We start from the raw sequence: 56476 nt of genomic DNA on the forward strand, positions 1-56476 counted from the left end.
TCATCTCAATTTTATACCATTTTTTCGGAGGATTAGCTCAGTTGGGAGAGCACCTGCCTTACAAGCAGGGGGTCGGCGGTTCGAGCCCGTCATCCTCCACCACTTTACTAGCCGAAATAGCTCAATCGGTAGAGCAACTGATTTGTAATCAGTAGGTTGCGGGTTCAATTCCTGTTTTCGGCACCACTACATGTCCCGTTAGCTCAGGTGGTAGAGCACTTGACTTTTAATCAAGGTGTCGATGGTTCGAGTCCATCACGGGACACCACTTTTATAATTTAATGCCCGGGTGGTGAAATCGGTAGACACGCAGGACTTAAAATCCTGTGGCATAACAGCCATGTCGGTTCAAGTCCGACCCCGGGCACCACTAAAAAATTAATTAAATTGTTGAGGCTTTAGCTCAGCTGGGAGAGCGCCTGCCTTGCACGCAGGAGGTCAGCGGTTCGATCCCGCTAAGCTCCACCAGTTTACGATTCAAATTAGTATCAAAAGTTTCTAACCAATATATGGCGGTGTAGCTCAGCTGGCTAGAGCGTGCGGTTCATACCCGCAAGGTCGAGGGTTCAAGTCCCCCCGCCGCTACCAGTACGGACCCGTAGCTCAGTTGGTTAGAGCTACCGGCTCATAACCGGTCGGTCGTTGGTTCGAGTCCAACCGGGTCCACCAGTATTAACTTTTAAATAAACGTGGAGGAATACCCAAGAGGCTGAAGGGATCGGTCTTGAAAACCGACAGGGTGTAAAAGCCGCGGGGGTTCAAATCCCTCTTCCTCCGCCACTACAAATTTAAAACCATTTATGGTATAATAACAACATATCGCGGGATAGAGCAGTCTGGTAGCTCGTCGGGCTCATAACCCGAAGGTCGATGGTTCAAATCCATCTCCCGCAACCAATTAAAATTTAAAAAGGTCCGGTGGTGTAGGGGTTAACATGCCTGCCTGTCACGCAGGAGATCGCGGGTTCAAATCCCGTCCGGACCGCCATTTTAGTGGCTCTGTAGCTCAGTCGGTAGAGCAGTGGCCTGAAGAGCCTCGTGTCAGCGGTTCGATTCCGCTTGGAGCCACCACTTATGATCTTAGCAAAGTCTGTTATATACAGACTTTTTTTATTGTTTAAAGATAGAAATTTGGTATAATAGGGTTAAAATAAAGGGGAAAGTTATGAAAATATTAGGAAATATTATTTGGTTTATATTTGGTGGTTTTTTTGCTGCATTAATTTGGATCATTTTAGGTGTACTTTTATGCATTAGTGTTATTGGTATTCCAATTGGACTACAATTCTTTAAGTTTGCACAATTGGTTATCTGGCCATTTGGAAATGATGTCATCATAAATTTTGATAAACATCCAATACTAAATATATTATGGATCATCTTCTTAGGGTGGGAAACAGCATTGGGCTATATCATTATAGGTGCACTATTTTGTGTGACTATCATAGGTATCCCATTTGGATTACAATGGTTTAAACTATCTAAATTAGCACTTATACCATTTGGTGCAACAATAAGGTCTACTTAAAAAGTAGGCTTTTTATTTGGGAAATTCTGGGTTTGGGTGTAATGTCTATCTTAATTTGATATACTAATGTGTAGTTAATATATATAAAGTATATACATCATATTAAATTAAAGTAATTACAACTAGAAAGAAGAGGTATAAAATGAATATAGGATTCATAGGAACGGGCATCATGGGAAGTCCAATTGCAAGACATCTTGCTGAAGCGGGTCATACATTGACGGTATATAACAGGACAAAAGAAAAAGCCGAAAAACTTTCTGATATCGCTTATGTGGCATCTAACATTGAAGAACTAACACAAAGATCAAATATCATATTTATGATAGTGGGCTATCCAAAAGATGTAGAAGCTGTAGCTTTAGAGGTATTCAAGACAGCAAAACCGGGTACTATAATTGTTGATATGACCACCTCATCACCATCACTTGCAGAACACTTATATGAAATGGCTAATCAAAAAAACCTACACATGATGGATGCACCAGTAACTGGTGGTGAAGTTGGCGCTATTGCTGGTACGCTTTCTATTATGGTAGGTGGTGATGAAGCATACTTTGAAATCATTAAGCCATTATTAGAAACCTTTGGTAAAACGATCCAGTATATGGGTAAAGCTGGCAATGGTCAACGTACTAAACTAGCAAATCAAATTGCGATTGCCGGTACACTTGCAGGCACGGTTGAGAGTTTATATTATGCGAATTCGCTAAATTTAGATCTTACAAAGGCATTTGATATTTTCATGGGAGGTAGTGCATCAAGTACTCAAATGAAAACAAATGGTTTACATATGATTAATAAGTACTATGAACCAGGATTTTATATTAAACATTTCTTAAAAGACTTAAATTTAGCCATTGAATCTAGTGTTAAGCATCTAGAAGTAACAGTTATAGTACGAGATATGCTAGAAGTATTAGTAGATAATAACCATGAAAATAAAGGTACCCAAGCTCTAATACTATATTACCTAGATAATTTAGCAATTTTGTAACAATATTCGCTTGATTATTCATTTAATGGTATGCATTTTCATAATTATGTGATAAACTTAATCTATAAAAATTATTTTGATACTCAAAGTATTTTAAGGGAGAAAAATTATGAAAAAAATAGCAGTCGCAGTATTATCTACATCCGGAATGGATTATCTAAAAGAAAAAGATCAAACAGAGATTATAAGACTTACCGTATTCTTTGATGGAAAGGAATACGTAGACCATACAGAAATTAAATCTGATGAGTTCTATACAATGATGGTGGATAAACCAAACGCGGATATTCATACTTCACAAGTATCAACCGGTAAATTCCAGGAAGTTTATGAAAAAATTAAAAACAGAGGTTATTCAGACCTAATTGTTGTATCTATTTCATCAAAGTTAAGTGGAACTTATCAGGGTGCTTTACTTGCTCGTGATTTAGTAGAGGGTTTAAATGTTGAAGTAATTGATTCAAAAAGTGTTTCATTTGGAGAGTTTGTATTAGCTAGAAAGGCACTTGAACTGATTAATCAAGGTAAAGATGTAGCTGAAATTGTATCCAGTTTAAATGATATAAGATCGAAAGTTAAGATTTATGTTTTAGTAGATACACTAAAATATCTCGTGAAAAATGGTAGATTATCTGCAGCAGCAGGTTTAATTGGAACATTACTGAAGATCAAACCACTTCTAAAAATTATGGATGATGGTTCACTTAAACCTTATGAAAAAATTAGAACAACTACTAAAGCTCAAAAAAGAGTATTAGAAATCATCTTAGAAGAAACTAAAGATAAAGATGTTGAGTATTATATAGCTTATACAACTAATTTAAGTAAAGCTGAAGAATTAAAAGAAGAATTAACTGCAGCAAAGCCGAATGCAACCGTAACAATTATTCCACTTACACCAGTTGTAGGTGCACATGCTGGACCTGGTACAATCGGTCTAGGATATTTTGAAATTTAAGGAGCGTATAAATGCCATCTGCAAAAGAAATCATAAACACATTACTTGTTGACGTATTCAATCATATCTTAAGAATTGAAGAAGAAAAACTTAAAGAAAACAACGTTAAGTTATCAATGACTGAAGTACACGTACTTGAGGCGATTAGAAATACCGAGATTCCTACCATGGGCGAGGTTGCTAAAAGATTACGTGTAACACTAGGTACTTTAACAACATCCATTAACATTCTAGTTAGAAAAAAGATGGTATACAGATATTCAGATGATAAAGACAGACGTAAAGTATACTTAAAATTAACAGATGAAGCACTTAAAGTTCTATTAATTCATGATAACTTTCATGAGGATATGATCACATCGTTGTTTCATGATACAGACATAGAAAACGATGAAGTATTATTGAAATCGTTGGAAAATATTACAACTTATTTCAAGTCCAAGTATTAATTTGAAAAAACTATATAAATAGTCCCACAAAGCGAAGTTAGATATCATAAATCTAACTTCTTTTTTGTAATATAGACAGTTTTTAGTATAATAATATGTGGTTTTTTTATAAGAAAAACCTATAGAAATTTAGTATAAGGGAGTAAGCATTGAAAGAAAATTTTATCAGAGGAACATACCTCGAAATAGATTTTGGCAAACAAATCATAGCACATCAACAAGATGTAGAAACCATCAATAATATATTGGATGATATCATCAATACAAAGAATGAAGGTTATGTTCAAAGGTATCATCAAGGATTTTTAGATATTAACGATCCGGATATTCTGGACAAACTACCCGTGATAGTAGAAGTCCTAAAACTAGAGTTTATAAATTCTATAACAATAGGAAAAAGTGTATCAAGTATCATAACTAATTTTATTAATAACTTAGAAGAATCGTCTATTTATCATGAAGAGATAATCAGTTATATGTGGGAAATACTAGATCAAATGCATATTAAAATGCATTACATGTTACTTGATAATCAATCAAAGTTAGTTGTTGAAATGAAGAATTATCAACCTAAATATCTATTTGATTTACCAGATAATGTAGTTGGTGTTCTTTATAAAGATAGACCAAGTTCATTGGAGACGTGTATCCTGGATTCAAAATGTATTCTGTACTTGGTATCAAGTGGTACCTATAAAGTAAGATGCAGTTATAAATTTAAAAAATACGATTTAGGATTACTTCCGGGTTTGGAACTTGAATATACTAAACTGACGAGAAAAGACAGAGGCAAATTTCAGTTGGGTGTAGCAATACATAAGCTATCTCAAATACATAAATCCAGACACTTAGATCCTGACTTTATCATAGTAGAGCCTGAAAAAGGCTATATTCAAAACGCTGGTATTGCTTGTCTAACCAGACGACAGGTGTTTTATAAGAAACTATTTGAAACTTTTCCAAATAGTGATATACTAATTGCTTTGCCAAAACTAGAGTTACTTGATGTATACTTTAGTCAAGGTAACGAAACAAAACTAGATATAACAACCATCACAAATCATTCAAATATCTATGAAATAGAACTGAAATCAGCATTTAAAACACCAAATGATCGTGTATGTATTACAATCCCTGATATTGAGGATGTTAACGCGTTTAATCAAATAAAAAAGTATTTAGAAAACATAAGTATTAAGAAGCTAGGATATAAGTTAGAAATTGGCTTAGAAGTGAATACAGAGTATAGTAGTTTGAATCTATCAGCGTTCAAAGGATTTGAATACGCCATCATTGATTTAGATAAAAGATTTGAACTATTACTACCGGAGGAGGTCAATAGTATTAAATATGCTCTACAACATTCAGATTTAAGAAATATTTTGTACAGAAAATCTAAAAGAACTTATGTGATGGGAAAAGATCTATATAATCCAGATTTTTTACAAAAACTCATATATAGAGGATTTAGAAAATTTACGATAAAACCTGATCTTTTTCCACTCTATAGCGAGATCATTTATAGATATAATCAAGGTGAGAGATTATATGGTAAAACAGTGTGAAAATACCACATTTTAAACATAAAGATATACAAAAAGACAAAAAAGGGTTGCAATAAAAACTCTTTTTTTATATAATAATAAGGCTTGCGTAAATACAAGTAAAGCGTTGATCTGGAAGGTTGTTGATACACCGATAGCCGTTGTCGATGTATCGAGTATTTCCAGGGAGTAAAGTCTATGCAAGGATTATAGGCGAAAGGAGAATAAAAATGGCAAAAGATATTATTAAAATCAGTTTAAAAGCATACGATCACAGATTAATTGATCAGGCTGCTAAGAAGATTATTGAAAGCGTTGAAAAGACAGGGGTAGTAGTCCAAGGTCCAATTCCGCTTCCAACTAAAAAAGAAATCTTTACTGTGTTAAGAAGTCCACACGTCAACAAAGACAGTCGTGAACAATTCGAAAGAAGAACACATAAGAGATTAATTCAAATCTTAGATCCGAATTCAAAAACAATCGATGCTTTAATGAGAATTGATTTACCATCAGGAATTGACATCGTTCTGAAAAAATAAAACAGATGTTACAAGGCTAAAAAAATAAAAAGAAAGAGGAAAGACAATGGCCAAAGGAATCTTAGGTAGAAAAATTGGAATGACACAAATTTTCGATGAAAATGGTGTATTAATTCCTGTCACTGTAATTGATGTTGAAGGCAACGTTGTACTACAACAAAAAACTGTTGAAGTAGATGGTTACCAAGCAACTCAAGTTGGATTTGAATCCAAACGTGAAAAATTAAGTAACAAGCCTGAATTAGGGCACGTGAAAAAAGCAAATACTGCACCTAAGCGCTTCGTTAAAGAAATTCGATTTGATGCGCTTAATAATGAACTGTTAGCTTTAGAAGTAGGAACGGAAATTAAAGCTGACTTATTCACAGCAGGAGAAGATGTAGACGTAACAGGTACATCAAAAGGTAAAGGCTTCCAAGGTAATATTAAACGCCACAACCAATCAAGAGGACCTATGACTCACGGTTCTAGATATCATAGAGGCGTTGGTTCATTAGGAGCTGTTAAAGGAAACATGAAGGGTAAAAGATTACCTGGACAAATGGGTAATGAACAAGTAACTGTTCAAAACTTAAAAATTGTTGCGGTTGATACAGAAAATGATTTACTACTAGTATCTGGTTCAGTACCAGGACCTAGAAAAGGGTATGTCGTTGTAAGAAGCGCAATTAAGAAAGGTAACTAAGGAGAATAATTATGCCAACATTAAATTTATTCAATCAAGCTGGTGAAAAGATTTCTGAAGTTGCTTTAAATGACGCAATCTTCGGTATCACACCTAACCAACAAGTGCTATATGATGTTGTCAATGCTCAACGCGCAGCGTTAAGACAAGGTACAGCAAAAACGAAGACTCGTGCTGAAGTTCGCGGTGGTGGTAAAAAACCATGGAGACAAAAAGGTACAGGTCGTGCACGTCAAGGTTCAATCCGCTCACCACAATGGAGAGGCGGCGGGATCGTTTTCGGACCAATCCCAAGAAGTTATGCTGTGAAAGTTAACCAAAAAGTTAAACAATTAGCTTTAAAGAGTGCACTTTCATATCATGTACTTGCTGAAAATTTAGTTTTAGTAGACAACATTACTGTTGCTGAGCCTAAAACAAAATTATTCATCGAAATCATGAACAACTTAAATCTAGACGATAGATCAATCGTGTTAGTAGACAGTGTTGATAAAAATTTATTACTAGCATCAAACAACCTACCAGGATCAGTAGTTAGAGAAGTATCTCAAGTATCAGTATATGAGTTACTTAAGTTCAAACAAGTGGTCTTGACACAAGGTGCTGTTAAATACTACGAGGAGGTACTAGGATAATGGCTAAAGTAGTAGAAGCTAAATATTATGATTTATTACGTGCGCCGATTATTACTGAGCAATCAATGAAACTCGTCGAAGAAAGTAATAGATACACATTCAAAGTACCAAAAACTGCAAACAAAGTTGAAATCAAAAAAGCAGTTGAAGCGGTCTTTGAAGTTAAAGTACTAAAAGTTAACACCATTACTGTTTTACCTAAACGTAAAAAAGTTGGTAAGTATGAAGGTTTAAAGCCAGGATACAAAAAAGCGATTGTCCAGCTTGTAGAAGGACAAAAGATTGCTGCATTCGCAGTTTAATCAATAGTGAAAGATATAGGAGAATTAACTTATGGCAGTTAAAATTTATAAAAGAACGACCAATGGTCGTCGTAATATGAGTGTTCTTACCTTTGATGAAATTACAACATCTACTCCTGAAAAATCACTTCTTGCGCCAATTACTAAAACTGGTGGTCGTAACAACCAGGGTAAATTAACCGTTAGACATATCGGTGGTGGAGCAAAGAGAAAATATCGTATCATTGACTTTAAACGTGATAAAGATAATGTTCCAGGAAAAGTAACATCAATTGAGTATGATCCAAATAGAACAGCGAATATCGCATTAATTACTTATTTAGATGGTGAAAAAAGATATATCATCGCACCTAAAGGCTTACAAGTTGGAGCGTTAATCGTTTCAGGTAGCGAAATTGATATTAAAGTTGGTAATGCATTACCAGTTATGAGTATCCCAGTAGGTACAATTGTACACAACATCGAGTTAAAACCTGGTCGTGGTGGACAAATTGCAAGAAGTGCTGGTACATCCGCACAAATCTTAGGACGTGAAGAAAAATACGTTTTAGTCCGTCTACAATCTGGTGAAGTACGTCGTATCTTAGGTACATGTAAAGCAACAATCGGTGAAGTTGGTAACGAATCACACGAATTAGTTCGTATCGGTAAAGCTGGTAGAACACGTCACCTAGGTGTACGTCCAACAGTACGTGGATCTGTTATGAACCCGAACGATCACCCACACGGTGGTGGTGAAGGTAAACAACCAATCGGTAGAAAACAACAAATGACCCCTTGGGGTAAAAAAGCACGTGGTATTAAAACTCGTGATAAGAAAAAAGCGTCTACAAGCATGATCGTAAGACGTAGAAACGGATAAGGAGGGTAACCCATGGCACGTTCACTTAAAAAAGGACCTTTCGCTGATCAATCATTATTAGATAAGGTCGCAAAACAAGCTAAATCAAACGATAAAAAAGTAATCCAAACATGGAGTCGTCGTTCAACGATATTCCCAGAATTTATTGGTTTCACGATTGCTGTATACAATGGTCGCGAACACGTACCTGTATACGTTACTGAAGACATGGTTGGACATAAATTAGGAGAATTTGCTCCTACACGTACATTCCGTGGACACAAAAAAGAAGACAAGAAAGTTAAGAGATAGGAGAAAGATAATATGGAAGCTAAAGCAATTGGAAAAACCATTAGAATCGCTCCTAGGAAAGTACGTCTTGTCGTCGATTTAATTCGTGGTAAGAATGTTAAGGAAGCACAAGCTATTCTAATGTTTACACCTCGTGGTGCATCACCAGTTATTGCAAAAGTCTTAGACTCAGCAATCGCGAATGCAACACACAACTTAAATTTAAACCCAGAAAACTTATTTGTTAAAGAAGTATGGGCTAACGAATCAATTACTATGAAAAGAATGTTACCACGCGCTAAAGGTAGTGGACATTTAATCAGAAAACGTACATCACACATTACTGTGGTTGTCGCAGAAAGGGAGTAATTAAAGCATGGGACAAAAAACAAATCCAAACGGACTTAGATTAGGTATCATCCGTACTTGGGAATCAAAATGGTATGCTGATCAAAAAGATGTACCAGCACTTATTAAAGAAGATGCTTTAATTAGAGAATTCCTAAACGAGAACTTTAGTAAAGCGGGTGTATCTCAAATTGAGATTGAACGCGTTAAAGCTAAGTCTAAAGAAAGAGTTACAATTAAACTTTATGTTTCAAAACCTGGTATTGCATTAGGTAAAGAAGCATCAGTTAAAAATAAAGCAGTTTCTAATTTAGAATACTTAACTAAAAAAGAAGTTATCTTAAATATTATTGAAGTAAGACGCCCTGAAAAAGTTGCAGTTTTAGTTGCTCAAAGCATTGCAGAACAATTAGAAAACCGTGCTTCATTCAGACGTGCTCAAAAAATGGCTATTCAACGTGCCCTTAAATCAGGCGCTAAAGGTATTAGAACTTTAGTATCTGGTCGTTTAGGTGGAGCAGAAATGGCTAGAAGCGAAGGTTATTCAGAAGGACGCGTGCCTCTACATACATTAAGAGCAGACGTAGATTATGCTACAGCAGAAGCAAGTACTACTTATGGTATCTTAGGTATTAAAGTATGGATTTATCATGGTGAAGTATTACCAGGACAATCTATTTTAGACACAAGAAAACCTTTTGAAGCTGGTAATCAAAGACGTGGTCAAAAACGTCGTCCACGTAATGACCAACCAGGTCAAAGACCTCAACAAAGAAAAAGAAATAGCAAGGAGGACTAATTACTATGTTAATGCCAAAAAGAACAAAATACCGTCGTCCTCATCGTGTTTCCTATGAAGGAAAAGCGAAAGGTAGAAACGAAATTATAAATGGTGATTTTGCATTAGTGGCTAAAGAAGGTGCTTGGATAACAAACCGTCAAATCGAAGCGGCTCGTATCGCGATGACTCGTGAAATGAAACGTTTAGGTAAAGTATGGATTAATATCTTCCCACACTTAGCTAAAACTAAAAAACCTATGGAAGTACGTATGGGTTCCGGTAAAGGGGCTCCAGATTCATGGGTTGCAGTAGTAAAAGAAGGTAAAATCATGTTTGAAATTAACGGTGTAAGTGAAGCAACTGCTAGAGAAGCTCTTCGTAAAGCAGGTCACAAATTACCAATTAAAGTTAAAATTGTCAAGAGAGGTGAAGAAGCGTGAAAGCAGCTGATATCAGAAATTTAGATTCAAATCAAATTCATAACAAAATTGCTGAATTAAAAGCTGAATTATTCAATTTACGCTTTCAGCACGCTGTTGGTCAATTAGAAAACACAGCAAGATTAAGAACTGTTAAAAAAACTATCGCTCAAATGAAAACAATCATTTCTGAGCGTGGCGAGTAAGAGAGGATATGACAATGGAACAAGTTAAAAATAAAAAACTTTATACTGGAAAAGTTGTATCTGACAAAATGGATAAAACCATTACTGTACAAGTGGAAACTCACAAAGTGCACCGTATCTACGGTAAAGCTGTGAAAGTTTCAAAAAAATTCCATGCACATGATGAAAATAATGTTGCAAAAATGGGCGATACTGTAACAATAGCTGAACATAGACCATTATCTAAAACAAAGAAATTTATTTTAGTAAGCGTCGATAAAACAGCAGAAATTGTTTAAGAAGGGACGGAAAAATATATGTTACAACAAGAATCAAGATTATTAGTTGCTGACAATTCCGGAGCACGTGAAGTTCTAGTTATTAGAGTTTTAGGTGGTACCCGCCGTCGTTATGCAAACATTGGCGATATCGTTACTGTCACAGTTAAAAAAGCTAGCCCAACTGGCACTGTTAAAAAAGGTGATGTTGTTAAAGCAGTTGTTGTTAGAACAAAACATGGCATTAGAAGAGCTGATGGTTCAACTATCAAGTTCGATGATAATGCAGCAGTTATTATTAAAGATGATATGAACCCAAGAGGTACACGTATCTTCGGACCGGTAGCAAGAGAACTTAGAGAGAAGAACTTCATGAAGATCGTCTCACTTGCACCAGAAGTATTGTAAGGAGGAAGCCCATATGAATATTAAAACTGGAGACACAGTTGTAGTTATTGCAGGTGGTGACCAATTTGCAGTAGATAAAAAAGGTGTAAAAACTAGAAAAACTGGTCGCGTATTAAAAATTGACCGTGTTAAAAACACAGTTATCGTAGAAGGTGTTAACATTGTTAAAAAACATCAAAGACCTACATCAGCAAACGATAAAGGTGGAATTGTTGAAATTCCAGCTCCAATCCATGCAAGTAATGTAGCAATCCTTGATCCAAAAACAAACACACCTACACGTATTGGACATCGTATTGAAAATGGTGTTAAAGTACGTTATGCTAAGAAATCTGGTCAAACTTTAGACAAAACAGCTAAACCTGCAAAAGCTAAAGCCGAAAAGGTAGAAAAAGCAGCTACATCAAGCACAGACAAACCAGCTAAAGTTACTAAGGCAGCTAAAGAAGCTAAACCAGTAAAAGCTGTTAAATCACAAAAAGTTGAAAAGAACACAAGCGTACAAAAGAAAGGAGCTAGTGGTAAATAATGAGCGCAGCATTTAAAGAATTATACAACACAAAAATTGTTCCTAAACTAGTTTCTGACTTTAATTACGATTCAGTGATGCAAGTTCCAAAATTAGATAAAATTGTTGTTAACATGGGTGTTGGTGAGGCAGTATCTAACTCTAAATTACTTGATCAAGCAGTTGAAGAGTTAACATTACTAACTGGTCAAAAACCTGTTATTACTAAAGCAAAGAAATCTATTTCAAACTTTAAATTACGTGAAGGTCAATCCATTGGTGCTAAAGTAACTTTAAGAGGTGATAGAATGTATTACTTCTTAGAAAAATTAGTATCGGTAGCATTACCGCGTGTTAGAGACTTCCGTGGGGTATCCGCAAACGCATTTGACGGTCGTGGAAACTACACATTAGGTGTAAAAGAACAAATCATTTTCCCTGAAATAAACATTGATAAAGTAAATAAAGTTCGTGGGATGGACATTATTATTGTAACAACGGCACAAACCGATGCAGAAGCTAAAGGCTTATTAACTGAATTCGGTTTCCCGTTCAAGAAGTGAGGTGTAGATTATGGCAAAGAAATCAAAAATCGCTAAAGATAAAAAACAGCGCGAAATCGTAGCAATCTACGCTGAAAAACGTAGAGCTTTGAAAGAAGCTGGAGATTACCAAGGTTTATCTAGTCTACCAAAAGATGCATCACCGGTAAGATTAAGAAATAGAGATTCATTAGACGGTAGACCAAGAGCATATATGAGAAAATTCGGTGTATCTCGTATAACATTCAGAGAATTAGCACATAAGGGAGAAATTCCTGGTGTTAAAAAAGCTAGCTGGTAAGGAGGAAGAACAATGGTTATGACTGATCCAATTGCGGACCTATTAACGCGAATCCGTAATGCGAATAAAGCGCGTCATCCTAAAGTTGATATGCCATCTTCAAAACTTAAGTTAGAAATACTTAAAGTTATGAAGCAAGAAGGATTTATTAAAGACTTTTCAGTAAACAAGGATAAATTTCCAAAAATTACTGTAACTTTAAAATATTCTGATACAAATGAGCGTGTCATCAAAGGATTAAAAAGGATATCGAAGCCAGGTCTTCGTGTCTATGCAAGTATAGATAACTTACCACGTGTACTAAATGGTTTAGGTGTGGCATTAGTATCTACATCAAAAGGAATTTTAACAGACCGTGAAGCTCGTCAACAACAAATTGGTGGCGAAGTTCTAGCGTATGTCTGGTAATAAAGGAGGAATACAAAAATGAGTCGTATAGGCAATAAAGTTATTGTTGTTCCTGCTGGTGTTACCGTTGACATTAAAGAAGGAAACTTCTTAACTGTTAAGGGCCCAAAAGGTCAACTTGAAAAACAATTAAACTCAGATTTAAGCATTACATTAGATGGCAACTTACTAACAGTAAAACGTCCAAACAATGAAATGTTCATGAGAAAAATCCACGGAACAACGCGTGCCCTATTATTTAATATGGTACATGGTGTATCTGAAGGATTCTCTAAGAAATTAGAAATTAAAGGGGTTGGGTATAGAGCTCAACTTCAAGGTAACACTTTAGTATTACAATTAGGTTTCTCACACAATATTGAAATGCCATTACCAGAAGGTATTTCATTAGATGTTCCTAAAAATACTGAAATTACTGTAAATGGTATTGATAAAGCGGTTGTAGGACAATTCGCTGCAGAAATTAGAAAACACAGAAAACCAGAACCTTACAAAGGCAAAGGTATTCGTTATGTTGACGAATATGTTGCTCGTAAAGCTGGTAAAACTGCGAAGTAAGGAGTATAGACTATGATTAATAAAAAATCATCTAACGAGACGAGACAAAAAAGACATTTAAGAATCAGAAAACAGGTCATCGGTACTCCAGATCGTCCAAGATTAAACGTATTTCGTTCCAATACCGCGATTTATGTTCAAATCATTAATGACGAAACTCATAACACACTAACAAGTGCAAACACTAAAGAACTAAAAGTGGGCGCTAACATTGAAGGTGCTACAGCATTAGGTAAAGCTGTTGCTGAGCAAGCTTTAAAGTTAGGTATCACAAAAGTTGTCTTTGACCGCGGTGGTTATTTATACCACGGACGTGTGAAGGCATTAGCTGAAGCAGCAAGAGCTGCCGGCTTAGAATTCTAGGAAAGGAGTCTATCATGGCACAAAATTTTACAGATAACAAAGAAGAAATCGTTTTTGAAGAAGAAGTTGTAGCGATTAATCGTGTAACTAAAGTCGTTAAAGGTGGACGCCGTTTCCGTTTTGCTGCACTTGTTGTTGTAGGTAACAAACAAGGTAAAGTTGGTTTTGGTACAGGTAAAGCATCCGAAGTACCTGAAGCAATCAAAAAAGCAGTGGAAAATGCTAAGAGAAATATCATTGATATTCCGTTAAAGAACTCTACAATTCCTCACCAAGTACTAGGCGTATTCGGTGGTGGACGTATCGTTATTAAACCTGCTGCACCTGGTACAGGGATCATTGCAGGTGGTGCGGCTCGTATCATCTTTGACTTAGCTGGTATCCATGACGTATTAAGTAAATCATTAGGTTCTAAAACTGCAATTAACGTAGTGCGTGCTACTTTCCAAGGTTTAGAATCTCTAACAACACCAGAAGCTGTAGCTAAGCTACGTGGTGTATCTATCGAGAACTTGGTGTAAACTTATGTTAAAGATTACATTAAAGAAATCATTAATCGGTAGACGTCCAAACCAAGTTAAAACCGCTCACGCACTCGGTTTAAGAAAAATTGGACAAAGTGTTTCAAAAGTAGAAAACGACGCTATCAACGGTATGATCAACACAATTGGTCACCTAGTTGTAGTGGAAAAAGAATAAGGAGGCAAACCATGATATTAAGCAATTTAAAACCAGTTCCTGGAGCAAGACATTCTAAAAAACGTTTAGGACGCGGACCAGGTAGTGGTACAGGTAAAACCTCTGGTAAAGGACATAAAGGTCAAAAAGCAAGATCTGGTGGCGGTGTACGTCCAGGATTCGAAGGTGGACAAATTCCATTCTTCCAACGTATTCCAAAACGTGGATTCAACAACCACACTAGAGTAGAGTACGCGATTGTGAACACCAAAGAGCTTAATGTTTTTGAAGACGGTACTGTCGTAACACCTGAATTACTATTACAAACTAAATTAGTTTCTAAAGTATTAGCAGGCGTTAAAATATTAGCTGATGGAAAGTTAGAGAAAAAGCTAACTGTTAAAGCAAACAAATTCTCAAACAGTGCTAAAGAAGCAATTGAAGCAGCTGGTGGAACAATCGAGGTGATCTAAAATGTGGCAGCGCATAAAAAATGTATTAGCAAATAATTCAGTTATGGCTCGTGTGGGTATAACGTTATTACTTATCTTCATATTTAGAGTCGCAAGTTACATCCCAATTCCATTGTTTAACATTGAACTTTTCAGAAGCAATCAAACATGGTCATCAGGATTCTTAGGTATTTTAAATAGCTATACAGGACAAGCATTGGCACGTTTTAGTGTGTTATCTCTAGGGATTTCACCTTATATCACTGCATCTATTGCAGTACAATTATTACAAACAGTTGTTCCTTCTATGAAAGAGTGGCAAGAACAAGGTGATACGGGGAAAGTTAAAACTCAACGTATGACTAAGTACTTAGCAATCGTATTAGCGTTTGCTCAAAGTTTACTCTTAATTTTAGGTACAGGTGTTAGAGGCTCACAAATTCAAGTGGGCGTAGATAGTGGATTCTTTACTTACTTTTATATGGCTTTAGTTGTAACTGCAGGTTCTGCATTTGCAATTTGGCTAGCTGATCTAATTACAGCTAAAGGTGTTGGTAATGGTTCATCTATATTAATTGGTGTGGGTGTGTTAACATCTATTCCGATTATGATCACAACTTTAAGTGATAAATACTTAGGTACAGGTGAATGGACTGACATCTTAATCTATGTATTAATTCTATTACTTTATGTAGGTATTTTATTAGGTGTTGTTTATATGAACATCGCTAAACGTAAGATTCCTATAAACTATGCAAATAGACAAGGTGGTAAAACAAGAACAGATTCAAATATCCCATTAAAGATTAACTCTGCTGGGGTATTACCTGTAATCTTCGCATCAACCATCCTATCAGTTCCACTTTCCATTGTTGGTTTCTTAGAAGGTAGTTTAGGTGCAGGGACTCAAAGTTGGATCAATGCAATCTTCAATTACCAAGAACCACTTGGATTCATTATTTATCTTATCTTAATCATTGCATTCTCATTCTTCTATACATTCATGGTAACAAATCCACATAAGATTGCTGATAACTTATCAAAATCTAATGCATATGTGCCAGGTGTAAGACCAGGAGATGATACTAAAAACTATATTGCTAGAATTCTATTTAAAGTCACAGTTATTGGTACAGTATACTTAGTTGTATTAGCTGCACTTCCAATTATTACTGCATGGGTATTCGGCTTTGTAGGTGCAGAAGCTGCAAGCATCACCTTAGGTGGAACCGGGCTATTAATCGTAGTTGGGGTTGCTGCAGACACTACACAACAACTTGAAGCACAAGCTAATCAAGAGACGTATCAAGGATTGTTCTAATGAAAACAAGGATGATATTTGTAGGCCCTCCTGGGGCAGGCAAGGGATCACAGGCAAAAATAATTTCACAGACATTAAATATCCCACATATATCAACCGGTGATATGTTCAGAACACATATAAAGGGTAGTACGCCACTTGGTTTGGAAGCTAAAAAGTATACAGACCAAGGGCTGCTTGTACCTGATGATGTAACCAATCAAATGGTTAAAGATCGCCTAAGTCAGAAAGATGTTGAAAAAGGATTTATCTTCGATGGATATCCAAGAACACCTGATCAAGCAATTTTCTTAGACAATCTATTAACGGTAACAAATCAAAAACTTGATATAGTATTAAATATTTCATCAAGTGATGAAGTTATTGTTAAACGAATCACAGGTAGAAGAACATGCCCAGTATGTGGTGCTATATATCATGTTGATAACTATCCACCAAAAGTGGCAGGTATTTGTGATAATGATGGTGCAACCTTGGTTCAAAGAAAAGATGATCAAAAAGAAACAATTATTCGTAGACTTAGTGTTTACAAAGAAGAGACATTCCCGCTAATTAAGTATTATGCAAATAAGAACTTACTTATGGATGTTGATGGTAATCAACCTTTAGAGATGATTACAAAACATGTATTAGAAATTCTGGAGCAAAAATGATTACAATAAAAAGTTCTAGAGAAATTGAACTCATGAAAACAGCTGGTGACATCTTGGCACGTACTAGGGAATATCTAATTCCTTTCATTAAGCCAGGTGTTACCACACATGAGCTTGATATGCTCGCACATAATTTCATACTCGAAAATGATGCAACACCGTCATTTAAAGGATACCAAGGATTTGATGGATCGATTTGTGCATCTGTCAATGAAGTTGTGATTCACGGTATACCTTCCAAAAAGAAGGTTCTCAAAGATGGCGATATTCTATCACTCGATTTAGGTGTGAATTATAAGGGTTATCACGCTGACTCTGCATGGACATTTCCTGTTGGGGTTATCTCAAATGAAGTCAAAAAGTTGTTAGAAGTAACAGAAGAAGCACTATGGAATGGCTTAGCGGTTATTAAACCAGGTGCAAGCGTCAATGAGATTTCTAAAGCAGTTGAACAAACCATTAGACCACATGGCTATGGTATTGTTGAAGAATTTACCGGTCATGGCATCGGTCAAAGTCTCCATGAAGATCCAGCAATTCCTAACTTTGGTTATGAACCAAATAATGTGATATTAAAAGCTGGAATGACCTTTTGTGTAGAACCAATGGTCAATATAGGTACTAAAAGAGTTCGTATCTTAAAAGACGGTTGGACAACAGTTACACAAGACAAATCATATAGTGCACATTTCGAGCATACGGTACTTGTAACCGAAACAGGCTATGAAGTATTGACTAAAACAAAGGAGTAATTATGGCAAGAGAAGATTTAATAGAAGTTGAAGCAAAGGTTAAAGAAATTTTACCGAACACAAAATTTATAGTTGAGCTAGACAACGGTCACACGGTTATAGCACACGTATCTGGTAAAATCCGTATCCACAACATACGCATTTTACCTGGTGATAAAGTAACAGTTGAATTATCACCATATGATTTATCACGCGGACGTATTACATACCGCAAAAAATAAGGAGCAATTAAAATGAAAGTTAAAGCATCAGTTAAAAAGCGCAGCGCAGATGACATCATTGTGCGCCGTAAAGGTCGCGTATACGTGATCAACAAAAAAAATAGAAGACACAATCAAAGACAAGGTTAAGGAGATTAAACTATGGCAAGAATTGCAGGAGTAGACATCCCTACTCAAAAACGAGTGGTTATCTCGTTACAATACATCTATGGCATTGGTCAAACTACAGCACAAGAAGTGCTAAAGAATGCTAATGTATCAGAAGATATTCGTGTTAAAGACCTAAATGACGATCAATTATCAGCAATCCGTGGCGAAGTAGCGAAAATCGTTACAGAAGGTGACTTACGTAGAGAGTCAACATTAAACATCAAACGTTTAATGGAAATTGGTTCATATCGCGGTATTAGACACCGTAAAGGCTTACCTGTAAACGGTCAAAACACAAGAAACAATGCACGTACTCGTAAAGGGAAACCTAAAGCGGTTACTGGAAAGAAACAGGCAGGTAAATAATAATGGCAGCTCAAAAAAGAAAAACAACTAAAAGAAGAGTAAGAAAAAACATACCTTCAGGTATTGCTCACATTCATACAACTTTCAATAATACAATCGTAACTATCACAGACCCAGCAGGTAACGCTATCTCTTGGTCAAGTGCTGGTGCTTTAGGTATTAAAGGATCAAGAAAATCTACACCATTTGCAGCTCAACTTACAAGTGAAGCAGCAGCTAAAGGTGCAATGGACAACGGTATGGCTCGTGTAGAAGTATATGTTAAAGGTCCAGGACCTGGTAGAGAGGCTGCAATTAGAAGTTTACAAGCAGCAGGATTAGAAATTACAGCGATTAAAGATGTGACGCCAGTTCCTCATAATGGATGTCGTCCACCAAAACGTCCACGTAACTAATTTAAACCATAGGAGGTAAACTTGTGAAAGATTTAAAATTTGAAAAACCAACATCTGTCGAAGAAATATCTCAAGAAGGTAACTTGGGACGCTTCTTAATCAAACCACTTGAACGCGGTTATGGGTTAACCTTAGGTAATGCATTAAGACGTGTCTTATTATCATCATTACCAGGTGCTGCAATCGTCAATGTTAAAATTGAAGGTGTGGAGCACGAGTTTTCTACCATTGAAGGCGTTTATGAAGATGTGATGGGAATCGTTCTTAACCTTAAAAAGGTCGTATTCTCAGTTGATTCACAAGATCCACAGTATGAACAACAATTAGAATTATATGCAGAAGGTCCAGCTGTGATTACTGCAGGTGATTTTAATTTGGCAGACGACATCGAAGTTGTCAATAAAGACCAACATATTGCAACACTAGCAGAAGGTGCTAAGTTCAATATGACAGTTACAGTTAGACGTGGTATTGGTTATGTACCGGCTGACCAAAATAAACAATATTCTAAATACGAATTAAACGTTATTCCAATTGACTCACTTTATACACCAGTTGAACGCGTTATCTACAGTGTAGAAAAAACACGTGGTGATTTAGATGAACTAACAATTGAAATTGAAACAAATGGTGCTATCTTAGCCAAAGAAGCTTTAGCACTTGCATCTAAGATGTTAGTGGATCACTTCCAAGTACTTGTAGATATTTCTGAAAGAGCTAGTGAATTTGATTTCATTCGCGATATTGAAGAAGAACCAGCAAGCAAAAAATCAGATACTAAGATTGAACAACTTGATTTATCAGTTCGTTTATTCAACTCACTAAAACGTAGTGGTATCACTACAGTTGGTGAATTACTAAAATTATCTGAAGAAGAAGTTATGAGACTACGTTCATTAGGTAGAAAATCATTCAAAGAATTAAAAGAAAAATTAGCAGAACATGGACTTGAATTCGAGCACTCTACTTCAAAAGAAGCAAGATTCGGATTTGATTCAGACGAAGATAAGGAGTAATAATTATGGCAATACCATCAAGACTACGCCGTACGACTGATCAAAGAGAAGCTTTACTACGCGATTTAGTAACAGACTTAATCATCAATGATCGTATTACGACAACAGAAGCAAAAGCAAAATCCGTACAACGCGTTGCTGATAAAATGGTCACATTAGCTAAAAAAGGTACTTTAGCAGCTCGTAGACAAGCAGCTGAAACAGTACGTTTAGAAGATGCTGGTGAAGGCAAAGATGCACTTCAAAAGCTATTTAGCGTAATTGCACCACGTTACAACGATCGTACAGGTGGATATACAAGAATTATTAAAACTGTGCCTCGCCGTGGCGATGCAGCACCGATGGCAATCATCGAATTTATTTAATATTAAATTCTAAAAACCTTCTATCATTAGAAGGTTTTTTATTTTACTTTTACTAATTATCTTAAGTAAATTAAATCGTATTAAAAACAACACCTAATATTTTAGTTATCAAAATGAATAAAGATTGGTAATTCATGCTATAATAATAGTAATCAATACATACATAAGTATTTTTTCAATACGTATTAAATGTATGAGACGGAGGTAAAAGGGAAATGAGCAAAGACATGAAAGTCTATAAAGCTGACAATGGGGAAACAGTTTTATTTTCAAAAGGTAAAGCTTGGCATGTTCATACAGATGGTTTAACAGATCATTATAAAGCAGTCAATGGAGATAAGGTTAAGCTAACCGGTAAAGTTGTATTTATATCAAAGAGTGTCAAGAAAGTTACTATCACTCAAAATCAATATGAAATAGTAAAACGTTCAGCGAATGAACGCCAATATATCACATTTGATTTTGTTAATTTAAATGAAGTACGCCTTGGTACACGTGTATTTTTAACTGAAGCGGGTCAATCAAAACGTGAAAAACGTGATCACAAACGTTCTCTTCGCGAACAGAAAAGCCAAGCACTTGCAGATAAAAAAGCTGCAGCAATTCAAAAAAAGGCTGATAAGCGCATGAAAAAAGAAGAAAAACGCATATCAAAAAAAGATAAAAATAACATAGACATGTTTGATGAATAATTTAGATAGGTGCTTAAATGTAAGCACCTATTTTTATGATTAGGTTCTATGGTACAATAAATTAAGTAAACCAATGAGGAGGCAAGATGAGAAAAATAGCAATTTTACTTATGATAGTAAGTAGTATCTTTCTTTTAAGTTCATGTGATATAATCACGGACTTACTAAATGAAAAGAATTATGAAGTGACTTTTCATATTGTTGATGAAGAAAGTTATAGTGTGATGGTAACTGATTTTACTAATGAAGATTTTAATATGAGTCAACTACCCAATAAAACAGGGTATGATTTTAAAGGATGGTATTTAAATGAAAATTTTACAAATGCCTATATCCCTAAATATGCGTATGAGTCTGCATTAAACCTTTATGCGAAGTTTGAAGTAAAGACTTTTAATGTAAGTATTTATGATACAGTTATGAATGAAATAAATATTTTTAACATTAATTATGGTAGTACATTAAGTGATATCGTATATAGTCATGAAGGTGTTATCTTAACTGGATATAAATATATTGAAGATGATGCTACATTTGATATAAGTACAGAAGTTACAACCGATTTAGACCTTTATACAGTCTTTGAATCAAGGGAAGGTTATGTACTAGTAACATTTGAAACAAACACGGATATACCTACTATAAATAGAGTTTCAACGGCTAATATAGAATTAGAGATGCCAAATAATCCAGTAAAAGAAGGTCAAATATTTGTTGGCTGGTTTACGGATAACACCTATTTAACATTCTATGACTTTAATGAATTAGTAACAACAGATCTTACACTTCATGGTAAGTTTGTAACACCGACTACAATGGATTATGAAGTCGATGATACAGTGGTGAGTTTTGAAGGATTAAATGATGCCCTACAGTATCAATATTATATTAAAAACGGTGACATATTAGATGAACCATTTACTGAAACATTAACAAATTACATTGACTTAAAACCATTTGAAAGTCTATTTTTAAATGAGACAGAAATGATTGTTAAAGTAGTATTTCCATCTGGGGAACAATATGTATTGTTTAATGTATTTTTAAAGTTTGATGACCTTACAATATATAAAGAAAACTTTGAATCCAGTGCATTTTTAGCAAGAACAAATTATTCCAATAATACAACACCAAGAATTGATGGACCATTAGATTATCAGTACAGTATCTTAAATGGTACAGCATCGACTACAAAACCGATTGAAGGTTTGAAGTCTGTACAACTTAGAAATGGCACCAATACGCCATACTTGCAAACTAACTTTTTATTAGAGGGTGTTACAAAGATAAGTTTTCTAGCAAAATCTTCAAATCATAATTTATCTTTAAAGGTCTTAAATAGTTTAGGTGAAGTCCTAGCGACATATCCATTTGAACTTACAGCAACACCAATAGTTTATCAAGCAACAATCAATCAAATTGGTCCAATCAAACTTAAATTTGAACTTGTAGCAACATCTAATATTACAACTGGTGAACAAATATTTATCGATGATATCAAAGTATTTGGTAGTACTTCATCTAAAGTATTAGTTGAAATTATTAAAGAAGAAGAACCAGATACAGACCTAGAAGCCATTAGACAAGCCTTTGAAACACATAGAAGTAAATTAACGCCTCCAGGATTTAATGCACTATCTAATGAAGGATTACTCGGGTATTACGCTTCATTAAATGGTTTAACAGGTAATGCATTTAAAACAGAACTTACAAATATATTAGTTAATACACATAGAAGACTCATTAGTTATGATGAAGCAAGGTTCGTTCTTGAAATGTCAGATATCGTAACTAATGGAGATAAAACTTATTTAGATGGTATTTACTCTGGTCATGAAATTGTTCGTTATTGGGACGGTGGTGCTACATGGGCTAGGGAACATGTTTGGCCAAACTCTAGACTAGCAATGGATAGAGTATCCGGATCAAATAGAAATCAAGCGAGTGATGTGCATAATTTAAGAGCAATAGACCCTAGAGTAAATAGTTCTAGATCAAATAGATATTTTATGGAAGCAACAAGTTATGGACTTGTAGGAACTACTGCCTATTATCCAGGGGAAAATTATAAAGGTGATGTTGCTCGTATATTATTTTATATGGTAGCAAGATATCCTGATATATTAACATTGCGTGATGATAATATTGTTGATAGTGCCTATACAAGTGAAGGTGCAGTCATGGGTGTCTTATCACTACTTATTAAGTGGCATGAATTAGATCCAGTATCACCGTTTGAAATCAACAGAAATAACGTAATTTACAGTTTCCAAGGTAATAGAAATCCATTTATAGATTTTCCGGAGTATGTAGATGTCTACTTTAACTAGATGTCATTGGGCAAAATCTACTGAAAACATGGCACACTATCATGATCATGAATGGGGTGTACCTGTATATGATGATTTAAAACTATTTAAAAAGTTACTTTTAGACATGCAACAAGCAGGACTGTCTTGGTCAATTGTTTTAAACAAGAGAAAAGATATCTTAGAAGCGTTTGATAACTTTGATCCATACATCATGATAAGTTATGATGATGAAAAAATAAATAGTTTACTAAATAACCCTAAGATTATTAGAAACAGGCTTAAAATAGAAGCTATGATTCATAATGCAAAAATGTATATAAAGCATTTTGGACAAACAGTAAGTTTTTCAAACTTTTTATGGTCCTATGTGGACCATAAAGTAGTGGTACACGACATTAAAGTACCTAAACATACACCAACTGAAACAGATATATCTAAACTTATCAGTAAAGAATTAAAAAGATTAGGATTTAAATTTGTAGGCAGTATTACAATTTATGCCTTCTTACAAGCAGTTGGTATATATAATGATCACCAAAATGATTGTTTTAAAAAAAGATAACAGGAGAACAAAGTCATGAAGTTTAATGAATATACTTATGAAAGACCTAACTTAGAGGATTTAAAATCTAAATTAGAAGAACTTACCAATAATTTAACTGAAGCACAAGATGCTAAAGAAGCATTAAGTGTTGTCAAACTATACCATAAGATCATGGATAATGTGGATACACAAATGCAACTTGTCTTAATTAGACACTCAATTGATACATCGAATACCTTTTATGATGATGAACAAGCATTTGTTGATAATGCAGCGCCTTTAATTGAATCCTCTGCAGTTAAATTTACTAATGCACTTTTATCATCTAAGTTTAGAAGTGAATTAGAAGCATCGCTTGGTGAACTTATCTTTAAAAAAGCAGAACTAAGTAATAAAACATTCAATGATGAAGTCATTGCTGACTTACAGTTGGAAAACAAATATACAACAGAGTATGTCAAAATTAGATCAAGTGCTCAAATAACATTTGAAGGTAAAGTTTATAACTTATCCCAAATGGCACCTTTTACAACACATAAAGATAGAAAAATTAGAAAAGAAGCAGCTAAAGCAATATCTAATTGGTATAAAGAAAAAGAGCCCCTTTTTGATGAAGTCTATGATAACCTAGTTAAAGTACGTACAACAATCGCAACCAAATTAGGATATGAAAACTTCATCCAATTAGGTTATGATAGATTAAAACGTGTAGACTATCATGCAGAAGATGTTCAATCCTATAGAGAACAAATTGCAGAAAAAATAGTACCAGTTGTAAGTGATTTAATGAAACGTCGTCAAAAACGCTTAGGCTTAGATAAAATGATGAGCTATGACTTAGGGTTAACCTTCTTAAATGGAAACACTAAACCTAAAGGGGATAGAGCATGGCAAGTTGAACAGGCGATTAAAATGTATGATGAATTAAGCCCGGAAACATCGAAGTTCTTTAGATTTTTAGTCGACAGTGAACTATTAGATTTAGATAGTAAAGCGAATAAAGAAGGTGGCGGTTATTGTACATATATCCCAGATTATCAAGCGCCATTTATCTTTGCTAATTTTAATGGTACATCAGGTGATGTTGACGTATTAACGCACGAAGCAGGTCATGCTTTCCAAGTATATATGTCTAAAGACTTAATCCCTGAATACAGATGGCCAGGCTATGAAGCAGCAGAAATTCACTCGATGAGTATGGAATTTCTAGCATGGCCATATATGGAGTTATTCTTTAAAGAAGATACAGATAAATATAAATTTGCACACCTTTCTGGTGGACTTGAATTTTTACCATATGGAGCACTTGTAGACCACTTCCAACATGAAGTGTATGGTAATCCAAATATGACACCTAAAATGCGTAAAGATACTTGGAAAAAGTTAGAAAGAATCTATCAACCATGGAAGATTTATGAAGGAGCAGATCCAGTAGGTGAAGGTTTATTCTGGTTTAGACAAGGACATATCTTCCAAGATCCGTTCTATTATATTGATTATACACTCGCACAAGTACTTGCATTTGACTTCTGGGGACACAATCAAAAAGACCCTAAAAAGACTTGGCAACGCTATTTAGAATTATGTAAGATGGGTGGTCAATATAGTTTTGTTAGACTTCTTAATGAAGCTAAATTACCAAATCCATTTATGGATGGTACAATAGAAGAAATTCTAAAACCTGTCAATGCATATTTAAGTAGTATTGATGATTCTAAATTCTAAGTTACAAAAAAATCCTATCAAAACGATAGGATTTTTTATTGAGTGTAATTTAATCAATAAGTTTTACAAAATCTAAATTCAGTACATGGTGATAAACTTGATGTAGAAGTTTTTCTAATATATCAAGATCAACATCTTCTAATTTTTTGATGTACAGACAACCTTTTCCTGTGGTGTATTTTCCAAGACTACTTAATATGTCAAACTGATTCACATCATAAGATAAATAAAGTGTGATGGCTTGTTTTCTACTAGATAATCCAATAATAGGCATATGACCTGATGTTTTAGATGGATACTTGTAGAATAGATTACCATATCCGATGATACTACTGCCCCAAAGTTTTGGAGATCTCCCAGTTACTTTAGATAGTAGATTCGTAAGTATTAAAATATCATCTAATCTATTAGATTCAATCGTTAGTAAGTAATTATCAATATGAGTACTTGTTATTTCCATGCGAACTACCTCTTAGGTACTGATTTATTCCATGAGCAGCCATAAACCCATCATGAATTGCTTTTGGTATTTGTAGCATGCCACCAACGCAATCACCTGCTGCAAACAAACCCTTAATATTTGTTTGCATATAATTATCTACAACGATATTATCATCTTTCATAAGGACACCTAATTTTAAGGATAACTCGGTTGCCATAGGGTGACTTATCGCTAAGAACACACCATTGACCTGATAACTATCATTTGTTGTTTTTATATGTGTTAGTCGTTTTTCACCAATAAATGCAACTAATTTATCTTTTATCACGGGATATTTTTTATGTGTATAAGGTAAACCATTTGTGAAAATCATGATATCTTTAGTATAATTTTCTAGCGTTTCTAGTTCATGTTCTAAATAAGCACCATTGCCTATTAAAGCAACTTTCTTATTTTTGTAGAATAAACCATCGCAAGTCGTACATAAATGAATACCTTTAGATTTAAATGTCTGATAGCCCTCTAAATTAATTTGAACTCTAGGTTTACCAGTAGCTAAGACCACTGTCTTAGCTTCATAGGTTTGGTGCGTTGTAGTAACTACAAAGTGACCAGATAAATCCTCAATGTTCAATACGGACTCATTTTTAACTTCAATACCGAGTTGACGTGATTGCATAATGCCTTTAGTAATTAACTGTTCTCCAGCAATAGGACCATGACCGTAAAGATTATCAATTACATCTAAATTAGAAAGTTGACCTTTATCTTTACCTAATACCAGAACAGAAAGATTTAACTTTCTTAAATTAATGGCAGTAGATATACCAGCTGGACCAACACCAATCACGATAGCATCCATCATATACTTAACCAACTTTCAATATCTTCATAACTATGCAATCCAGTTAATTCTTTAACCTGGCTACCATGTTCAAATAAAATCATTGTGGGTAGACTAAAAATATCAAATAAATCAGCAAGTTCACTTTCAGTTTCACAATTAATTTTAAATACTTTTATTTTTCCGTAATAATCATCAGAAATATCTTCTAATATAGTTAAAAGTGATTGGCAACTTTTACAAGCAGGACCATAAAACTCAATTAATACATAACCTGATGTTTTGTGGACCAAATCCCTAAAGTTTTCTTTTGTTAAATCAAATAACATGAGTGATCACATCCTTATAATCTTATATTTATTATAACGCAATAAGGCATAATATTTTACCAAATAGAACAGATATGTGAAACTTACGAAAATAAAAAAATATACCATAAACATATTTTAGGCCAAGTACATCGCCAAATTAGGCGTGAATAATGATATAATAAAAAGAAGCAAGATTGGTGGTTATTATTTTGATAAAAGTAGAAAATTTAAATTTTACATATGATGAAACTAAAGAGACAATTAAGGACTTAACTTTTAATATACCTAAAGGTAGTTGGGTATCTATTTTAGGTCACAATGGTAGTGGTAAATCTACACTAGCCAAACTATTAGTTGGATTACTTAAAGCTGAAAGCGGCAATATTTATATTGATGATATTTTGTTAACAGAAGATACGGTTAATGATGTTAGAAAAAAGGTGGGTATTGTATTTCAAAACCCAGATAACCAATTTGTTGGTGTTACAGTTAGACATGATATTGCTTTTGGATTAGAAAATATGCAAATACCTCAAAAAGAGATTGTTGAACGTGTTGAAAAATACGCTAAATTAGTAGGGATGGAAGATTACCTTAAAAAAGAACCATTCCAATTATCTGGCGGACAAAAGCAAAGAGTTGCAATCGCTGGTGCGCTTGCAATGCATAAAGATTTGATTATTTTTGATGAATCCACATCCATGCTAGATCCTGAGGGTGTAGCAGAAGTAACTTCTTTAATTACGAAACTTAACCACGAACAAAATCAAACAATTATTACAATTACCCATGATTTAGACTTTGCTTTAAAAAGCGATTATGCAATCATTTTAAAAGATGGAAGATTAATAGCTGAAGGTAAACCATCTGAACTGTTTTTACAAAAAGAATTATTAGAACAATCTAAATTAACAATACCTTTAGGTTTAAAGGTATATATTGACGTGTTAAATGATCAAGAACTAAAAAATAATAAAAAACTGGTAGAAGAACTATGGACATACAACTTAAAGAAGTAGGACATGCCTACAAAGGATTTAAGGAACTATATCATGCAATAAATAATATCAACTTAACCATTCATGAGACTGGTGAGTTTATTGCTATTGTAGGTCAAACAGGTAGTGGCAAATCCACACTTGTTCAACACCTTAATGCTCTAATGCGTCCAACATCTGGTCAAATTAATATACTAGGTACAATGCTACCTTCGAAAAAGAAAATTAAGGTGAACCACTTACGTCAAAAAGTAGGTTTAGTCTTTCAATTTCCCGAATATCAATTATTTGAAGTTGACATCTTAAAGGATGTTGAATTTGGTCCATCTAACTTTAAAGAAACTAAAGCACATGCCCATGAATATGCTAAAGAAGCACTGCAAATTGTAGGTATTGATGAATCTTTATATCACGAATCACCATTTAGAATATCAGGTGGTCAAATGAGAAGAGTAGCCATTGCAGGTATTCTAGCAATGAAACCACATATTTTAGTGTTAGATGAACCAACACGTGGTCTAGATCCTCAGGGTAAAGATGATATCATGGATATGTTTAATGATATCCATATAAAAGAAAATAAAACGATTGTCATGATTTCTCATGACATGGATATTGTTGCTAAATATGCCAAACGTGTGGTTGTATTAGACAAGGGTCAAATCGTGTTTGATGGACCCAAAGAAGTACTATTTACACATAAAGACTTTGATACATTCCACTTAGACTATCCAACACCAATGAAAGTACTAAATCATCTACATCATACATTAGGCTATCCTAAGAAGTTAGTACTATCCAATGAAGAACTCCTTAAACACTTAAAGGAGGTACAAGAATGAATATTAAAATAGGGCAATATATTGCAGGAAATTCTATTTTACATAAACTAGATCCTAGAATTAAAATCATGAGCATGATTTTACTTATTGTAGCAATCTTTTTAGTACCAATTAGTTCAGAACCTGAAAATATTATTTGGATGATTTCATTATTTCTATTTTCATTAGGTATAGTCTTTTTATCAGGTATTCGTATTGGTAAGGTACTTCAAGGTCTTAAAGCTATTGTATTTTTAATGACATTCACATTTATCATTCAACTATTTACCATACAACCTGCAGATCAAACTGCATTACTTGATCAACCAATGACTTTAAGCTTTATATCGGTGATAGGTTTAGTAGTATTGACATTCTTATATCACTATTTAAAACCTAAAATCAAGTTTCGTACTACTTGGTTTTTCACTTATGTAGTATTGATATTTGTTTTACAGTGGGCGGTTAGAATGTATATACCATCTTATGACATAGTATTTAACTTTGATTATGATTTTAAAGTATTTCCGGAGGGGCTAGTTCGTGGTGGTTTCATCTTCTTAAGAATTATTGCTGTAATGGTTGTCGCATCCTTGCTGACATTTACAACATCTACAATTGAATTAAATGATGGCTTAGAATCTTTAATGAAACCATTAAGAATTATTAAAATTCCTACATATATTTTCTCAATGATGATATCTTTAACTTTAAGATCTATTCCAACATTACTTGTTGAAACAGATAAGATTATGAAAGCTCAAACCTCTCGAGGTGCTGATTTTAATGAGTCTACACTACGTCAAAAGATTAGACAAATCATTGCACTATTAATTCCTGTATTTGTTATTAGTTTTGATAGAGCAGATGATTTAAGTAATGCGATGGAAGCAAGAGGCTATATTATAGGAGAACCTAGAACAAAGTTAGATGTCTATAAAATTAACTATAAAGATATATTAAGTTTAAGTGTTGTTATACTTATAATTGTTGGATTGTTGGTGACTAGATTTGCGTTATAAGGCAGTGTTTAGTTATGATGGCACTAATTATAGTGGCTATCAAAAACAAATTAATCAATTAGGTATCCAAACAGTTATAGAAAAAGCATTTAGACTAATGACACAAATAGATATAGAAACCTTTGCCGCTTCTAGAACAGATAAGGGTGTACATGCACTACATCAAGTGCTTCATTTTGATTCAGATATTGAATTATCATCCGATCAATGGGTAGATGCTTTAAATAAAAGACTACCAACAGATATTAGAGTGATGAAAGTTACACCTGTAAGGGAGGACTTTCATGCAAGACACAGCGCGAAGTCTAAAAGATATATTTATAAAATAGCAAAACAACCATCTACAGTTTTTAGAGGAAACCACGAACTTTATGTAAAAAACTTTGACATCGATCTTGTTAAGGATAAGTTACATACTATTGTAGGGACTCACGACTTTAGTGGGTTTAGTCCAAATAAGGAACAAAAACCACCAATCAAAACAGTTTATAGTTTTGATTATAAAGAAACTAAAACACACTATATATTTAGCATCCACGGAAATAGTTTTTTAAGATATATGGTGCGTATTATTATGGGGAATGTGATTGCAATAGCAACCTCAAAAAAACCTCAAAATCAATTAGAAATATTACTAGAAACTAAAAATAGAGCGTTATCTGCAAAAACTGCAGATGCTAAAGGTCTTTATTTAAAACATATTTATTATTAAGATTAGGAAAAGGGGCATGCATTATGTTTATTACATTTGAAGGCGGAGAAGGTAGTGGAAAAACCACCTTAATCGAAAAACTAAAACACACACTACTAGAGAAACAATATGATGTATTAACCACGCGTGAACCTGGTGGATCTAAGGTTGCGGAAAAAATTCGTTCAGTATTATTGGACAATAAAAACACAGAAATCACTGCACATACCGAAGCACTTTTATTTGCAGCAAGTAGAGCACAACACTTAGATGAGGTCATTATTCCTAATTTAGATAAAATTATACTTTGTGACCGATATATTGATTCATCTTTTGCGTATCAAGCATTTGGTAGAAACCTTGGTATGGAATTTGTTCAAAGTATTAATAGTTACGCTTTAAAATACTTACCCGATTTAACATTTTATATTGACTTAGATCCTAAAACAGGGATAGACAGAGTAAAGAAAAACAGATTACATAAAACGGATAGACTAGATATGGAAGTTCAAACATTTCATCAAAAGGTACGCGAAGGTTACCTACATATATCTGAAATGTTTAATGACCGTATCATCGTTATCGATGGTAATCAAACGATTGATGCAATCTATCAAGTTATATTGGATAACATATTAAGACGCCTATGAATAAAATAGTTGAAAGATTTAAATACGCAATTGAAAAAGAAAGACTTTCCCACTTATATGTTATAAGTGGGTCTTTAGGTATTACCAAACAAAATTTAGTAAAAGATATCGCTTATTTAATCTTTAAACATCATAACGACTATTCAACCCTAAAACATCAATTAGATAACTTGAATCATCCGAATTTAGTCTATATTACAAGTGAAGGTCAATCTATAAAAAAAGACCAGATCATGAGTCTACAACAAGAGTTTTCTAAAACATCTTTAGTGAGTGGTCCTAGAATTTTTATTATAGAACAAGCAGAGTCTATGTCTACTCAAGCAGCAAACTCTTTATTAAAATTCTTAGAAGAACCAAAAGATGATGCCACTATTGGATTTTTACTCGTAGACGATATCAACCTCATGTTACCTACTATTTTGAGCCGTGCTCAAATTATTAGGTTAACAGACACTTTTGATGATAGTTTTATACAAGTGTTAGTGGAACAAGAAATAGATATTAAAAATGCACATTTTATTACCTCATTAACCAAAGAGTTAAATGAAGCTTTAGCTATTTTTGCAGACCAAAAATATATGGATACTGTGGAGTTTATTGATACCTTTATCAACTGGCTTAACAATCCAAGAACACCGCTTACGCCACTGTTTATGATGATAAGTCAATCACTATATCAAGATAAAGAATATATCATCTTTATTTTAGATACAATGTGTCAAATCTTTTTAGACATACTGCATTTACATATGAATCAAAAAGTGACCTATGAATTTATGATGGAATCCTTATTAGAGTATGTAAAGCGTATTCAATCAGATACGGCACAACGTGTCATATTAAGATTACAAGATCAAATTAAAAATTTAAGATTACCAGTCAATATAAGTTTACAACTTACCTCATTAGCACTGGATTTAGAAAGTATTATTAGAAATGGTTAAAAGAGATTTATTAGGTACTAAATTATATATTGAATCAGATATTGGTAAAGCATTTAATATGGATACCATTATTTTAAGTGACTTTGTAAGAATTCCTAAAGATACCAAATCTATTTTAGACTTTGGAACGGGTAATGGGGCGATTATGCTGTATTTATCTCAAAGATTTCAAGGACAGATCACTGGCATTGAACTTCAAGAAAAACGTTATGAACTTGCAGTTCATAACATTAAACTCAATAACCTAGAATATAGACTTGATGTAGTTAACATGGACTTAAAGACTTATAGATCTAAAAAACATGCAGATATCATTGTATCAAACCCACCGTTTTTTAAGGTCAATAGTCAAACCAAACAAAGTATAGACATGGATATGCAAATTGCTAAACATGAAATACATCTTAATTTAGAAACCTTAATTGAAGCTGTTAGTAAAAACATTAAACATGGTGGACTATTCTTCATGGTACATAAAGCAGATAGATTAGAAGAAATTATTTTAGTACTTAACAAATTTGACTTTAAATTAAAACGTATGAGACTTGTTCATCCATCACTTCATCATGAACCAAATCAAGTCTTGATTGAAGCTAAATTTAAAGGCAAGGGCCATTTAATTGTAGAACCACCTTTAATTCAGTATAAAGAAAAAGGCATCTACAGCGATGAGATGCAATCAATTTATGATGGAAGGATGTATCATAAATGAACATACAAATAAGTTATGATGTTAATAAACCAACACTATACATTGTAAGTACACCAATTGGTAGTTTGAAAGATATTACCTTAAGAGCTATTGAAGTATTAAAAAGTGTAGACATCATTTTATGTGAAGACACCAGAGTGACCTCCAAACTTCTAGATGCATATGATATTCATGTGCCCCTAAAAAGTTATCAAAAATTTAATGAGCGCTCTATGGTAGATCAAGTCATTGATTATCTAGACAAACAAATGTCAGTCGCACTTGTATCCGATGCAGGGACACCCTTAATTAGTGACCCGGGCTTTATTTTAGTCGATGATCTAGTTAGTAAAAATTATAATGTTGTAAGTATACCAGGTGCATCTGCACTACTTGCATCCCTTGTCACATCAGGGATACTTACTCAGCCATTTACCTTTATAGGGTTTTTACCAAGAAAACTTGGTGAAATTAATAAAGTATTAAAGATGTATGTTTCAAGAAAAGAAACCTTAATTATTTATGAATCTCCAAACCGTGTTCAAAAAACACTCTCCTATATGCTAGATATACTAGGTAATAGAAAGGTGAGTGTAGCAAGAGAACTTACAAAGAAGTTTGAAACTTATTATAGAGGCTACATCAAAGATATTTTAGAAACTACACTAGACACACGTGGTGAATACGTTATTGTTGTAGAAGGAAGCACTACAAGTGATGTCAAAATTGAAGATCCTGTCGAACTTGTCTTAAGTTATATGAAACAAGGTTATGACGAAAAAAATGCCATCAAACAAGCAAGTAAGGATTTAAATGTTCATAAATCAGAAGTCTACAAAATATATAAAATAGATAAAAAGAGTTGAAATAATCTGTTGAAAAACGTAATTTATGGTACATATTTTATTTAATGAATCTAGGGTGGTTTTATTTTATTTTTTATATTATAATATACTTATAATTGAATCTATACGATGAAAAAGAAGTGTGTAGTCTTTTAAAATTTTAAAGAGAGTCTTTTGTGGGTGGAAGAAAGATAAATTTAGATTACGCGTATGGCTTTTGGAGTAATTTATCCGATATGTAGGGTAAATCGTGAAATCTTTGCGTTAAAAGAGTAAAGTGCTATGTACCTTGTATATAGAACTAAGGTGGTACCGCGGATTATTAAATGATGTTCGTCCTTAGACTAGTTTTTAGTTTAAGGATTTTTTTATGGAAAGGAATAAAAAAATGGATAAGAAAAAATATTATATATCAACAGCAATTGCATATGCATCAGCAATTCCTCATATCGGTAACGTATATGAAATTATTTTAGCAGACGCAATTGCCCGTTTTAAGCGTTTAGAAGGCTATGACGTATATTTTCAAACAGGAACCGATGAACACGGTCAAAAGATTGAAAATAACGCTAGAAATCAAAATTTAGAGACTTCTGATTATGTAGATATGATCTCTAATGAGATTAAACGTATTTTTGATTTAGTGAATGTGAAGTATGACAAATTTATACGTACAACAGATACATATCATAAAGAAACTGTTCAAAATATCTTTGAAAGATTACTTGAGCAAGGTGATATTTATCTAGGTAAATATGAAGGATGGTACTCTGTTGCTGATGAGGCATTTTTAAATAAGACAGATATCGTTGATGGGGTAGCTCCTAGTGGAGATATTCCTGTATGGATGAGTGAGGATACTTACTTTTTTAAATTAAGTAAATATCAAGATAGAATCATTAAACACATTAAAGAGAACCCTTCATTTATTGAACCTGAAAATAGACGTAATGAAGTACTACAAAGTTTCTTAAGTGAAAAACTGCCAGATTTAAGTGTATCTAGAACTTCTTTTAAATGGGGGATTCCAGTTAAAAGTAATCCAGAGCATGTGATTTATGTATGGATAGATGCTTTAAGTAACTATATTACAGGTTTAGGTTATAATCTAGATAGTAGTAGTGATACTATGAAAGAGTTTTGGCCAGCTGATCTTCATTTAATTGGTAAAGATATTATGCGTTTCCACGCAATCTATTGGCCAGCATTATTACTAGCACTAGATTTACCATTACCTAAAAAGATATTTGGTCACCCATGGGTTTTAGTAGATAAAAATAAGATGAGTAAGTCTGTTGGCAATACGCTTTATACAGATAATTTGGTTAAACATTTTGGTGTAGATGCTCTAAGATATTATGTATTACACGAAATACCTTTTGCAGCTGATGGTAATATTACTTATGAGTTAATGATTGAAAGAAATAACTCAGATTTAGCAAACACTTTAGGTAATTTAGTCAACCGTACAATTGGTATGGTGAATAAATACCAAAACGGTTTAGTTAAAAAAGTATTGATTAATGAACCATTTGAATATAGTTTAAAGAATAAGTGTGAAGCGCTACTAGATAAAGTATCTACATTAATGAACGAACTTAGAGTAGGTGATGCTATTGAAGAACTTATGATTGTTGCTAGAGCAGCAAATAAGTATATCGATCTATCTGAACCTTGGAATTTAAATAAAAACGGCGAAACTGAAAAGTTAAGTCATGTATTATATAGTTTAGTTGAGACGATTCGCTTCTTAGCTGTCTTCCTACAAAGTTATATGCCAGAAACTGCTATAAAAATATTTGAGCAATTAAATATTGAAGCATCTGGATTAGATAGTGTTAAAACATTTGGGTTATACCCAGAACAACAAATTGGTACTGCAAAAGTATTATTTGAAAGATTTGATTTAGAAAAGAAATTAAATGAGATTATAGGATAAATAGATGAACAAACTTAAAAGTTGGATTGGTTCCACAAAATTTCAAAGGCAAATTAAACCAGAAATAAAAAGAACGATTGCTGTCATAGTCTTTACAGTGATTTATGGTATTGGTGTTACCTGGTTTTTAGAGGCTAGTGTTATACCAATGTATACTGGTGGTATACCAGGCTTAGCACAATTATTTAGGGATTTTCTTAAGTTCACACTAGGTGTTGATACTTCCGGGTGGGAAGGTTTATTTTTCGGTCTATTTATTACATTATCTAATATACCAATTATGATTTTAGGTTGGTTTGGTGTATCCAAAAAGTTTGTTATTTACTCCATGATTTCAGTGCTTATTCAAGCAACCATGTTAGGATTTATTCCGTCTATTAATATTGGTCTTTCCAGTGAATCCCAAGCCTTAACAGCGACCATTTTAGGTGGTATCTTAATTGGTATTGGCGTGGGTGGTGCATTAAAATTTGGTACATCAACAGGTGGGCTTGATGTCATTGCACAATACATTTCATTAAAAAAAGGACAAAGCGTAGGCTTTATCTCTATGGTGTTAAACATTGTCATGGCATTACTTGGTGGGTTAATTACTGCACCTGATTTAATTTCAAGAGGTGTTTTACCAGGTGTTACCCAAACACTTGCTGCAGCAGGTATCGTTATTAGTTATACCATCTTAAGATTAATTATTACAACCATAGTAACGGATAAATTACATACAGCATACCACTTTACAATGGTTGAAGTGATCACTAATAATCCACAAGATATTGTTTCCGATATTTTATCAAACATTTACCGTGGGGTTACATTAATTAATGTTCAAGGTGGTTATACAAAACAAGATAAGACATTAATTAAAGTAGTGATTTCAAGTTATGAGTTTACTACACTTCATCAGCTTGTTAATAGGCTAGATAGTAAAGCGTTTATTGTTGTTACTCCAGTAAAACAAGTCTATGGTAATTTTAAAAAGCGTACCATCGCATAATAATTTTTAATAGGGGGATTTATGAAAGACTTTATTATAGCTACAACACCAACACTTGAAGGATATCGTATTGTTAAATACATTGATGTTATCTTTGAAGAAAATATTTTTGGGATAAGTTTAAATACATCTGTCCAATCATTTAATGATATATTTAAAGGCTTTTCAGGTGAACGATATGATGCAATGTCTGATCGTATCGAAGAAGTAAAAATAGAGGTTAAAAAACGTTTTATTAGAAAAGCTATTCGCCATGGTGCAAATGCACTTATTGGTGTTGATATTGAAACGACCACAACCCAAAATGGTGGTATTACAATTTCAATGTCGGGTACAGCTGTTGTTGTTGAAAAAATATAATGGTGTAGCCTAATTTAGGCTACACCATTTTCTTTTACTTAAATATTATGAAATAAATTTGGATTAATTAAAGGTAGTAGTAAAGGCTGTAAGTAGGCGCTAGCAGTCACACTTGAAATTAAGCTTCTTAAGTGTGGATAAATAATTTGAACAGCTGGTAATTGTAAAAAGTTTTCAATATCAATTTCATTAGAGTCTTCAGAGAAGTTAAATGTTGCAGACATATGTGCTGTTAAGTCAATTGGAAAGGGGTGTGTTTCACTATTTAAAACACTAAACATTAGAGTCAGTGTATAAGTGTAGTCGTCTTCTTTAACGAGTTGTTTAGTGTATATGGGATTCATTTTAAAGTTACCTTTTAAATTATGATTCATAATAGATATTTTTTTAGTTTGAATGATAGTATTAAGTACTTTCATATATTCACATCCTTTTACTTTATTCTAACACACAATCACTCTATGGTTAAAACATTATAGTTTTTCTAATCTATTAATATGGTTTATGAGATAATTTAATCAAATAAGATTAAAAAACTAGCAAATATACTGGAAAATCATCCGGTAACTGCAATTTCAAATGACTATAGACTTAAATTTAGCTATGGCTCTACCAAAATAGAACTGCCTTTCGACTTTAGTAAGGTGTATGAAATATCAGATAAAAAATTATATGAACATAAAGCTAGTAAAAATAACTTAAGAAGATAAGGCGTAGTCGATTTATTTTAATACGAAAATAATCACATATTTAGTATGATATACTTGACAAATTACAGGTAATATTATAAGATATCTCACGGTACGTTTTAAAGCTTATATTCCACAGCCCTTATAGCAGTGTAAAATTATAAGGAGAAAGTTTAAAAAAATATGAAAACATTTATGGCAAATGAATCAACAATCCAACGCAAGTGGTATGTTGTCGATGCTGAAGGTAAAACTTTAGGTCGTTTAGCAACTGTAGTTGCTAGCGTTTTAAAAGGAAAACATAAACCAACCTACACTCCACATGTAGACTCAGGTGACTATGTGATCGTGATTAACGCAGAAAAAATTAAATTAACTGGTAACAAATGGAATGATAAGATCTATTATAAGCATTCAGGTTATGAATCAGGTCTAACTGAAACACCAGCTAAAGAATTAGTAGTCAAAAAACCTACAGCTTTAGTTGAAAAAGCAGTTAAAGGTATGATTCCACATACATCTCTTGGTAGAGATATGTTTAGAAAACTGTTTGTATATGCAGGACCTGAACATAAACATCAAGCACAACAACCAGAAAGTTTGGAGGTATAATTACATGGCAAAAGATTTAGTTCAATACTTAGGTACAGGACGCAGAAAGTCATCTGTTGCTCGTGTTATCCTAACTCCTGGTACAGGAAAGTTTATTATTAATGGTAGAGAGTTTGAAGAATATATTCCTTCAGCTGCAACACGCCTAGACGTTCTACAACCATTAGAATTAACTGAAAATGTTGGTAAATTTGATGTTAGAGCTAACGTTAACGGTGGCGGTTTAACTGGACAAGCAGGTGCAATCCGTTTAGGTATTACACGTGCACTTATGGAAGTTGATGAAGACTTACGTAAAGTGTTAAAACCAGCTGGTTTAGTAACTCGTGATCCAAGAGCTAAAGAACGTTATAAATACGGTCTAAGAAAAGCACGTCGTGCAACTCAATTCTCAAAACGTTAATATTTATATACAATCAAAAGAAAACTTCCATTATCTGGAAGTTTTTTCTTTTCTGTTGATTTTATAGTAGTATAATCTCACCATTTGACACTTAAATCGGTGAAATCAAGGTGATTCGGTAATTAGGCATAAGAAGTTGTATAAATAACGAGCATAATACATAATAAACTTGTTTATTTAGTCGAAATAATTTATAATAAAGGTTGCGAAATGAGGGTGAACATGAAAAAGTTTAGAGCGCGTTATGCACCATCACCTACAGGACATTTACACATCGGTAATGCTAGAACAGCATTATTCAATTACTTATTTGCTCGTCACCATGGTGGCGACTTCATTATAAGAATTGAAGATACTGATGTTGCAAGAAATGTTGAAGGTGGTATTACATCTCAATTAAATAATTTAAAATGGTTAGGTATGGACTGGGATGAAGGCGTTGATGTTGGAGGTCCTTTTGGTCCTTATAATCAATTAAGCCGTCTAGAACTGTACAAAAAGTACGCATTTGAGCTGCTTGAAAAAGGTTACGCTTATAAAGATTTTAAAGAAGGATCGGAAGAGTTTGCTATTCGTTTTAGGGTGCCAGAAAATGTATTATACGAATTTGACGATGTCATTCGTGGTACACTAAAATTCGAATCTAAAGATGTAGAAGACTGGATTATCTTAAAAGATAACGGTATTCCTACTTATAACTTTGCAGTTGTTATTGATGATCACTATATGGAAATATCACACGTATTTAGAGGTGAAGAACATATTACCAACACACCTAAACAACTCATGGTATATGATGCATTAGGTTGGGATTATCCAACATTTGGCCACATGACAATTATTGTAAATGAAGACCGTAAAAAATTAAGTAAAAGAGATACAAACACGATTCAATTTATTGAAGACTATAAAAACTTAGGCTTCTTGCCAGAAGCGATGTTAAACTTCTTATCATTACTAGGATGGAGTCCTAAAGATGATGAAGAAATTTTATCAAAAGATGAACTTATTTCATTATTTGATGAAAACAGACTAAGTGCTGCACCAAGTTACTTTGATAAACAAAAATTAGCTTACATCAACTCTAGATACTTAAAAGCTTTATCTATGGATGAACTAAAAGATCTAACCAGACCATTTTTAATCAATCACGGGATTAAAATTAAAAATGAAGCATGGTTAGAAAGTTTATTATCCATCTTAAAAGATAGATTATCCTATGGTGCTGAAATCACTAAGTACTATGATCAATTCTTCCACCATGACTTTGTTTTAGAACCAGCTGTATTAGAAGAAATTAAAGAATTTGATAATGAAGTTGTTATTAAAGGATTTATGGATGCAATAGCGTCTGTTGACTTTACAGATGACGTGGCAATTAACCAAGCACTTAAAGATACCGGAAAAGCTTTAAATATTAAAGGGAAACCACTATTCATGCCAATTAGAATAGCAACCACTGGTGAAGCGCATGGACCGAGTCTTCCAGTATCATTGAGTTTACTAGGTAAAGAACTAGTTATGAAACGCATGAACAAAACTTTAGAAGTACTAAAAGGAGAAACTAAATGAAAAAAGTTTTAACAATTGTTGCTTTTGCATTATTGCTTGTACTAGCAGGTTGTACATCACAGGCAAGATCTAATGCAAGAGCATATGTAACATCTATCTCTGCAAAATCTACAGAAGTTCAATTTAAGGTAGAGTTAAGAGACCCTGATACAGAATTAGATAGCAAAACACTGGTTGTCAGAGTAAAAACAAGCGGGGAAGCAGATCTTGACCAAACATTAGAGTTATCGACTGCAACACCAACTAAAACAATCAACTTTACAGATTTAAAAACGGATAGTAGCTATGATGTATATGTCTTTGGTCAAAAAGATAATAAACAAGTTCAACTATATTATTCTAGTGCTACATTTAAAACACTAAGTCCTGGTGATGAAGAAGCAAATCCGATTTTTATTACAACAACAGAAGAATTTAAATCAATGGATTCTAAAAAGCATTACGCTTTAGGTAATGACCTAGACTTTGGTAATGCATCGATGATGCCTTTATTCACATCAGGCACACCATTTAGTGGTAGTTTTGATGGTAAAGATTTTACCTTAAAAAATATTAATATTACATCAGCAGATGATGTATATAAATCATATCTATCAATCTTTGGTTATGCATCTAAGTCAACGATTAAAAATGTTAAATTAGATAATGTACATATCAATAATGAAGCGAAGCCATATATTGGTATACACTATGTAGGCTTAATTGTTAGTAAAGTATCTAACAATGCATTCTTATTAGAAAACATTGAAATATCAAACTCAAGTGTAACCATTAGCCATAATAGAAATCAATCTGTCACAAACCGTAACTTATATGTAGGTTTAGTAGGTGGTTCTATGCAAGGCACATTAAAAAATATCGTAGTTAAAGACTCTATCTTAAATGTTGAACAAAATGCCTTAAATGGTGTATATGCTGGTGCACAAGCTGCAACTGCAGGTACATATGTAGGTGGTGTGTTTGGTTTAATTGAACAAGACAAAGGTACTGGTATTGAAAAAATAGCTGTAGTAGATACAGATGTTAATGTGAACATCAACCAAGATAAAGCAAGCTTAGGTACAGGTGTATTATTTGTTGGTGGTGTATTTGGAGCATATAGAAGTGATAGAAACACTGCTGAAATTTATTCAAATGCAGTAATCTCTATATCACACACAAAACATGCAAATACAGCAATAGATAAATTAGATACAATTTATGCTGGTGGTATTGTTGGATCTATTATTAAATCAAGATTAAATGAAGTCTTATTCAATGGTGAACTTACTATTAGTGCATCTGATGTATTAAACAGAGTACACACAAGTTTAGTTGCAGGACAAGCTACAACATCATCTACTAAGTTATTAGCAGGTGGTATTATTGAAGTTACAACTACAAATGGTAACCAGGTTGCTACAACAAGTGAGCTGTATCCATATGCTTGGTCAAACAAAGTAAATGAAGTAAAAATGCTAAGCAATGCAGCAATTAACTTTGATGGTACAGCAGTTGATTTATCATCATTTAATGTAGTTACATCAGCAGCTGATTTCTTAACATCTGAGTTTGTTTTAAGTCATTTAAACTAAACATAATTTAGTCAGATATCAATTCAATAAATATATAGTATAATTAAGGCTGGCAAATATCATTTGCCAGCTTTTATTGTTAAAAAAGGACACATTATGGCACTTACACTTATAATATTTTCACTTACAGTAGTAATACTTATTTTAATGGTCATGTTTAAACCAAAACTTTATTTTGGTAATTTTTCTATAGAATCATTTTGGCTTGTTGCTGTCATTGGTGCACTATTTTTAGTTATATTTCAGCAAGTATCACCAAATGAAATCTATCAAAGTTTAACCAGAAGTACTGGGATGAATCCAATTAAACTACTTATTATTTTTATTTCTATAAGTGGTTTATCTGTTATGCTTGATGAACTAGGTTTCTTTAAGAAGGTTTCTGTCTTAGTTTTAAAAGCGGCGGGTACGAGTCAATTAAAGATTTTTATCTATTTATATATGACCGTATCCTTCCTAACGATATTTACATCCAATGACATTATTATTTTAACATTCACACCAATTATCATTTACTTTTCTAAACACGCTAAGATTAACCCAATTCCTTATTTATTATCAGAGTTTGTTGCAGCGAATACTTGGAGCTTAATGTTTATGATTGGTAATCCTACCAATATTTATTTAGCTTCAGCATTTGATATTACATTTTTTGAATACTTTAAAGTGATGTTCATACCAACAATTGCTGCAGGTACATTTACATTTCTAGTGTTATGGTTGTTATTTAATAAAGATTTAAGAAAACCAATTGATAAAACGATACTAGATAATGTGGTCCTTGATAGACCGGTTCTTGTATGGGTTACTTTAATAAACCTAATACTCGCAACCACCTTCCTTACCATCTCATCTTATATTGCTATAGAAATGTATTTGATTGCACTATGTTTCTTACTCTTTAATGCATCTTTTATGGCTTTTTATCAAGTGCTTATTTTAAGAGAATATCCGGCATACTTTTTAAACGCAGTTAAAAGAATGCCGTGGAATTTAATGCCCTTTGTTATCTCTATGTTTATTATGGTCATTAGTCTTAATAAATATGGGGTTACAGAAAATATAGAGGCTATGTTATCTAATCTAGATAGCTTGTATGGATACGGGTTAACTTCCTTTATATCAGCAAACTTCTTAAATAATATCCCAATGTCTGTATTATTTGCAGATATCATCCAACATATGCCTTTATTACCACAAGAAGAACTTAATCGTGCAATATATAGTTCAATTATCGGATCTAATATTGGGGCTTATTTGACACCTATTGGTGCGCTTGCTGGTATGATGTGGATGCGTATCTTAAAGAAAGAAGAAATAGACTTGTCCTTTGGTAAATTCATTTCTTATGGTGCTTTAATATCTATTCCAACGATGCTTATTGTATTAACTGTATTGCAGTTATTTATATAAAATAAGTTTGAGGTCATATATAATTTTACTATATGACCTTTTTTATTATAAAAAATTCAAATCAAGGAAATCCTATCAATCTATGTAGGTGAATCATGTATAATAGGAGTAATAGAACTATAGGAGGAAAGTAAGAATGAAGCATACTTTAAATAAAATATCAAAGACAAGATTTATAAGAGGTATTAACTGTCCAAGGTTCTTTCCTTTATTTGAAATCTATAAAAGGGGAAGCAAGGATGCAACCGTATCCTTTACAGATGATTTATCCGATTTAATGACTGAAGAAAATGAGGCAAAAAAAGAAGCCTTATTTGAACAAATGATAGAATATGAAACAGATGAAGAAACCGATGAAACTGAAGAAGTGGATTTAATTAATGTTGAAAATAAAAAGCTAGAAGTGATGTTGCCATATTTTAATAAAATGGAAGAAATATCTGCTAAATATGTTCAACACAAATTTAATGCACCGGTGGTTGCAAGTACTGAAACAAGAGATCAAAAAAGATTTGAAGCATCAATTGGTGATTATAGTTTTTATAGTTTCTTGGATATTTACCAAGAAACAGACGATATCATTAGAGTTATAGAAGCAAAGGCAACCACATCCTCAAAGTTTATGGACTTAACATTCACAGAAGATAAAGAAAAGTTTAACTTCTTTGAACTAACACCAGAAGGTATTTTAATGTCCAGAGAGGCACTAGGTTTACCAGTTGGAGAAAAATATTTCAAGAAAAAACAAGCGATTTTAAAAAGAACCAATCCAATAGGTGGCTATTTATATGATATTACCTATCAAAGATATGTCATTGAACAATTCTTTAAACGAAATAACATAGAAACTAAGCCTATTAAGTATTATTTAGCAATTCTTAACCATAAGTATATTTTTGATGGTGTATATAAAAATGGAGAACCTGACTACTATAAGGATATAGATAAGGAAAATTTCCTTATTCGCTTAGTGGACGTTACAGATTTGACTGGGAGTTTTTTAGAAAGTTTTGAAGCAGATGTAGAAGAAGTGATCCATAGACTAGATCATATGACTTTAGTACCTTTTCCACTTTGTCCTAGGAAGGGTAAGAACAAATGTATGTTTCATGACATATGTTATAAAGACATACCTAAAAAAGATTCTATTTTTACCTATATTGGAAACCATAATGGATTCACCGATGAAAAGGGTGAAAAATATAAACCTGAAGACTTAATAAAGATGAACATGAAAATGGCACTGGATGTGCCATATTCATGGTTAACAAGAGAAAATAATCAAATTCAATATGAGGTCTTAAGTTCCGGCAAACCTTATATGGATAAACCACGTATTAAAGCCATTTTAGAAAAATTAGAGTATCCCCTCTATCACTTAGACTTTGAGACCTTTGGTTCCCCATTGCCACGTTTTAAAGGTGAAAAGGCATATGATCAATCAGTGTTCCAGTTTAACTTACATATTGAACATGCACCAGGTGTGAGTGATAAGGATTTAGATTCATATGTATATCTTGCAACTGATCATACAGATCAGCGCTATCAGTTAACGAAGTACTTATGTGATCTCATAGGTCCTAAGGGTACAGTGGTTGCCTGGAATGATTCATTTGAAAAAACAAGAATGAAGGAACTTGCAAAATTATTTCCTGAATTTAGCGATAAGTTAAATGATATTATTAATAGAACATTTGACTTATGGTACGTCTTTAAAGGCAGTCACCATAAGTTATATGATCAGTGGGGTATTTCTGAGAAGAAAGGCTTTAATTATTACCATGAAGCACTTCAAGGATCATTTTCAATTAAAAAGGTATTACCTATTTTTGTTCCTGACTTAAGTTACTCTAATTTGGATGTTAAAAATGGAGATGAAGCGGTAGTTGTTTATGGTAATTTTCCAAAGATGAACAAACAAGAATTCGAGTTTAATAAGCGTGGATTAATAGAATATTGTAAACAAGATACTTGGGCGATGGTCGAGTTATTAAAGTCATTGCGTGAAATCATCTAAATGCTTTGCATAAAGGGGCTATTTTTTAGTATAATACTATGTAAAGGAATGTTTACTACATGTTAAAAATATATAATTCATTGTCAAATAAAATTGAAGAATTTAAGCCAATTCACGAAAATAAAGTAAATATGTATGTATGTGGACCAACAGTCTATGATGATATACATATTGGTAACGGTAGACCTGTTGTCTTCTTTGATGTTGTCAAACGTTACTTACAATATCTAGATTATGGCGTTAAATACGCATCTAACATCACAGATGTGGATGATAAGATCATTGACAGAGCCCAAAAACTACATATAACTGAAAAAGAACTAGCTACTACTTATACCAACAATTTTTTTGAAATAGCTAAAAAAATTGGTGGATATAATTTTGATGTTACACCGCATGCAACCAACTATATTGAAGAGATGATCAAGTTTATTGGTGAGTTAATTGCTGATGGGTTTGCATATAAGACCCAAAGTGGTGTCTATTTTAGAGTGGATAAAATCAAAGACTATGGGATATTGTCGAACCAACAGGTTAAAGACTTAAAGACAGGCGTCCGTATTGATTTAGAAACTGATAAAGAAAAAGACTATGATTTTGCTTTATGGAAAAACACTTTAGATGGTATTAAATATCATGCACCATGGGGTGATGGTCGTCCTGGGTGGCATACAGAGTGTGTTGTCATGACAAATGAAATCTTTGGTGGCAAAATTGATATTCATGGTGGTGGTTTTGATTTAAAATTCCCACACCATGAAAATGAAATTGCACAGTCTGTTGCAAAACATGATCACCATTTAGCTAAATACTGGATGCATGTTGGTAGACTAGATTTAGCAAATGAAAAGATGAGTAAATCATTAGGTAACGATATCAAACTTAAAGACCTTGTAGAAACCTATAATCCAAATGCATATCGTTTAATGCTTTTAGCACATCATTACCGAGCGCCAATTCAGTTTAGCGATGACTTAATTGAACAATATCAAAAGGCTTATGATAAAATATCATATACACTGAATAAGTGGCATTTTCATATGATATTAAACAATATCGATGAAAATGGACTAGATCATGAAAGTATCAAATCCTTTGAAGAATTCATGAATGATGATTTTGCAACACCAAGAGTGATTACATTAATAGACAAACTCATTAAAGATCTAAACAAAGATTTTAAAGCAGAAAATTATAACACGATTATATTAATTCTAAACACATTAGGTTTAAAACCAAAAATCTTTGAAGTATTAGAAGAAGACATAGAAAATTATAATAATTGGCAACAAGCAAGATTAGAAAAGAATTATGAAAAGGCTGATATCTATAGAAAACCATTATTAGATAAAGGGTTTATCTAATGAATGGTTTAGCACTTGCATATTTAGGTGATGCTTATTATGAACTTGAAATCAGAAGATATTTGATTACTCAAGGTATTAGAAATGTAGGTAAACTACATACTGAAAAGGTTAGATTAGCATCAAATGAAGCACAAGCTTCGATTATGAATTATTTTCTTAGTTTAGAGATTTTGTCTGATGAAGAGATAGATGCCTATAAAAAAGGTAGAAATAAATCTCACAACTCAAGAAAACAAATGGATATGGTGACATATCAACAAGCAACCGGATTTGAAAGTTTAATAGGCTATTTATCGTTAATTGATGAACAACGCGCTAAAGATTTAATTAATCTAGGTATTACATTTATAAAACAGGGTGGTTACAATGGCTAAAGATGTACAAAATGAACTATTGGCGCTCTTAGATGAGCAAGCCAAAGAACCGAAAACTAAAAAGAAATCAAAAACTCCTCAAACAGTCATTGTCGAAGAACCTTTCGAAATGAAGGGGGATCCTTTAGGCTTGATTGAAAATAAAAAAGTTAAAAGTGCACATATCCCAACTAGAATTAAGTCAAAAGGTGATATTGTTATTGAAAGATATAATCCGGATGTGGAACATGGTCTAACAACTGATGATGTTGAAAAAAGACAGCTTGCAGGTTTAGTGAACCTTTCTGATAAAGGTTCTACTAAAACATTAAGCAGTATCATTTTTTCAAACGTATTCACGTTCTTTAATATGCTTATTTTGGCGATTGTTATTATTTTACTTATAACAGGTGCTAAATTTACACAAACAGTATCGATTGTTATTGTTGCAATGAATACAACCATTGGTATTATTCAAGAAATTAATGCTAAAAAGATGATTGATAAACTATCTTTATTATCTGCACCAACAGCGATGGTTATAAGAGATGGCCTAGAACAAGAAATTGGTGTTGCTGATGTAGTGATTGATGAAATCTTAAAATTATCTGCGGGTAAACAAATTATTGTGGATGCTGTTGTAAGACAAGGTTCAGTTGAAGTCAATGAATCCTTGCTTACTGGTGAGTCTGATCCGATTGTTAAAAAAGCAGGCGACACTTTATATAGTGGTTCATTTGTTATATCAGGATCCGTCTATGCGCAAGCAACAGCAATCGGAAATGATATTTATATTGAAAAATTAACTTCTCAAGCTAAAAAGTATAAAAAACCTAAATCTGATATCTTCAGATCATTAAAATTAATTGTTAGAATCATCGGATTCTTAATTATTCCAATTGGTGCCGGTTTATATATGCTTGGACTAAATGGTAATTATGATCAAATCATTCAACCGATTTTAGTTGAGCGTACAGCAGGTGCAATTATTGGTTTAATTCCTTCTGGACTCTTCTTATTAACATCAGTAGCGCTTGCTGTAGGGGTTGTTCGATTAGGTCAAAATAATACATTAGTTCAAGAATTATATTGTATAGAAATGTTAGCACGTATTGATACGCTATGTTTAGATAAAACAGGAACCATTACAGATGGTTCAATGACAGTAAAATCTGTCATTGAATTTGAAACGGTTCCAGGTCTTACATTAAAACAATTAGTATCAGCAATGCTTAATGCTCAAAATGATTCAAACTTAACATCAGATGCTTTATATGAACGTTTTGGTAATCAAAAGCGTATACGTCATAAAGCAATTATTCCGTTTTCATCTGCTAGAAAGTATTCAGCAGTAGAATTTGAAAAATATGGAACGTTTGCACTGGGTGCACCCGAGTTTGTTTTAAAACAAGATTACAATAAAATTGCTGCCGAAGTTGAAAAACAAGCCAATGAGGGTTACCGTGTATTAGCGGTTGTTCATACAGATGATCCAATTGATGGTAAAGAAGTAACTGGTAAACTAAAACCGATTGCTTTAATTATGATTGAGGATACGATCCGTGCAGATGCACCGGATACTATTCAATACTTTAAAGACAATGGTGTCAATGTGGTTGTTATATCAGGGGATAACCCACTTACTGTATCTCGTATTAGCCAAAGAGCTGGCATTAAGAATGCTGAAAGTTATGTTTCACTAGAAAGTATGTCAGATAAAGAAGTTGTTAGAATTGCTAATAAATATACTGTGTTTGGACGTGTAAGTCCTCATCAAAAGAAATTATTAGTAGAAGCAATGAAAAACAACGGTCACGTCGTTGCCATGACTGGTGACGGTGTAAACGATATTCTTGCTTTAAGAGAAGCAGATACTTCGATTGCGATGGCATCTGGTTCTGAGGCAGCAAGAAACGTGAGTCACTTAGTCTTGATGGATTCTAACTTTGCGAATATGCCTAAGGTTGTAAGTGAAGGTAGACGGGTTATCAATAACATTCAAAAAGTATCCAAGTTATACTTAACTAAGACATTCTTTACATTGTTCTTAAGTTTACTCGTTATCATTAGAGGTTTGATGGGCTATGAAGCTTTATATCCTTTAAAACCAAGCCATTTATTAATAATGGAAATATTAGTCATAGGTGTACCATCATTCTTTATTGCCTTAGAATACAATAACAACCGTATTGAAGGTAACTTCTTGGCTAAGATCATTAAAGATGCATTACCTGGTGCCATTGTGGTCTTATTAAATGCGCTTATAATTTATAGTGTTGCACACACTTTAGGGCTTGATGTAGGTATGGGTTCAAACCAACACAGTGGTATTTCAACACTTATTGGTCTAACTGCAACAGCATTATCATTTATGGTGCTATATAGTGTTTCAAGACCACTAAATACAAGACGTAGTATTTTATTCTTTACGATGCTATCCTTAGCAGTTTTTGCAGTATTCTTACTACCGGAATTATTAGAGATTCAACCAATCATTACAATTAATAATGTCACCAATTCTACACCGATGACATTACCTCAAAATTTATTACTCATTGTATTAATTTATACAAGTTACCCACTAATGTATATACTAACTAATTTAAGCAAATGGCTAAAGTCAGCTGTTAGACGCATTATACATGTCATTTCAGAGATGAAGTAAAGGTGCATTAGATGCACCTTTTTCTTAAAAGTAAGGAGAAAAATTATGATTATTTACGGTAAGAATGTTATTAAAGAAGCAATTTTGAATAAAAGACCGATTTACAAACTTTATTTAGATGAAAAATCTAGTGATAGTAAATTTATTAACTTTTTAGAAAACAATAAGATTAGCTATGAACTAACAAATAAAGGACATTTAAACAATTTAACTGACAATGCAGTACACAATGGTGTAGTTGCAGATGTTAAAGACTATCAATATCTAGAATTAGATGTTGTATTAGATAAAACGCGCCAGCAACGCTTTTTAATGTTAGATGAAGTTCAAGATCCACACAACCTAGGTGCAATTTTAAGAAGTGTTGAAGCAACCAATTATGATGGTGTTATCATTTCTAAAAAACATCAAGTTCCTTTAACTGGTGTGGTTGCTAAAACATCTTCTGGTGCGATAGAACACGTCAAGCTGATCTTAGTATCAAATCTGTACCAAACGATTCTTAAACTACAAAAAGAAGGCTTCCTAGTCGTTGGTACAGCAGGAGAAGCTACTGTAAGTTATAAAGATATACCTAAAAATGAAAACTTACTCATTATTATGGGTAATGAGGGATTCGGCTTAAGACCTTTGATAAAGAAGGGTTGCGATTTATTAGTATCCATTCCAATGCTTGGTAAAGTGAACAGTTTAAATGTGAGTGTAGCAACCGCGCTACTCTTATATGAAACAATTTAGGTAAGTGCTATGTATAAGAATGATTATGAACTCATCTACTTATATCGAACGACAAAGTCTGAAGAAGTGATTTCTATAATCTTTCAAAAATACAAGCCCCTTATTTTGAAAAACATCTATAAATTTTATATACCAAGTAAAGATCATGATGACTTTTTTCAAGAATCATTAATGACTCTACTTGATTGTATAAACACCTTTGATGAGTCTAAAAATAAAACCTTTACAAAATATTTTGAGCTGGTCTTATACCGTAAGTTTATTACCTTAAAAGACAAGTCCTCTAAATACGTTTTAATTGAAAAACCAGAACTCATCAAAGAAAGCTATACACCCAATTATGAAGTTATTAACACAAATGATATTTATTTATCACCACTAGAAAAGCAAATATACACGATGTACTTTGATGACAAACTTACGATTGATACCATCGCCTCTAACTTAAATAAAACTCAAAAAAGTATTAAAAATGCGGTTTACCGTATAAAAGTCAAACTAAAGTAGTTAAGAGTTGTTATAATATATTTGAAATAACATTTAAGGGGACTAAGATGGGAAAACAAAGAAAACTCAAATACGGTACAATTGTATTTGTACTAAGTATTATCAATGTCGTATTACTTGCAGTTATAGGACTAGGTTTTATATTTTTAAATGGATTTATTCAAATGATAATTAATGTAGAGTTGGAATCTACATCAGATCTTTTAAACACTGTATTTAATATTATGGGACTTGTTATAGCACTAATGGCTGTATTTGTATTATTTGCCGGTTTTAAGGCGCAATACAGTAAGGGTTGGAATATAGCAATCGTAGTTATATGTGGGTTTATCTTATTAACCTATAGTATTTCTAGTTTTGAGTTATTTACAATGGCACTATATGGCTCCTTATTAGTATTTGCTATATTAAATATAATCGATGCAAGTAAACTAGAAAGTTCAACTTATAAAGATAAATCAGGCAATGATTTGGAGTCCAAACTTAATAGATTAAATGCGTTGTTTGATAAGGGATTAATTAGTCAGGAAGAGTATCAAGCATCTAGACAAGAAGCAATACGTAAAATAGAATAAGTTATAATCTATAAATTAATCAAGTAAACTATAAAAACTATTTTTTTATAAGATTTTTGTTTATATAATGTGATATAATAGTTTAGCATTGACTTAAGTGAGTTACTTGTTGTAAAATAATATTACCAACAATTAACCACTACAAAAGGTGGTTTTTTAATGAGAGAAAAAATAATATTAGTTTGTAGTGAATGTTTAAGTAGAAACTTCACAACAACTAAAAACAAACAAACATCTAAAGAAAGACTTGAAATGAACAAGTTCTGTCCAAGATGTAACAAACATACACTTCATAAAGAAAGTAAATAGGAGTTGATTTTTATGGCAATCAAGAAAAAAGAACAACAACCACAAAACAAATTACTTGAAATACTATCCACAGAATATAAAGGTGAATCTTTAATTCTTGGTATATTAGCAACCATTACAGCAGGTTTAGCTATCATGATTATTGGTAACGTTCAAGGATTTCATATCCCTGAGAGTTTCCCAGTATTAGGTGGTTCACCAAATGACATGATCTTTGCGTGGACAGTACTTGTTATTGCATTACTTGGTCTAGCACTTGTTATTTATCCATTTTTCTTACCAGCATTCCCGGAATTAAGAAAAGTGAGTTGGGCAGGATGGCTAGAGTTCTTAGATAATGCAACACGTGTTATTATCTTCGTACTTATCGTTACAGGATTTGTATCAGGTGTAGATATTATTATCTTAAGATTACTAGAAGGATTAATATAATGGCAATTAGAACGCCTAAAAGACGTTGGTATGTCATTCAAACTTATTCCGGATATGAAAAAGCTGTAAAAGAAGACTTAGCCAGACGTGTAGATTCTATGGGTATGCAAGATTATATTTTCCAAATCATCGTACCTGAAGAAACATATATTGAAAAGAATAAAGACGGAAAAGATAAAGAAAAGGTTCGCCAAATTTATCCGGGTTACGTTTTTGTTGAAATGTTAGTTACAGATGATTCCTGGTTCGTTGTTAGAAATACGCCAAGAGTTACAGGTTTCTTAGGTTCATCTGGTGGTGGTACAAAACCAGTTCCACTATTAGAAGAAGAAATCAGACCTATTCTCTTAAAAGCAAACGTTATTTCTAAACCTAACTATGAATACTTACTTGGTAAAGAAGTTCAAATCATTTCAGGTGCATTTGAAGGCCAAATTGGTAGAGTATCTTATGTAGACGCTGACCAAGAAAAAATGATGGTAGATATCGATGTATTCGGTAGAGCTACGCCAACAGAAATCGACTTTACTCAGTTTAAAGAAATCTAAAATATAGACATCCATTTGGATGTCTTTTCTTTTGATAAACATTTGTGTAAAGAAGTATCAATCTTTTTAAATAATATAACAGATATGTTATATTATATGTAGGCGTAGTTTATAAAAATTTAAGTACTAATCTTAGAGAAATGATACCATCATATGACTCATAGTACCGATATTAATAAAGTGATAGTTACAATAGAAGATAAAGAATAACTACTGAAAAAATGGCGTAAACATTATGAACTTGAAAAATCAATCGTTGAAAAAATTATTAATCGAAGAAAAGATTTAAATATAACTCAACTAGAATTATCAAAATTAACTGGTTTAAAGCAACCAGCTATAGCACGTATTGAAAAACAAGTAAACAGCGTTACTTTGACTACACTAATTACAATCATTGATGAACTAGATTTAAAACTAGAATTAGTACCTAAGCGTTAATAAATCTTAAACTATTACATATGTGTTATCTTTTTTAAATATAGTTTTAAACATCATTGTGTATAGATGAAACAAATTTTACAAATATGGATAATGATATGATAACACTTAATTTATATGTAGTTATTTGATATAATCAAACCGTAGGAAAGAAATGGTGGTAATAAATATGAAAAAATACTTAATAGCAGGCCTGGTCATAGAATTCGATTATCGATATGATCAATATTTCAAAAACAACATCGAAAACTATATATATGAAGGTAGTAGAGAAGTAGATCATACAATCACTGTGAAATACGCTCTAGAACTTCATGAACCAACATCTAAGCTTCACAGAGTCTTTTCAAAGAGTGTTTCTGGTTTAAAAGCTTATATGAATTATGATGAAAACTATAGAAACATTGAAATTTGGATTGATGAAGATACATTTACAGATGCTGCTACAGCAGAATATGTATACACTGGCATGATCTTTTTAGAATTAGCTCAACGCCATGGTCTTTTACCACTACATGGTTCAGCTATCAACTATAAAGGTGATGTGATCTTATTTTCTGCACCAAGTGGTACAGGTAAATCAACACATGCTAGAATGTGGAAACACTTATATAAAGATGATGTATCCTGGGTAAATGATGATAAACCGTTACTTGATGTTACAAGTGAAGGTATCTTTGTTTATGGTGCACCATTTAGTGGACAATACTCTTCCAATACAAATGATAAGAAACCACTTAAAGCAATCGTATTCTTACAACAAGGTGTTACAGATAATGTTCGAAAATTAAATGAAAAAGAAGCATTAAAACACTTAATGACCAATACATTAAGACCAACTGAAGAAGCACTTTGGGATCAAGCATTAAACCATTTTGAACAAATTATTAAAGAAATTCCAATTTACTTACTGGATGCAAGTTTATCTACATCCGCAGTGAAGTCCATTAAAAAGGCGATTTATAATGAATAAATATGATTCACAACAAAACCAAATCATTAAAAGAACAATGTTACTGATTGTAACATTGTTTTTAACTGTTTTGGTAGTATCTTGTAAACCTAAAGTTGATACAGGTGCAATTGAACTTATAAACCAAGCATATGAGGTTTTAACACTCGAGTTTCAAGAAGGCGATACTATGGATAGTGTAACTGGTGACTTTAGATTACCGTTATTTGTTAGCGAATACCCGGATGTAGCCCTTTTATGGTCATCAGGCGCGGAAAGTATCATTAAACCTCAAGGACTGTTTGCGGTGATTAATAGACCTCAAGAAGACACAAGTGTTGACCTAACAGCAACCTTAAGTTATAAAAAAGAAACTAAAGATAAAATATTTAGTATTAATGTATCTGGTTACACTGACTATGAATTTACTGGCTACTATGAAAGCTTAAGTGGACTACTCATGGATGAGTTCACAGTTGAACTATCATCCATGATTAAAACAAAGGGTCGTGCCACAGGCACTACCGCACAAGTTAGACAAATTGATAACTATGAAGGCCAAAACTATAATATCTATACCGGATTTGAAGCATATGGTAATAGAGAACACGTTTGGCCACAGTCTCACTTAGGTGTTATAAAAGATGATCTGCACAATCTACGTGCTGCAAATTCACAAGTAAACTCTACTAGAGGTAATAAGTTCTTTGTAGATAATCCATTGGGTGGTTCTTGGAAAGGTATTGGTAATGGATTTTATCCGGGTGAAGATCATATTGGTGATGTAGCTAGGATTATCTTATACATCTATATTAGGTATGAACTTAATATTCAACTGGTTGGACAACTCGATTTATTCTTGATGTGGCATGAGATGGACCCGGTGAGTCCATTTGAAATATCTAGAAATAATAAGATCTATGCAATACAAAGCAATAGAAATCCATTTATTGATTATCCAGATCTTGTAGATATAATGTTTAATAATTGAAAAATATGACCTATAACGGTCATATTTTTATATATATGTAACCGTTTTTATAAAATTTGCATAAAGATTCATATATTACTTGTAATTTGAGTTTAAATTATGTATATTGATATGTTACGCGAAAATTAAAGGAGAAGATTTCACACTATGAAAAAACTTGTAACGATATTTACAATCATGCTTATTTCAATATTTATAGTTTCATGTGAATCCATTGATACACTGCCGACTGAATTGCTTGAAAAAGTACAAATTAATTTAACAGAGGGAGATAGATTAGACTATATAACATCTGATTTCTCATTACCTTCTGGCATAGAAGATAATAAAGATATTACAATTACATGGACATCAAGTGATCCCGTTGTTATCTTAATAGAAAATAACATGGGGAAAGTTACTAGACAAAGTACTGATAAATCAGTCACCTTAACTGCCAAAGTAACTTTAGGTAGTAATTCAAAGGATATCCCCTTTGATTTAACTGTTATTAAATTAGAAGATGTTATAGTAACTCCAGAAGATACAACTAAACCAGTTATTACTGGTGCAGTAGACATCAACTACACAATTGGTGATGCTGAACCATCTTATTTAGATGGTGTCTCAGCAACGGATGATGTAGATGGTGTTGTTCAAGTAGCAGTTGATGCAAGTGATGTTAATTTAGAAGTTGCTGGTACATATGATGTTATCTACACAGCTACTGATTTAAAAGGTAATGTCGCTGAAGTTGTTGTTCAAATTACAGTAACTGATGGTGAAGATACAACTAAACCAGTTATTACTGGTGCAGTAGACATCAACTACACAATTGGTGATGCTGAACCATCTTACTTAGATGGTGTGTCAGCAACGGATGATGTAGACGGAGAAGTTGATGTTACTGTAGATACTACAAATGTTAACTTAGCTGTTAAAGGCGTTTATAACATTACGTATACTGCAATTGATAATACTGGTAACAAAGAAGAAGTTACTGTAAGAGTAATTGTAACAAGTGATGAAGTTCCAGTAGTTGGTGAAACTGTTACATTTAAATACACGGGTACAGCTACCGGTAATATGACAACTGGAAATAATGCAGTCTCAGTTGGACTAGTAGAGTCCGTATTTAATGTCACTACAGATTCTGTTGGATCTTATAATAATATTATTGGTTTAAATAAAGATGGTTCAGTTAGATTATATGCAGACAGAACAACTGGTAATGGTAATACATTAACAGTTGAAACATTAGGTGAACAAAAAAT

At 33.1% G+C, this 56476-nt stretch carries 72 protein-coding genes, 11 tRNA genes, 1 pseudogene and 1 other annotated feature; of the genes and pseudogenes, 80 read left to right on the top strand and 4 right to left on the bottom strand.

Annotated elements, in window-relative coordinates; genetic code table 11:
* The first annotated feature begins 26 nt into the window (after nt 1-26).
* From IY230_RS04365 to IY230_RS04610, 50 genes and pseudogenes are all read left to right on the top strand, one after another.
* Nucleotides 27-102: transfer RNA gene (locus IY230_RS04365), tRNA-Val, on the top strand.
* An 8-nt stretch (nt 103-110) separates the two neighbouring features.
* Nucleotides 111-186, top strand: a tRNA-Thr gene (locus IY230_RS04370).
* Between the two features lie 6 nt (nt 187-192).
* Nucleotides 193-268 (top strand) — tRNA-Lys (locus IY230_RS04375).
* A gap of 15 nt (nt 269-283) precedes the next feature.
* Nucleotides 284-370: transfer RNA gene (locus IY230_RS04380), tRNA-Leu, on the top strand.
* Between the two features lie 22 nt (nt 371-392).
* Nucleotides 393-468 (top strand) — tRNA-Ala (locus IY230_RS04385).
* A gap of 43 nt (nt 469-511) precedes the next feature.
* Nucleotides 512-588: transfer RNA gene (locus IY230_RS04390), tRNA-Met, on the top strand.
* A 4-nt stretch (nt 589-592) separates the two neighbouring features.
* Nucleotides 593-669: transfer RNA gene (locus tag IY230_RS04395), tRNA-Ile, on the top strand.
* A gap of 22 nt (nt 670-691) precedes the next feature.
* A tRNA-Ser gene (locus IY230_RS04400) sits at nt 692-780 on the top strand.
* 40 nt (nt 781-820) lie between these two features.
* A tRNA-Met gene (locus tag IY230_RS04405) sits at nt 821-897 on the top strand.
* A 15-nt stretch (nt 898-912) separates the two neighbouring features.
* Nucleotides 913-988: transfer RNA gene (locus IY230_RS04410), tRNA-Asp, on the top strand.
* Nucleotides 989-995: 7 nt separating this feature from the next.
* A tRNA-Phe gene (locus IY230_RS04415) sits at nt 996-1071 on the top strand.
* 94 nt (nt 1072-1165) lie between these two features.
* Complete coding sequence (locus tag IY230_RS04420) at nt 1166-1528, top strand: YccF domain-containing protein (RefSeq protein ID WP_196370173.1); 363 nt, start codon at nt 1166-1168, stop codon at nt 1526-1528.
* Nucleotides 1529-1670: 142 nt separating this feature from the next.
* Nucleotides 1671-2525, top strand: coding sequence for an NAD(P)-dependent oxidoreductase (locus tag IY230_RS04425; RefSeq protein WP_196370175.1), 855 nt, complete (start codon nt 1671-1673; stop codon nt 2523-2525).
* A 109-nt stretch (nt 2526-2634) separates the two neighbouring features.
* Nucleotides 2635-3483 (top strand): DegV family protein, encoded by an 849-nt coding sequence (locus tag IY230_RS04430; protein ID WP_196370177.1) that lies wholly within the window; start codon nt 2635-2637, stop codon nt 3481-3483.
* An 11-nt stretch (nt 3484-3494) separates the two neighbouring features.
* Complete coding sequence (locus IY230_RS04435; RefSeq protein ID WP_196370179.1) at nt 3495-3932, top strand: MarR family winged helix-turn-helix transcriptional regulator; 438 nt, start codon at nt 3495-3497, stop codon at nt 3930-3932.
* A 149-nt stretch (nt 3933-4081) separates the two neighbouring features.
* Nucleotides 4082-5497: a hypothetical protein gene (locus IY230_RS04440; RefSeq protein WP_196370181.1), complete on the top strand. Its 1416-nt coding sequence runs from the start codon at nt 4082-4084 to the stop codon at nt 5495-5497.
* 209 nt (nt 5498-5706) lie between these two features.
* Nucleotides 5707-6015, top strand: a complete 309-nt coding sequence (gene rpsJ / locus IY230_RS04445) for a 30S ribosomal protein S10 (RefSeq protein WP_012242043.1) — start codon at nt 5707-5709, stop codon at nt 6013-6015.
* A 46-nt stretch (nt 6016-6061) separates the two neighbouring features.
* A complete protein-coding gene (rplC, locus tag IY230_RS04450) occupies nt 6062-6700 on the top strand; it encodes a 50S ribosomal protein L3 (RefSeq protein ID WP_196370182.1) in 639 nt (212 codons plus the stop codon).
* A gap of 11 nt (nt 6701-6711) precedes the next feature.
* Nucleotides 6712-7335 (top strand): 50S ribosomal protein L4, encoded by a 624-nt coding sequence (gene rplD, locus IY230_RS04455; protein ID WP_196370183.1) that lies wholly within the window; start codon nt 6712-6714, stop codon nt 7333-7335.
* Nucleotides 7335-7637, top strand: coding sequence for a 50S ribosomal protein L23 (rplW, locus tag IY230_RS04460; RefSeq protein WP_196370184.1), 303 nt, complete (start codon nt 7335-7337; stop codon nt 7635-7637). Before rplD ends, rplW begins: the two co-directional genes overlap by 1 nt.
* A gap of 31 nt (nt 7638-7668) precedes the next feature.
* Nucleotides 7669-8499, top strand: a complete 831-nt coding sequence (gene rplB / locus IY230_RS04465; protein ID WP_012242047.1) for a 50S ribosomal protein L2 — start codon at nt 7669-7671, stop codon at nt 8497-8499.
* Between the two features lie 12 nt (nt 8500-8511).
* On the top strand, nt 8512-8790 hold the full coding sequence (gene rpsS, locus IY230_RS04470) for a 30S ribosomal protein S19 (protein WP_012242048.1): 279 nt from the start codon (nt 8512-8514) through the stop codon (nt 8788-8790).
* A 12-nt stretch (nt 8791-8802) separates the two neighbouring features.
* Nucleotides 8803-9138, top strand: coding sequence for a 50S ribosomal protein L22 (rplV, locus tag IY230_RS04475; protein WP_012242049.1), 336 nt, complete (start codon nt 8803-8805; stop codon nt 9136-9138).
* 7 nt (nt 9139-9145) lie between these two features.
* Nucleotides 9146-9916, top strand: coding sequence for a 30S ribosomal protein S3 (rpsC, locus tag IY230_RS04480; RefSeq protein WP_196370185.1), 771 nt, complete (start codon nt 9146-9148; stop codon nt 9914-9916).
* 5 nt (nt 9917-9921) lie between these two features.
* On the top strand, nt 9922-10338 hold the full coding sequence (gene rplP, locus IY230_RS04485; protein ID WP_012242051.1) for a 50S ribosomal protein L16: 417 nt from the start codon (nt 9922-9924) through the stop codon (nt 10336-10338).
* On the top strand, nt 10335-10523 hold the full coding sequence (rpmC, locus tag IY230_RS04490; protein ID WP_012242052.1) for a 50S ribosomal protein L29: 189 nt from the start codon (nt 10335-10337) through the stop codon (nt 10521-10523). The genes rplP and rpmC overlap by 4 nt, the downstream gene beginning before the upstream one ends.
* Before the next feature lie 14 nt (nt 10524-10537).
* Nucleotides 10538-10801 (top strand): 30S ribosomal protein S17, encoded by a 264-nt coding sequence (rpsQ, locus tag IY230_RS04495; protein WP_069580487.1) that lies wholly within the window; start codon nt 10538-10540, stop codon nt 10799-10801.
* A gap of 18 nt (nt 10802-10819) precedes the next feature.
* Nucleotides 10820-11188 carry a 50S ribosomal protein L14 gene (gene rplN / locus IY230_RS04500; protein ID WP_012242054.1) on the top strand — a complete coding sequence of 123 codons (369 nt, stop codon included), beginning with the start codon at nt 10820-10822 and terminating at the stop codon, nt 11186-11188.
* A 13-nt stretch (nt 11189-11201) separates the two neighbouring features.
* Nucleotides 11202-11540: pseudogene (gene rplX / locus IY230_RS06610) on the top strand (50S ribosomal protein L24); the annotation flags it as partial.
* 176 nt (nt 11541-11716) lie between these two features.
* Nucleotides 11717-12259, top strand: coding sequence for a 50S ribosomal protein L5 (rplE, locus tag IY230_RS04510; protein WP_196370187.1), 543 nt, complete (start codon nt 11717-11719; stop codon nt 12257-12259).
* Between the two features lie 10 nt (nt 12260-12269).
* Nucleotides 12270-12539 (top strand): 30S ribosomal protein S14, encoded by a 270-nt coding sequence (gene rpsN, locus IY230_RS04515; protein ID WP_012242057.1) that lies wholly within the window; start codon nt 12270-12272, stop codon nt 12537-12539.
* Nucleotides 12540-12551: 12 nt separating this feature from the next.
* On the top strand, nt 12552-12947 hold the full coding sequence (rpsH, locus tag IY230_RS04520; RefSeq protein ID WP_012242058.1) for a 30S ribosomal protein S8: 396 nt from the start codon (nt 12552-12554) through the stop codon (nt 12945-12947).
* A gap of 18 nt (nt 12948-12965) precedes the next feature.
* Entirely contained in the window at nt 12966-13505 is a 540-nt protein-coding gene (gene rplF / locus IY230_RS04525; RefSeq protein ID WP_196370188.1) for a 50S ribosomal protein L6, read from the top strand.
* 12 nt (nt 13506-13517) lie between these two features.
* Nucleotides 13518-13868: a 50S ribosomal protein L18 gene (gene rplR / locus IY230_RS04530; RefSeq protein WP_196370189.1), complete on the top strand. Its 351-nt coding sequence runs from the start codon at nt 13518-13520 to the stop codon at nt 13866-13868.
* Nucleotides 13869-13882: 14 nt separating this feature from the next.
* Nucleotides 13883-14389: a 30S ribosomal protein S5 gene (rpsE, locus tag IY230_RS04535; RefSeq protein WP_196370191.1), complete on the top strand. Its 507-nt coding sequence runs from the start codon at nt 13883-13885 to the stop codon at nt 14387-14389.
* Nucleotides 14390-14393: 4 nt separating this feature from the next.
* Nucleotides 14394-14567, top strand: coding sequence for a 50S ribosomal protein L30 (rpmD, locus tag IY230_RS04540; protein WP_012242062.1), 174 nt, complete (start codon nt 14394-14396; stop codon nt 14565-14567).
* Nucleotides 14568-14578: 11 nt separating this feature from the next.
* On the top strand, nt 14579-15019 hold the full coding sequence (gene rplO / locus IY230_RS04545; protein WP_012242063.1) for a 50S ribosomal protein L15: 441 nt from the start codon (nt 14579-14581) through the stop codon (nt 15017-15019).
* 1 nt (nt 15020) lies between these two features.
* Nucleotides 15021-16319 carry a preprotein translocase subunit SecY gene (gene secY, locus IY230_RS04550; RefSeq protein ID WP_012242064.1) on the top strand — a complete coding sequence of 433 codons (1299 nt, stop codon included), beginning with the start codon at nt 15021-15023 and terminating at the stop codon, nt 16317-16319.
* Nucleotides 16319-16972, top strand: coding sequence for an adenylate kinase (locus IY230_RS04555; RefSeq protein WP_196370193.1), 654 nt, complete (start codon nt 16319-16321; stop codon nt 16970-16972). The genes secY and IY230_RS04555 overlap by 1 nt, the downstream gene beginning before the upstream one ends.
* A complete protein-coding gene (map, locus tag IY230_RS04560; RefSeq protein WP_196370195.1) occupies nt 16969-17724 on the top strand; it encodes a type I methionyl aminopeptidase in 756 nt (251 codons plus the stop codon). Before IY230_RS04555 ends, map begins: the two co-directional genes overlap by 4 nt.
* 2 nt (nt 17725-17726) lie before the next feature.
* Complete coding sequence (infA, locus tag IY230_RS04565; RefSeq protein ID WP_196370198.1) at nt 17727-17945, top strand: translation initiation factor IF-1; 219 nt, start codon at nt 17727-17729, stop codon at nt 17943-17945.
* A gap of 12 nt (nt 17946-17957) precedes the next feature.
* On the top strand, nt 17958-18074 hold the full coding sequence (gene rpmJ, locus IY230_RS04570) for a 50S ribosomal protein L36 (protein WP_012242068.1): 117 nt from the start codon (nt 17958-17960) through the stop codon (nt 18072-18074).
* Between the two features lie 12 nt (nt 18075-18086).
* Complete coding sequence (gene rpsM / locus IY230_RS04575; protein ID WP_012242069.1) at nt 18087-18461, top strand: 30S ribosomal protein S13; 375 nt, start codon at nt 18087-18089, stop codon at nt 18459-18461.
* Nucleotides 18462-18463: 2 nt separating this feature from the next.
* Complete coding sequence (rpsK, locus tag IY230_RS04580) at nt 18464-18856, top strand: 30S ribosomal protein S11 (RefSeq protein ID WP_012242070.1); 393 nt, start codon at nt 18464-18466, stop codon at nt 18854-18856.
* Nucleotides 18857-18879: 23 nt separating this feature from the next.
* Entirely contained in the window at nt 18880-19872 is a 993-nt protein-coding gene (locus IY230_RS04585; protein WP_196370200.1) for a DNA-directed RNA polymerase subunit alpha, read from the top strand.
* A gap of 5 nt (nt 19873-19877) precedes the next feature.
* On the top strand, nt 19878-20237 hold the full coding sequence (gene rplQ / locus IY230_RS04590; protein WP_012242072.1) for a 50S ribosomal protein L17: 360 nt from the start codon (nt 19878-19880) through the stop codon (nt 20235-20237).
* Between the two features lie 215 nt (nt 20238-20452).
* A complete protein-coding gene (locus tag IY230_RS04595; protein WP_196370202.1) occupies nt 20453-20929 on the top strand; it encodes a hypothetical protein in 477 nt (158 codons plus the stop codon).
* A gap of 86 nt (nt 20930-21015) precedes the next feature.
* Nucleotides 21016-23259: an endonuclease gene (locus IY230_RS04600; RefSeq protein WP_196370204.1), complete on the top strand. Its 2244-nt coding sequence runs from the start codon at nt 21016-21018 to the stop codon at nt 23257-23259.
* Nucleotides 23243-23803 carry a DNA-3-methyladenine glycosylase I gene (locus tag IY230_RS04605; RefSeq protein WP_196370206.1) on the top strand — a complete coding sequence of 187 codons (561 nt, stop codon included), beginning with the start codon at nt 23243-23245 and terminating at the stop codon, nt 23801-23803. The genes IY230_RS04600 and IY230_RS04605 overlap by 17 nt, the downstream gene beginning before the upstream one ends.
* Before the next feature lie 15 nt (nt 23804-23818).
* A complete protein-coding gene (locus IY230_RS04610; protein ID WP_196370208.1) occupies nt 23819-25510 on the top strand; it encodes a M3 family oligoendopeptidase in 1692 nt (563 codons plus the stop codon).
* A 49-nt stretch (nt 25511-25559) separates the two neighbouring features.
* Here the strand turns inward: IY230_RS04610 and IY230_RS04615 are convergent, their stop codons facing one another.
* From IY230_RS04615 to IY230_RS04625, 3 genes are read right to left on the bottom strand one after another with little or no spacing between them, the layout of a single operon-like run.
* Nucleotides 25560-25970, bottom strand: a complete 411-nt coding sequence (locus tag IY230_RS04615; RefSeq protein ID WP_196370210.1) for a DUF1801 domain-containing protein — start codon at nt 25968-25970, stop codon at nt 25560-25562.
* The gene (locus IY230_RS04620) at nt 25945-26817 is read right to left on the bottom strand and encodes an NAD(P)/FAD-dependent oxidoreductase (protein WP_196370212.1); all 873 of its coding nucleotides are present in this window, start codon (nt 26815-26817) and stop codon (nt 25945-25947) included. Before IY230_RS04620 ends, IY230_RS04615 begins: the two co-directional genes overlap by 26 nt.
* Entirely contained in the window at nt 26814-27125 is a 312-nt protein-coding gene (locus tag IY230_RS04625) for a thioredoxin family protein (protein ID WP_196370214.1), read from the bottom strand. The genes IY230_RS04620 and IY230_RS04625 overlap by 4 nt, the downstream gene beginning before the upstream one ends.
* 191 nt (nt 27126-27316) lie before the next feature.
* On the opposite strand from IY230_RS04625, the gene IY230_RS04630 reads away from it, so the two are divergent.
* The 11 genes from IY230_RS04630 to IY230_RS04680 all read left to right on the top strand — a co-directional run bounded on the left by IY230_RS04630 (nt 27317) and on the right by IY230_RS04680 (nt 37065).
* Entirely contained in the window at nt 27317-28126 is an 810-nt protein-coding gene (locus IY230_RS04630) for an energy-coupling factor transporter ATPase (protein ID WP_230852598.1), read from the top strand.
* Nucleotides 28102-28947 carry an energy-coupling factor transporter ATPase gene (locus IY230_RS04635; RefSeq protein ID WP_196370218.1) on the top strand — a complete coding sequence of 282 codons (846 nt, stop codon included), beginning with the start codon at nt 28102-28104 and terminating at the stop codon, nt 28945-28947. Before IY230_RS04630 ends, IY230_RS04635 begins: the two co-directional genes overlap by 25 nt.
* Entirely contained in the window at nt 28944-29948 is a 1005-nt protein-coding gene (locus IY230_RS04640) for an energy-coupling factor transporter transmembrane component T family protein (RefSeq protein ID WP_196370220.1), read from the top strand. The genes IY230_RS04635 and IY230_RS04640 overlap by 4 nt, the downstream gene beginning before the upstream one ends.
* Nucleotides 29938-30660, top strand: coding sequence for a tRNA pseudouridine(38-40) synthase TruA (truA, locus tag IY230_RS04645; RefSeq protein WP_196370222.1), 723 nt, complete (start codon nt 29938-29940; stop codon nt 30658-30660). The genes IY230_RS04640 and truA overlap by 11 nt, the downstream gene beginning before the upstream one ends.
* Before the next feature lie 23 nt (nt 30661-30683).
* Entirely contained in the window at nt 30684-31289 is a 606-nt protein-coding gene (gene tmk / locus IY230_RS04650) for a dTMP kinase (protein WP_196370224.1), read from the top strand.
* Nucleotides 31286-32236, top strand: coding sequence for a hypothetical protein (locus IY230_RS04655; RefSeq protein WP_196370226.1), 951 nt, complete (start codon nt 31286-31288; stop codon nt 32234-32236). The genes tmk and IY230_RS04655 overlap by 4 nt, the downstream gene beginning before the upstream one ends.
* On the top strand, nt 32229-32948 hold the full coding sequence (locus IY230_RS04660; RefSeq protein WP_196370228.1) for a tRNA1(Val) (adenine(37)-N6)-methyltransferase: 720 nt from the start codon (nt 32229-32231) through the stop codon (nt 32946-32948). The genes IY230_RS04655 and IY230_RS04660 overlap by 8 nt, the downstream gene beginning before the upstream one ends.
* Nucleotides 32945-33793, top strand: a complete 849-nt coding sequence (gene rsmI, locus IY230_RS04665) for a 16S rRNA (cytidine(1402)-2'-O)-methyltransferase (protein WP_196370230.1) — start codon at nt 32945-32947, stop codon at nt 33791-33793. Before IY230_RS04660 ends, rsmI begins: the two co-directional genes overlap by 4 nt.
* Nucleotides 33794-33892: 99 nt before the next feature.
* Nucleotides 33893-34116: a binding site (T-box leader), on the top strand.
* A gap of 26 nt (nt 34117-34142) precedes the next feature.
* Entirely contained in the window at nt 34143-35711 is a 1569-nt protein-coding gene (gene metG / locus IY230_RS04670) for a methionine--tRNA ligase (RefSeq protein ID WP_196370232.1), read from the top strand.
* Between the two features lie 4 nt (nt 35712-35715).
* Nucleotides 35716-36705, top strand: a complete 990-nt coding sequence (locus tag IY230_RS04675; RefSeq protein WP_196370234.1) for a YitT family protein — start codon at nt 35716-35718, stop codon at nt 36703-36705.
* Nucleotides 36706-36726: 21 nt separating this feature from the next.
* The gene (locus IY230_RS04680; protein WP_196370236.1) at nt 36727-37065 is read left to right on the top strand and encodes a YbjQ family protein; all 339 of its coding nucleotides are present in this window, start codon (nt 36727-36729) and stop codon (nt 37063-37065) included.
* 38 nt (nt 37066-37103) lie between these two features.
* Here the strand turns inward: IY230_RS04680 and IY230_RS04685 are convergent, their stop codons facing one another.
* Complete coding sequence (locus IY230_RS04685) at nt 37104-37484, bottom strand: protein-export chaperone SecB (RefSeq protein ID WP_196370239.1); 381 nt, start codon at nt 37482-37484, stop codon at nt 37104-37106.
* A gap of 453 nt (nt 37485-37937) precedes the next feature.
* Here IY230_RS04685 and rplM point away from each other — a divergent pair, with 453 nt between their 5' ends.
* From rplM to IY230_RS04780, 19 genes are all read left to right on the top strand, one after another.
* On the top strand, nt 37938-38366 hold the full coding sequence (gene rplM / locus IY230_RS04690; RefSeq protein WP_012242094.1) for a 50S ribosomal protein L13: 429 nt from the start codon (nt 37938-37940) through the stop codon (nt 38364-38366).
* A gap of 4 nt (nt 38367-38370) precedes the next feature.
* A complete protein-coding gene (rpsI, locus tag IY230_RS04695) occupies nt 38371-38769 on the top strand; it encodes a 30S ribosomal protein S9 (protein WP_196370241.1) in 399 nt (132 codons plus the stop codon).
* 222 nt (nt 38770-38991) lie between these two features.
* A complete protein-coding gene (gene gltX, locus IY230_RS04700; protein ID WP_196370243.1) occupies nt 38992-40341 on the top strand; it encodes a glutamate--tRNA ligase in 1350 nt (449 codons plus the stop codon).
* Nucleotides 40338-41915 carry a hypothetical protein gene (locus IY230_RS04705; protein ID WP_196370245.1) on the top strand — a complete coding sequence of 526 codons (1578 nt, stop codon included), beginning with the start codon at nt 40338-40340 and terminating at the stop codon, nt 41913-41915. Before gltX ends, IY230_RS04705 begins: the two co-directional genes overlap by 4 nt.
* Nucleotides 41916-42011: 96 nt before the next feature.
* A complete protein-coding gene (locus IY230_RS04710) occupies nt 42012-43328 on the top strand; it encodes an ArsB/NhaD family transporter (RefSeq protein ID WP_196370247.1) in 1317 nt (438 codons plus the stop codon).
* Nucleotides 43329-43464: 136 nt separating this feature from the next.
* On the top strand, nt 43465-45345 hold the full coding sequence (locus IY230_RS04715) for a DUF2779 domain-containing protein (protein WP_196370249.1): 1881 nt from the start codon (nt 43465-43467) through the stop codon (nt 45343-45345).
* 59 nt (nt 45346-45404) lie between these two features.
* Nucleotides 45405-46709 (top strand): cysteine--tRNA ligase, encoded by a 1305-nt coding sequence (gene cysS / locus IY230_RS04720; RefSeq protein WP_196370251.1) that lies wholly within the window; start codon nt 45405-45407, stop codon nt 46707-46709.
* Nucleotides 46709-47086: a Mini-ribonuclease 3 gene (locus tag IY230_RS04725; RefSeq protein WP_196370253.1), complete on the top strand. Its 378-nt coding sequence runs from the start codon at nt 46709-46711 to the stop codon at nt 47084-47086. Before cysS ends, IY230_RS04725 begins: the two co-directional genes overlap by 1 nt.
* Nucleotides 47079-49730 (top strand): HAD-IC family P-type ATPase, encoded by a 2652-nt coding sequence (locus tag IY230_RS04730; RefSeq protein WP_196370255.1) that lies wholly within the window; start codon nt 47079-47081, stop codon nt 49728-49730. The genes IY230_RS04725 and IY230_RS04730 overlap by 8 nt, the downstream gene beginning before the upstream one ends.
* A 45-nt stretch (nt 49731-49775) precedes the next feature.
* Complete coding sequence (rlmB, locus tag IY230_RS04735; protein ID WP_196370257.1) at nt 49776-50468, top strand: 23S rRNA (guanosine(2251)-2'-O)-methyltransferase RlmB; 693 nt, start codon at nt 49776-49778, stop codon at nt 50466-50468.
* Between the two features lie 9 nt (nt 50469-50477).
* Nucleotides 50478-50975, top strand: coding sequence for a sigma-70 family RNA polymerase sigma factor (locus IY230_RS04740; protein ID WP_196370259.1), 498 nt, complete (start codon nt 50478-50480; stop codon nt 50973-50975).
* 47 nt (nt 50976-51022) lie between these two features.
* Nucleotides 51023-51550, top strand: a complete 528-nt coding sequence (locus IY230_RS04745; protein WP_196370261.1) for an SHOCT domain-containing protein — start codon at nt 51023-51025, stop codon at nt 51548-51550.
* 159 nt (nt 51551-51709) lie between these two features.
* Nucleotides 51710-51859: a 50S ribosomal protein L33 gene (rpmG, locus tag IY230_RS04750; protein ID WP_012242106.1), complete on the top strand. Its 150-nt coding sequence runs from the start codon at nt 51710-51712 to the stop codon at nt 51857-51859.
* A 12-nt stretch (nt 51860-51871) separates the two neighbouring features.
* A complete protein-coding gene (locus IY230_RS04755) occupies nt 51872-52291 on the top strand; it encodes a preprotein translocase subunit SecE (RefSeq protein ID WP_196370263.1) in 420 nt (139 codons plus the stop codon).
* Nucleotides 52291-52839: a transcription termination/antitermination protein NusG gene (gene nusG / locus IY230_RS04760; protein WP_196370265.1), complete on the top strand. Its 549-nt coding sequence runs from the start codon at nt 52291-52293 to the stop codon at nt 52837-52839. Before IY230_RS04755 ends, nusG begins: the two co-directional genes overlap by 1 nt.
* 267 nt (nt 52840-53106) lie before the next feature.
* On the top strand, nt 53107-53280 hold the full coding sequence (locus tag IY230_RS06785; protein ID WP_374978445.1) for a helix-turn-helix domain-containing protein: 174 nt from the start codon (nt 53107-53109) through the stop codon (nt 53278-53280).
* 169 nt (nt 53281-53449) lie between these two features.
* Complete coding sequence (locus IY230_RS04770) at nt 53450-54253, top strand: hypothetical protein (RefSeq protein WP_196370267.1); 804 nt, start codon at nt 53450-53452, stop codon at nt 54251-54253.
* The gene (locus IY230_RS04775; protein ID WP_196370269.1) at nt 54246-55223 is read left to right on the top strand and encodes an endonuclease; all 978 of its coding nucleotides are present in this window, start codon (nt 54246-54248) and stop codon (nt 55221-55223) included. Before IY230_RS04770 ends, IY230_RS04775 begins: the two co-directional genes overlap by 8 nt.
* 147 nt (nt 55224-55370) lie before the next feature.
* Nucleotides 55371-56476: immunoglobulin-like domain-containing protein (locus IY230_RS04780; RefSeq protein WP_230852599.1), on the top strand; the 1106-nt coding region annotated here is incomplete at its 3' end.

It is taken from the genome of Acholeplasma laidlawii (genome assembly GCF_015709225.1).
GTDB lineage: Bacteria > Bacillota_I > Bacilli_A > Acholeplasmatales > Acholeplasmataceae > Acholeplasma > Acholeplasma laidlawii_A.

Bases quoted from the DNA above. Each gene is read 5' to 3' on its own strand.
- IY230_RS04420 (WP_196370173.1), top strand. From the start codon at position 1,166: ATGAAAATATTAGGAAATATTATTTGGTTTATATTTGGTGGTTTTTTT.
- IY230_RS04425 (WP_196370175.1), top strand. From the start codon at position 1,671: ATGAATATAGGATTCATAGGAACGGGCATCATGGGAAGTCCAATTGCA.
- IY230_RS04430 (WP_196370177.1), top strand. From the start codon at position 2,635: ATGAAAAAAATAGCAGTCGCAGTATTATCTACATCCGGAATGGATTAT.
- IY230_RS04435 (WP_196370179.1), top strand. From the start codon at position 3,495: ATGCCATCTGCAAAAGAAATCATAAACACATTACTTGTTGACGTATTC.
- rpsJ (WP_012242043.1), top strand. From the start codon at position 5,707: ATGGCAAAAGATATTATTAAAATCAGTTTAAAAGCATACGATCACAGA.
- rplC (WP_196370182.1), top strand. From the start codon at position 6,062: ATGGCCAAAGGAATCTTAGGTAGAAAAATTGGAATGACACAAATTTTC.
- rplD (WP_196370183.1), top strand. From the start codon at position 6,712: ATGCCAACATTAAATTTATTCAATCAAGCTGGTGAAAAGATTTCTGAA.
- rplW (WP_196370184.1), top strand. From the start codon at position 7,335: ATGGCTAAAGTAGTAGAAGCTAAATATTATGATTTATTACGTGCGCCG.
- rplB (WP_012242047.1), top strand. From the start codon at position 7,669: ATGGCAGTTAAAATTTATAAAAGAACGACCAATGGTCGTCGTAATATG.
- rpsS (WP_012242048.1), top strand. From the start codon at position 8,512: ATGGCACGTTCACTTAAAAAAGGACCTTTCGCTGATCAATCATTATTA.
- rplV (WP_012242049.1), top strand. From the start codon at position 8,803: ATGGAAGCTAAAGCAATTGGAAAAACCATTAGAATCGCTCCTAGGAAA.
- rpsC (WP_196370185.1), top strand. From the start codon at position 9,146: ATGGGACAAAAAACAAATCCAAACGGACTTAGATTAGGTATCATCCGT.
- rplP (WP_012242051.1), top strand. From the start codon at position 9,922: ATGTTAATGCCAAAAAGAACAAAATACCGTCGTCCTCATCGTGTTTCC.
- rpsQ (WP_069580487.1), top strand. From the start codon at position 10,538: ATGGAACAAGTTAAAAATAAAAAACTTTATACTGGAAAAGTTGTATCT.
- rplN (WP_012242054.1), top strand. From the start codon at position 10,820: ATGTTACAACAAGAATCAAGATTATTAGTTGCTGACAATTCCGGAGCA.
- rplE (WP_196370187.1), top strand. From the start codon at position 11,717: ATGAGCGCAGCATTTAAAGAATTATACAACACAAAAATTGTTCCTAAA.
- rpsN (WP_012242057.1), top strand. From the start codon at position 12,270: ATGGCAAAGAAATCAAAAATCGCTAAAGATAAAAAACAGCGCGAAATC.
- rpsH (WP_012242058.1), top strand. From the start codon at position 12,552: ATGGTTATGACTGATCCAATTGCGGACCTATTAACGCGAATCCGTAAT.
- rplF (WP_196370188.1), top strand. From the start codon at position 12,966: ATGAGTCGTATAGGCAATAAAGTTATTGTTGTTCCTGCTGGTGTTACC.
- rplR (WP_196370189.1), top strand. From the start codon at position 13,518: ATGATTAATAAAAAATCATCTAACGAGACGAGACAAAAAAGACATTTA.
- rpsE (WP_196370191.1), top strand. From the start codon at position 13,883: ATGGCACAAAATTTTACAGATAACAAAGAAGAAATCGTTTTTGAAGAA.
- rpmD (WP_012242062.1), top strand. From the start codon at position 14,394: ATGTTAAAGATTACATTAAAGAAATCATTAATCGGTAGACGTCCAAAC.
- rplO (WP_012242063.1), top strand. From the start codon at position 14,579: ATGATATTAAGCAATTTAAAACCAGTTCCTGGAGCAAGACATTCTAAA.
- secY (WP_012242064.1), top strand. From the start codon at position 15,021: ATGTGGCAGCGCATAAAAAATGTATTAGCAAATAATTCAGTTATGGCT.
- IY230_RS04555 (WP_196370193.1), top strand. From the start codon at position 16,319: ATGAAAACAAGGATGATATTTGTAGGCCCTCCTGGGGCAGGCAAGGGA.
- map (WP_196370195.1), top strand. From the start codon at position 16,969: ATGATTACAATAAAAAGTTCTAGAGAAATTGAACTCATGAAAACAGCT.
- infA (WP_196370198.1), top strand. From the start codon at position 17,727: ATGGCAAGAGAAGATTTAATAGAAGTTGAAGCAAAGGTTAAAGAAATT.
- rpmJ (WP_012242068.1), top strand. From the start codon at position 17,958: ATGAAAGTTAAAGCATCAGTTAAAAAGCGCAGCGCAGATGACATCATT.
- rpsM (WP_012242069.1), top strand. From the start codon at position 18,087: ATGGCAAGAATTGCAGGAGTAGACATCCCTACTCAAAAACGAGTGGTT.
- rpsK (WP_012242070.1), top strand. From the start codon at position 18,464: ATGGCAGCTCAAAAAAGAAAAACAACTAAAAGAAGAGTAAGAAAAAAC.
- rplQ (WP_012242072.1), top strand. From the start codon at position 19,878: ATGGCAATACCATCAAGACTACGCCGTACGACTGATCAAAGAGAAGCT.
- IY230_RS04595 (WP_196370202.1), top strand. From the start codon at position 20,453: ATGAGCAAAGACATGAAAGTCTATAAAGCTGACAATGGGGAAACAGTT.
- IY230_RS04600 (WP_196370204.1), top strand. From the start codon at position 21,016: ATGAGAAAAATAGCAATTTTACTTATGATAGTAAGTAGTATCTTTCTT.
- IY230_RS04605 (WP_196370206.1), top strand. From the start codon at position 23,243: ATGTCTACTTTAACTAGATGTCATTGGGCAAAATCTACTGAAAACATG.
- IY230_RS04610 (WP_196370208.1), top strand. From the start codon at position 23,819: ATGAAGTTTAATGAATATACTTATGAAAGACCTAACTTAGAGGATTTA.
- IY230_RS04615 (WP_196370210.1), bottom strand. From the start codon at position 25,970: ATGGAAATAACAAGTACTCATATTGATAATTACTTACTAACGATTGAA.
- IY230_RS04620 (WP_196370212.1), bottom strand. From the start codon at position 26,817: ATGATGGATGCTATCGTGATTGGTGTTGGTCCAGCTGGTATATCTACT.
- IY230_RS04625 (WP_196370214.1), bottom strand. From the start codon at position 27,125: ATGTTATTTGATTTAACAAAAGAAAACTTTAGGGATTTGGTCCACAAA.
- IY230_RS04635 (WP_196370218.1), top strand. From the start codon at position 28,102: ATGGACATACAACTTAAAGAAGTAGGACATGCCTACAAAGGATTTAAG.
- IY230_RS04640 (WP_196370220.1), top strand. From the start codon at position 28,944: ATGAATATTAAAATAGGGCAATATATTGCAGGAAATTCTATTTTACAT.
- tmk (WP_196370224.1), top strand. From the start codon at position 30,684: ATGTTTATTACATTTGAAGGCGGAGAAGGTAGTGGAAAAACCACCTTA.
- IY230_RS04655 (WP_196370226.1), top strand. From the start codon at position 31,286: ATGAATAAAATAGTTGAAAGATTTAAATACGCAATTGAAAAAGAAAGA.
- IY230_RS04660 (WP_196370228.1), top strand. From the start codon at position 32,229: ATGGTTAAAAGAGATTTATTAGGTACTAAATTATATATTGAATCAGAT.
- rsmI (WP_196370230.1), top strand. From the start codon at position 32,945: ATGAACATACAAATAAGTTATGATGTTAATAAACCAACACTATACATT.
- metG (WP_196370232.1), top strand. From the start codon at position 34,143: ATGGAAAGGAATAAAAAAATGGATAAGAAAAAATATTATATATCAACA.
- IY230_RS04675 (WP_196370234.1), top strand. From the start codon at position 35,716: ATGAACAAACTTAAAAGTTGGATTGGTTCCACAAAATTTCAAAGGCAA.
- IY230_RS04680 (WP_196370236.1), top strand. From the start codon at position 36,727: ATGAAAGACTTTATTATAGCTACAACACCAACACTTGAAGGATATCGT.
- IY230_RS04685 (WP_196370239.1), bottom strand. From the start codon at position 37,484: ATGAAAGTACTTAATACTATCATTCAAACTAAAAAAATATCTATTATG.
- rplM (WP_012242094.1), top strand. From the start codon at position 37,938: ATGAAAACATTTATGGCAAATGAATCAACAATCCAACGCAAGTGGTAT.
- rpsI (WP_196370241.1), top strand. From the start codon at position 38,371: ATGGCAAAAGATTTAGTTCAATACTTAGGTACAGGACGCAGAAAGTCA.
- gltX (WP_196370243.1), top strand. From the start codon at position 38,992: ATGAAAAAGTTTAGAGCGCGTTATGCACCATCACCTACAGGACATTTA.
- IY230_RS04705 (WP_196370245.1), top strand. From the start codon at position 40,338: ATGAAAAAAGTTTTAACAATTGTTGCTTTTGCATTATTGCTTGTACTA.
- IY230_RS04710 (WP_196370247.1), top strand. From the start codon at position 42,012: ATGGCACTTACACTTATAATATTTTCACTTACAGTAGTAATACTTATT.
- IY230_RS04715 (WP_196370249.1), top strand. From the start codon at position 43,465: ATGAAGCATACTTTAAATAAAATATCAAAGACAAGATTTATAAGAGGT.
- cysS (WP_196370251.1), top strand. From the start codon at position 45,405: ATGTTAAAAATATATAATTCATTGTCAAATAAAATTGAAGAATTTAAG.
- IY230_RS04725 (WP_196370253.1), top strand. From the start codon at position 46,709: ATGAATGGTTTAGCACTTGCATATTTAGGTGATGCTTATTATGAACTT.
- IY230_RS04730 (WP_196370255.1), top strand. From the start codon at position 47,079: ATGGCTAAAGATGTACAAAATGAACTATTGGCGCTCTTAGATGAGCAA.
- rlmB (WP_196370257.1), top strand. From the start codon at position 49,776: ATGATTATTTACGGTAAGAATGTTATTAAAGAAGCAATTTTGAATAAA.
- IY230_RS04740 (WP_196370259.1), top strand. From the start codon at position 50,478: ATGTATAAGAATGATTATGAACTCATCTACTTATATCGAACGACAAAG.
- IY230_RS04745 (WP_196370261.1), top strand. From the start codon at position 51,023: ATGGGAAAACAAAGAAAACTCAAATACGGTACAATTGTATTTGTACTA.
- rpmG (WP_012242106.1), top strand. From the start codon at position 51,710: ATGAGAGAAAAAATAATATTAGTTTGTAGTGAATGTTTAAGTAGAAAC.
- IY230_RS04755 (WP_196370263.1), top strand. From the start codon at position 51,872: ATGGCAATCAAGAAAAAAGAACAACAACCACAAAACAAATTACTTGAA.
- nusG (WP_196370265.1), top strand. From the start codon at position 52,291: ATGGCAATTAGAACGCCTAAAAGACGTTGGTATGTCATTCAAACTTAT.
- IY230_RS04770 (WP_196370267.1), top strand. From the start codon at position 53,450: ATGAAAAAATACTTAATAGCAGGCCTGGTCATAGAATTCGATTATCGA.
- IY230_RS04775 (WP_196370269.1), top strand. From the start codon at position 54,246: ATGAATAAATATGATTCACAACAAAACCAAATCATTAAAAGAACAATG.